This window comes from Methylocystis rosea (assembly GCF_003855495.1).
GTDB lineage: Bacteria > Pseudomonadota > Alphaproteobacteria > Rhizobiales > Beijerinckiaceae > Methylocystis > Methylocystis rosea_A.
In genome coordinates this window covers 2,992,378-3,048,930 of sequence record NZ_CP034086.1, presented here as the reverse complement: position 1 = coordinate 3,048,930, position 56,553 = coordinate 2,992,378, and the positions used below count along the sequence as shown (strand labels likewise).

Sequence of the window (56,553 nt, the reverse complement as noted above, 5' to 3'; positions counted from 1 at the left end):
CCACGCGTACGTCTCGCTGCTTGGCGCCTCGACGGCGCGCCAGTGCGCGTCGCCCGAAAAGACGTTTGCGTAGGTCTCGCGAAACAGATTGCGCGTCACCTGATCGCGGACGAAGGTCGCGATTTCCGCATTCGGCGGCCAAATGTCGCGCAGATAAACCGGCGCCCCGGCGCTGTCGTGTCCGAGAGGCTCTTTTGTCAAATCGATCGCCATCGTGCCCGCGAGCGCATAGGCGACGACGAGCGGCGGCGAGGCGAGGTAATTCGCCTGGACGTCGGGATTGACCCGGCCTTCGAAATTGCGGTTTCCCGACAGCACCGAGGCCGCGACGAGATCATGCTCATTGATTGTTTTGGAGATCGCCGGCGGCAGCGGCCCGGAATTGCCGATGCAGGTCGTGCAGCCAAATCCCACAAGATTGAAGCCGAGATCGTCGAGATATTTCTGCAATCCGGACTTCGCGAGATATTGCGCGACAACCTGGCTGCCCGGGGCGAGCGAGGTTTTCACCCAAGGTTTCGCCTTCAGTCCGCGCGCGACGGCGTTGCGCGCCAGCAATCCCGCGCCGATGAGCACGCTGGGGTTGGACGTGTTGGTGCAGGAGGTGATGGCCGCGATGACAACGTCGCCATGGCCGAGATCGAAACTTTCGCCTTCGACCCCATAGCGCTGCCCGAGTCCGTCTTCCTTCTTATATTCGCTCGCGAGCGCGCCGAGAAACGCCGAGCCGACTTCGGAAAGCGCGGCGCGGCTCTCGGGACGCTTTGGGCCGGCGAGCGACGGCGTCACCTCCGCAAGATCGAGGCTCAGCGTATCGGTGAATTCGGGATCGGGGGCGCCGGACTCGCGCAGCATCCCTTGCGCCTGGGCATAAGCTTCGATCAGCGCGATGCGGTCGTCGGCGCGCCCGGACATGCGCAGATAGGAAAGCGTCTCCTGATCGATGGGGAAGAAGCCGCACGTGGCGCCATATTCCGGCGCCATATTGGCGATGGTCGCGCGATCGGCGAGGCTGAGATGATCGAGCCCTTCGCCAAAGAACTCCACGAATTTTCCGACCACGCCCTTTTTGCGCAGCATTTGCGTCACGGTCAGGACGACGTCCGTCGCCGTCACGCCTTCCTGCGGCGCGCCGGTGAGCTTAAAGCCGATCACTTCCGGCGCGAGCATCGACAAAGGTTGGCCGAGCATCGCGGCCTCGGCCTCGATGCCGCCGACGCCCCAGCCAAGAACGGCGAGGCCGTTGATCATGGTCGTATGCGAATCGGTGCCGACCAGCGTGTCGGGATAGGCGAGTTCGACCGTCTTGCCGTCGATGCGCTCGGTGCGCGTCCAGACGGTCTGCCCGAGATATTCGAGATTGACCTGGTGGCAAATGCCGGTGCCGGGAGGCACGACGCGGAAATTGTCGAACGCCGACTGGCCCCATTTCAAAAATCGGTAACGCTCGCCGTTGCGCTCATATTCGAGTTCGACGTTGCGCGCGAAGGCCTGCGGCGTGCCGAAACTATCGACGATCACCGAATGGTCGATGACGAGATCGACGGGCACGAGCGGGTTGATCTTCTGCGCGGTCCCGCCGAGCGCGACGACGGCGTCGCGCATCGCCGCAAGATCGACGACCGCCGGCACGCCAGTAAAATCCTGCATCAGCACGCGCGCCGGCCGGAAGGCGATTTCGCGTTCCGTCTTGCCTTTTTCCTCGAGCCATTTCGCGAAGGTTTCGATCGATTCCCTGGTGACCGAACGGCCGTCCTCGTTGCGCAGCAAATTTTCGAGAACGACCTTGAGCGAATAGGGCAGGCGGGAGACGTCGCGAAGCCCGTTTTGCTCCGCCGCCCTCAAAGAGAAATATTGATAAGACCGATTCCCGACGACGAGCGTCTGGCAGGCGTTGAAACTATTGAGAGAGGCCATGAAAGGGTCCTTGCGGCGCGGGAAGGCGGAATCTTTCTAGAAAATTCCATGCCATGGGGGCAAATAGAAAAGACGCGAGCAAAATCGACCCGTCAGCTGCGCCGCTCGCCGCGCAGCGGCCGCTCCTCCATACGCGCGAGGAAAAGCAGGGACAGGCCCACGCAAACGGCAAGCGCCAGAAAAACGAGGCGAAAGCTCGAAAACAAAGCGGCGCCGTCGACGTCCGTCTTCATCTCCTCAAGCAATTGCGCGCGGCCGCCGCCAATCGCCAGGGCGGCGAAAAGCGCGACGGCCGCCCCTGCCGCGAGCTGCCGAAAGAATTGCATCGAGGCCGTCGCCGTCCCCAAATCGCGCGAATCGACCGCATTCTGCACCGAAACGGTGGCGACAGGCAGCATTGCGCCGATGCCGAAGGTCGTGACGGTGAGCAGGGCGTTGAGCCAAAACAGCGAGCGGCCCGAGCCCATCATCGCCGCCGCGCCCAGCGCGGCGAGAGCGCCGGCGCCGAGCCCGAGGAGCGGAGCTGTCTTGTAATGCGTCAAACGCCCCATCAATCGTCCGGAGATTGTTGCGCCGGCGACGGTGCCGACCATCAGGGGAATAAGCGTCAGCCCGGATTCGCTCGCATTCATCCCGCCGCAGATTTCATAATAGATGGGCATCACGACCGAAAGTCCGACGAAGCCGCCGAGCCCAAAGGAGCTCGACAGAATGGCGTCGCGAACGATTCGCAGTCGGAGAATGCGTAGCGGAATAAGCGGCTCCTCGGCGCGCGCCGTGCGCCAGGCGAAAAGCGCCCAGGCGAGGGCGGAGGCGGCAAGGATCCCGACGATCGGCGCCGACCGCCATGGATAGCGCACGCCGCCCCAGCCGAGCGCCAGCACGAGAAGACCCGAGCCGGCGATCAGCAACATCGCGCCCAGATAATCGACGCGATGCGGATGGCGCCGCTCCGGCACCCGCTTCAACCTCGAATTGACGATCAGCAGCGCGGCGAGGCCCAGCGGCAGATTGATCCAGAAGATCAGCGACCAGTGCCAATATTGCGCAAAAATGCCGCCGAGCGCCGGACCGGCGATGCTGGAGGTGATGAACACCGCGGCGAAATAGGACTGATATCGGCCGCGCTCGCGCGGCGAGACGAGATCGGCGACGATCGTCTGCGCGAGCGAGATCAGGCCGCCGCCGCCAAGTCCCTGAATGACCCTCGCGCCGGCGAGCGCCGCCATGCTCGGGGCCAAGGCGCAAGCGACCGATCCGAGCACGAAGGTGATCACGCCAATCAGAATGACGCGCCGCCGCCCGTAGACATCGGCGAATTTGCCGTAGAGCGGCGTCACCACCGTCGCCGCGATGAGATAGGCCGTCACGATCCAAGGCAAATCCTGAGGATCCCCAAGGTCCGCCGCGATGGTCGGCATGGCCGTGACCACGATCGTCTGGTCGAGGGCCGAGAGCAGCATCGCGAGGCCGAGCCCGAACATGACCTGTCGCAGTTCGGCGGCGTTTGGCGGCGGGTTAGCGGACATGGCCTCGGGGGAACAGCTCGGGGAGCCTTAACTACAGTGTTGCGGCGCCGAACGAAACCCTCCCTGCCTTAGGGCAATTGGGTGAAGGATAGTTTTCCTCACCCTCGTCCTTCGAGACGCGTGCTGCGCACGCTCCTCAGGATGAGGAAGCTCTTCACCCGACCGCCCTGCCTCAACGGTCCTTGCCGATGATCCGCAGCAGCGCCGCCGGCTCTTCGAGACCCCGCAGCAGCGGGTCGTCGGCGCTTTGCGGCCTTTCGCGCGCAAGCGCCCGCAGCGCCTGTTCGGAGGCCACAGTTCGCGGCGCCAAGCCGCGCCGTTTTGCGATGGCGAGCCGTTCGGCCTCGAGCGCGCGCAGCAGCCGCGCCTCGGCCACCGTCAGCGGCGGCTCCTCCTGCCGCCTCGGCGCGTCGATCGGCGCGGGCGCGAGTTCAGGGAGATCCGCCTCGCCTTCCGAAATGTCGGCGCGCGCGGCGAAGCCGCTGGCGAGCGCCGCGCGCCACCCGAGGGCGAATGATGAGAGGCGGCGGGGCCACGCCAGCGGTCCGCCGCGGCAATGGTCGCAGCTGCCGCAAGGCCCGCTCGCTTCGCCAAATTCCGCGAGGAGACGCTGAAAGCGGCAGCCCGGCGCCGCCGCGAGCCGGGCCATCGCCTGGCGTCTGGCGTAATCGCCGGCGGCCGCGTCATTGTCTTGCGCCGCATCCGGAACGCGCCAGCGCAGCGCCAGCTCCGCGGGCGAGAACAGAGTCAGCGCGCGGGCCGGCGCGCCATCGCGTCCCGCCCGGCCGATCTCCTGATAATAGCCCTCGACCGAGGTCGGGAGATCCGCGTGAATGATGAAGCGCACGTCGGGCTTATCGACGCCCATGCCGAAGGCGATGGTCGCCACCATCACCGCGCCCTTGCGGGTAAAGAAAGCGTCCTGGCTCTCCGCGCGCGTGTGGGCGTCGAGCCCCGCGTGATAGGGCAGCGCATCGAAGCCGAGCCGCGAGAGCTCGCGAGCGAGCGCGTCGGTCTTGTTGCGCGAGTTGCAATAAATGATGCCGCTTTCCTTCCCGGCGCTTCCGCCTTTGCGCGCGAATTCGACGATCTGCCGCAGGCCGGCGCGCTTCTGCGCGAAATCGAGCGATAGATTGGGCCGCGCGAAGGAGCGCTGAAAAATCTCGGGCGGCCGCGCAAACAGCGTGCGGGCGATGTCGTCGCGGGTGCGCGGACCGGCCGTCGCGGTGACGGCGAGCATCGGCGGCGCGCCGAGCTTTCGCGCAATCTCGCCGAGCGCGCGATAGTCGGGGCGAAACTCATGGCCCCAATGCGAGACGCAATGCGCCTCATCGACCGCGAAGAGTTTTATGCGAATGCTGCGCAATAAATTCTGCGTTCCGTCCTGGGCGAGACGCTCGGGGGCGGCGTAAAGCAGCTTCGCCCGGCCCGATGCGACGGCGTCGATCGCGGCCGCCGCTTCGTCGTCCTCCTGCATGGAGTGGAGCGCGACGGCGCCAATCCCAGAGTCGGCGAGGGTTCGAAGCTGATCGCGCATCAACGCGATCAGCGGCGAGCAGACGAGAACAAGTCCGCCGCCGGGAGCTGCGGCCGGCAGCTGATAGAGGAGCGATTTGCCGGAGCCCGTCGGCATGATGGCGATGACATCGCGCCCAGCGAGCACGCTCTCGACGACCTCCGCCTGACCCGGCAGAAAATCCGCGAAACCGAAATTGCTGCGCAGCAATTCTCGCGCGGACAGCTCCGTCATGGCGCCGTTTGCGACAGCAGCGCCTCGGCGATCTCGCGCCATTCTTCTTCAAGCGGGCCCTTATGCGGTTCTTGTCCCGCCCGGCGATACCAGTAGGCCGCGTTCGAAAGATCGCCTTCCTTGCGATGGAGATAAGCGTGAACCCACATGCTCTCGGGATCGGCTTTGTCGTCGACGCATTTATGCGCCGCGTTCCAATCTCCCTTGGCGTCGAACCAGAGCGCGCGCAGCGGCGGCAGGAGAGCCGGACAGTCGCCTGAGGAAAGCGATTCGAGAAAGGCGTCGAGGGACATGGTTTTCAGCTCAAATATGGAAGAACGCAATGTTAGCCGCAAAACGCGATAACATTTCAGTTGGAATTCGACGGCCCGCTGCCCAGCGTTTAGCGTGAAATACCTCCCCCTTGCGGGGGGTCGGCGGTCGAAGACCGCCGGGTGGGGTCTTATACGCTGAGTGTGCGGATGACCCCACCCGTCCCCGCTTCGCGGGGCCACCCTCCCCGTCAAGGGGAGGGATGCGCAAACGCCCAGCATTGACCCGTTTGCCCGTCAGCGAGGCCTGCACGACGTTGACTCCCGCGTGCGCCCCGCCTAAACATCGGCGCACAACTCGAAAGAGAACCCTAACACACGCCGAGCCGCCCCAGAGGCGGCAGGCCAACGCCCGGCAGCGCGATGCGCCCCCGGGCGCGTTTTGCTTTGGAGCCTTCGCGCTCGCGGGAGAACAGCATGTTCGAGAGCCTTTCCGATAAGCTCTCCGGCATTTTCGACAAGCTCACACGGCGCGGCGCGCTTTCCGAAGCCGACGTCAACGAGGCCCTGCGCGAAATCCGCCGCGCGCTGCTGGAAGCCGACGTCGCGCTCGACGTCGTGCGCTCCTTCACCGACAAGGTCCGCGACCGCGCGGTCGGCGCCGGCGTCATCAAATCGGTGACGCCCGGCCAGATGGTCGTCAAGATCGTCAATGACGTGCTGATCGAGACGCTTGGTCAGGACGCGGAGCCGATCGATCTCGTCGCCGCGCCGCCGCTCGCCATCATGATGGTCGGCCTGCAGGGCGCCGGCAAGACGACGACCACCGCCAAGATCGCCAAGAGGCTCAAGGAGCGCCACGGCAAGCGCACGCTGATGGCCTCGCTCGACGTCAAGCGCCCGGCGGCCCAGGAACAGCTCGCCGTGCTCGGCCGGCAGGTCGAGGTGGACACGCTGCCGATCGTGCCGGGCCAGACGCCGGTGCAGATCGCCAAGCGCGCGATGGAGGCGGCGCGGCTGCAAGGCTACGACGTGGTGCTGCTCGACACTGCCGGCCGCACGCATATCGACGAGCCGCTGATGGCCGAGATGGCGGAGATCAAGACCTCCTCCAAGCCGCATGAAATCCTGCTCGTCGCCGATGCGCTCACCGGCCAGGACGCCGTCAATCTCGCCCAGAATTTCGATGAGCGGGTCGGGCTGACGGGCATTGTATTGACGCGTATGGACGGCGATGGCCGCGGCGGCGCGGCGCTCTCCATGCGCTATGTCACCGGCAAGCCGATCAAGCTCATCGGCGTCGGCGAAAAGATGGACGCGCTCGACGAGTTCTCGCCGACGCGCATCGCCAACCGCATTCTCGGCATGGGCGACATTGTCGCGCTGGTCGAAAAGGCCGCCCAGGCGATCGACGCCGAACAGGCCCGCAAGGCCGCCGAGCGGATGGCCAAGGGCAAGTTCGATCTGCAGGACCTCTGCGATCAGCTCGCCCAGGTGGAAAAGATCGGCGGATTGGGCGGCATCATGGGTCTGCTTCCGGGCGTCGCCAAGATGAAGGATCAGATCGCCGCGTCCGGTTTCGACGACAAGATGGTGCGGCGCCAGCGCGCCATCATCCTGTCGATGACGCCGAAGGAACGACGCAATCCGGATCTGATGAAAGCCTCGCGCAAGAAGCGCATCGCCTCGGGTTCGGGCGTCAAGGTCGAAGAGGTCAACAAGCTCCTCAAGCAGCATCGGCAGATGGCCGATCTGATGAAGTCCTTTGGCGCAGGAAAACGCGGCGGCGGCATGATGGGCAAGGCGGCGCAAATGATGGGGCTCGGCCCCGGCATGCAGATGCCGTCCCAGGAAGAGCTGCAGCAGCTGCAGGCCAAGCTTGGCGTCCAGCAGCCGAAAGCGCCGCCCGGCGGCGTTCCGGCGGCGCCGCCCCCCGATCTTCTCGCCAAGCCAAGCCTGCCGGGGCTCGGCGGCGGCTTGCTCAGCGGATTGAACCCCTTCGGGAAGAAGAAATAGCAAACCGGCGACTGTCGTCGCCGGTCCCCTCACTCACCAACGCAACAGGAACGAAAACATGTCCCTTAAAATTCGTCTCGCCCGCGGCGGCGCCAAGAAGCGTCCCTTCTATCGTGTGGTCGTCGCCGACTCGCGCTCGCCACGCGACGGTCGCTACATCGAGAAGATCGGTTATTTCGATCCGTTGAAGGAGAAGGACGCGGCCGACCGCCTCGTGCTCGACACGGAAAAGGCGAAAGCCTGGATGGAGAAAGGCGCGCAGCCGACCGATCGCGTCGCGCGACTGCTCGATGGCCTTGGCGTGATGAAGCGCGAAGCGCGCAACAATCCGCAGAAGGCGCAGCCCAAGAAGAAGGCGCAGGAGCGCGCCGCCGCGGCGGCCGAGGCCGCGGGCGCGGCGGAAGCGCCGGCGGCGTAATGCAGCGGGCTCATACCTCCCCCTTGCGGGGAGGTCGGCGGTCGCAAGCAAGTTTACGCAGACTGCGTAAACTTGCCTGCGGAACCGACGGGTGGGGGATCGACGGCGATCGAGCACCCCACCCCGCATTGCTTCGCAATGCGACCCTCCCCGTCAAGGGGAGGGACGGCCGCGCTGTGTCGGAATGACGGGTCCGTCTCATAAGCCCGGGAAAGTTGGACAAGGCCTCGTTCTTCTCGGCCGCTTCGGCGCGGCGCATGGCGTGCGCGGCGAAATCCGGCTGCAAAGCTTCACCAGCGATCCGCTGGGGATCGCAGCCTATGACGGCCTCACCGATAAAAGCGGGACACGCAAGTTCAGGCTGCGCGCCGTGCGCCCGCAGGGCAAGGATATGCTCGTCGCGCAAGTCGAAGGCGTCGACGACCGCGCCGGCGCAGAGGCCCTGAACCGCGTCGAACTCTATGTCGCGCGCGACAAGCTTCCGGCGCCGGAAGAGGACGAATTCTATATCGCCGATCTCATAGGCCTTCGCGCCGAAACGGCGGATGGCGTTGAAATCGGAACGATCGTCGCGGTGCGCAATTTCGGCGCGGGCGACATTCTCGAAATTGCGCCAGCCGCCGGCGGCGAATCGCTGCTTTACCCGTTCACCGGAGCCGTCGTTCCGGTCGTCGACATCGCTCAAGGGCGCGTGGTGATCACGCCGCCGGCGGAGGTCTCGGCCGAGCCGGATTGACACTAAGCCCGCCGCGCATCGCTCGGCTTATTTCGGCGCCAAAAGGCGCAAGTCCTCCTCGCCATTCTTTACGTAAAAGTCCTTGACGTCGAACCACACCGTCTGCGGCCCGTTCGGCGTGTCGTAAACGATGACGTCATAAATTCCGCCCTCTTTGACGAAGCGCCGCTCCTTTTTTCGCCAGCCGGGATGCTTCAGCTGGATCCAGAAATCCTCCGCCGGAACCCCTTCGAGGGAATTGGCCGCGCCCACGATCTTCACAGCCATTTCGCGGCTGTGGCCATCGCCGCCGTCGAAACTCACGAGCGGTTTTGATTTGAGCCGCTCGGCGAAGCTCTGTTTGTAACACTGAAGGAAGGCGGCGGCGCATTCTGACGGCGCCGAGTCCGCACTGGATTGGCTGCAGCTTCGCAGTTGCAGGAAGCACTTGAAGCACGCGTTCAAGCAGGTCAAAGTCAGCGAATTGCGCAGCGACTCGGAGCCCTTCGCCCCCTCGCGCACGGTCCAACAGGTTTTCTGACAACTGCCGTGCATCTGCCCGACCGTGAGCGTCGGCGGCGCGTCAATTGGCGTCGCGCGCGCCGCGAAGACTCCACCGAAAGCCCACAATAGAAAGCCTATTCGAAGAAAGAATTTCATCATTGGCCCCAAGCTGTAGCAATGTCTGCGACACTATGGCCGAGGCTTGATCTCAGCAAGAATGAAACTGCTTCTCGCCTCCGCGAACGCCATGCCATAACCGCTCCATGTTCCGCGCGACGGTCCTGACGCTCTTTCCCGAAATGTTTCCAGGTCCCTTGGGCCTGTCGCTCGCCGGCGACGCGCTTTCGCGCGGCGTCTGGACGCTTGAGCCGCGGCAGATCCGCGAGCATGGGCTCGGCCGCCATCGCGCCGTCGACGACACCCCGGCCGGCGGCGGCCCGGGCATGGTGATGCGCGCCGACGTGCTGGCGGCCGCCCTCGACGCCGCCGCGCCCAAGGACGATCCGCGCCCGCGCCTGCTGATGAGTCCGCGCGGCGCGGCGCTGACCCAGGCGCGCGCGCGCGACCTCGCCCAAGGCCCCGGCGCGATCATTCTTTGCGCCCGTTTCGAAGGGGTCGACGAGCGCATCATCGACGCCCGCGGGCTCGAAGAAATGTCGATCGGCGATTTCGTGCTGTCTGGCGGCGAGATCGCGGCGCTGGCGCTGATCGACGCCTGCGTGCGGCTGATCCCGGGCGTGATGGGCGAAGAAGCGTCGGGCGTCGAGGAAAGTTTTGAGGCCGGGCTCCTCGAATATCCGCATTACACGCGGCCACGCGATTTCGAGGGACGCGACATTCCCGAGGTGTTGCTCTCCGGCGATCACGCCAGAATCGCCAAATGGCGCCATGAACAGGCGCTGGCGCTCACCCGCGCGCGACGCCCCGACCTCTTGGCGCCCCTCTTGGCGCCCCAGACGGGCGACGCTTCCCGTCGCCGCTGAATCTCCGCGCACTGCTCTATTTTTCATCTGGTCCGCCAGCGCGCGCGATCTAGCTAATGAGCAGCGCACCCCGAGCTTGAGCCTGGAGCCAGGGCGCAAGGAGGCCTACCCAAATGCAAAAAACAAAGACGCCGATGAAGCCCGACACCGAACGTTCGGCGCTGGATACGCCGACCGATCTTGAAAAACAGTCGACGATGAAGGTCGCCGCCGAGGTCAACAAGCTCGTCGCCGACGCCCTCGCGCTTTATATGAAGACCAAGAATTTCCACTGGCACATGAGCGGCCCGCATTTCCGCGACTACCATCTGCTGCTCGATGAGCAGGCGACGCAGATCTACGCCGCCGTCGACCCGCTTGCCGAGCGCGTGCGCAAGCTCGGTCAGCCGACCCTGCGCTCGATCGGGCAGGTGGCGCAAATGTCCCGCATCAAGGACAATGACGAGGAATTCGTTTCGCCTTACGACATGCTGTGCGAATTGCTCGACGACAATAAGGGGATGGCCGAGTCGCTGCGCAACGCCCATAAGGTCTGCGACGACAACGAAGACATCGCGACGGCGAGCCTTCTCGAAACTTTTCTCGACGAGACCGAGAAGCGAACCTGGTTCCTGTTCGAGGCGGCGCGCGGCGCCGGCCCAGGCGGCCACTGACACAAGGCGGCCGTTCGAACGCTAGCGCGTCGGAACGGGCGTGCCGCTGCGATAATCGTAGAAGCCGCGCTGCGTCTTTTTGCCGAGCCAGCCGGCTTCGACATATTTCACCAACAGCGGGCAGGGGCGGTATTTTGAATCCGCCAGGCCCTCATGCAGCACCTGCATGACCGAAAGACAGGTGTCGAGGCCGATGAAATCGGCGAGCTGCAGCGGGCCCATCGGGTGGTTGGCGCCGAGTTTCATCGCCGTGTCGATGGCGTCGACCGAGCCCACGCCTTCGTAGAGCGTGTAGATCGCTTCATTGATCATCGGCAGCAGAATGCGGTTGACGATGAAGGCGGGGAAGTCCTCCGAAACGCTGATCGTCTTGCCGAGCTTGGCGACAAACGCCTTCGTCTCCTCGAACGTGACGTCATCGGTCGCGATGCCGCGAATGAGTTCGACAAGCTGCATGCGCGGCACCGGATTCATGAAATGAATGCCGATGAAGCGCTCCGGCCGTCCGGTGACGGCGGCAAGGCGCGTAATCGAAATCGATGACGTATTGGAGCTGATGATCGCGCCGGGCTTAACGAACTGCGTGAGCTCAGTCAGAATCTTGCGCTTGAGGTCTTCGACCTCGGTCGCCGCCTCGATCAAGAGGTCGGAGTCGGCGAAGTCGGCCATTTTTGGCGCGCCGGAAATGCGCTCGAGCGCCGGTTCGACCGCCGAGGCGTCGATCTGGCCCCGCTCCACGGCGCGTCGCATCTGCGCGGCGACGTCGGCGATGCCGGCGTCGATGCGTTCCTGCGAAATGTCGTTCAGGGCGACGTCATAGCCGGCAAGCGCGCAGACATGGGCGATCCCCTTGCCCATCTGGCCCGCGCCGATGACGCCGATCTTGCGAATTTCGAAGCCCATTTGTTACCACCGTCAGCCAAGCTCGCGCCGGATAGCAAGCGGCGCGCCCGCGCTGAGTGCGTGCCGCAGTGCAATATAACTTGCGTTCCTTCGCAAAGAAAACAAAGAAAAGAACCTGCGGAGCTCCGAGCGCCGACGCTCCGCCCATCACAGCCGCCGCGCCGGACCATGCGGACCGAAGCGACGGCGGTTTTTGTGGTCAGCGGCCGATCTTCGCCAACTCCGCCTCAAGCTCGGGCAGGGCCGTGAAGAGGTCGGCGACCAGGCCATAGTCGGCGACCTGGAAAATGGGCGCCTCCTCGTCCTTGTTGATCGCCACGATCACCTTTGAATCCTTCATGCCGGCGAGGTGCTGGATCGCCCCCGAAATCCCTGCGGCGATGTAGAGATCGGGCGCCACCGCCTTTCCCGTCTGTCCGACCTGCAGGTCGTTTGGCGCATAGCCGGCGTCGACGGCGGCGCGAGACGCCCCGATCGCGGCGTTAAGCCGCGTCGCGACCGGATCCAGCACCTTCTGGAAATTCTCCGCCGACCCGAGCGCGCGCCCGCCGGAAAGAATGATCCGCGCCGAGGTGAGCTCGGGGCGCTCGGACTTCGCCAGCTCTTCGCTCTTGAAGGCGGAAACGCCGGGATCGGCGGGCGCCGAAATCGCCTCAATGGGCGCCGAGCCGCCTTCCGGCGCCGCCACGAAGGCGGTGGTGCGCACGGTGATCACTTTCTTTGCGTCCTTCGCGCGCACGGTCTGGATCGCATTGCCGGCGTAGATCGGCCGCTCAAAAGTGTCGGCGGACACGACTTTGATGATGTCCGACACCTGCATCACGTCGAGCAGCGCCGCGACGCGCGGCAGCACGTTCTTCGTCGCCGAAGTCGACGGCGCGATGATGACGTCATAAGCGCCGGCGAGCGAGACGATCAGCGCGGCGACGGTCTCGGCCAGAACATGATCGAGCGACGCGTCTTCGGCGACGAGGACCTTCTCGACGCCGGCGAGCTTCGCCGCCTGCGCGGCCGCGCCCTTGAGGCCGGGCCCGACGATGAGGACATGAATGGGGCCGCCGATCTCCTTCGCCGCGGTAAGCGCCTTGGCGGTCGCCGGGGCGATCGCGTCGCCGGCGGTTTCGGCAAGAAGCAGAATCGTCATCTTTAAAGCACTCCCGCTTCCTTGAGCTTGCCAACGAGTTCGCCGACCGAGCCGACCTTGACGCCCGCCTTGCGTTTCGCAGGCTCGGTGGTTTTCAACACGTCAAGGCGCGGCGAAATGTCGACGCCGTAATCGGCGGGCGACTTCACGGCGACTTCTTTCTTCTTGGCCTTGATGATGTTGGGCAGCGAGGCGTAGCGCGGCTCGTTGAGGCGCAAATCCGTGGTGACGACGGCTGGCAGCTTTAAGCTGACGGTCTGCAGCCCGCCGTCGATCTCGCGCGTCACGTCGACGGCGCCCTCAGTCATCTCGACTTTCGAGGCGAAGGCGCCCTGGCCCCAGCCGAGCAGCGCCGCGAGCATCTGGCCTGTCTGATTGCAATCGTCGTCGATCGCCTGCTTGCCCATGATGACGAGCTGCGGCTGTTCCTCGGCGACGATCTTGGCCAGGATTTTGGCGACGGCGAGTGGCTCGACGGTCTCGTCGGTCTTGACCAGAATGCCCCGGTCGGCGCCCATGGCGAGGCCGGTGCGCAAGGTTTCGTCGGCCTTGGCTGGTCCGATCGTGACGACGATGACTTCCGTCGCCTTGCCGGCCTCCTTAAGCCGCAGCGCCTCTTCGACGGCGATCTCGTCGAAGGGGTTCATCGACATTTTCACATTGGCGAGATCGACGCCCGAACCGTCAGCTTTGACCCTGATCTTGACGTTGTAATCGACGACCCGTTTGACGGGCACGAGAATCTTCATCGTGCGACCCCTTGGTCCTTCTGACCCTTTGGCGAGACGGTGTCGGAACGTCGCCTGGGCGCGCTCCACTCTGGCTAAAGCCGTCGCGCGGTCTGGTAGCGGGGGCGCGCGCGCAAGTCAAACAAAGCGAGCGCGCCGAATGAATTGATCAGGAGGCGTCGTCGCCGGCGTCCGGCGCGCGCGGCGCGGGGGCGAGCGGGCCGCTCCTGTCGAAAAGCCGGTGCCGGCGGCGCTTGAAGATCGGCGTCAGCACCAGACCCGCGGCGATGCCGCCGACATGGGCCATCCAGGCGATCGCGCCGCCCTCGCCCATAGACGCGTTGATGATCTGCATCAAAATCCAGGCGCCGACGAAAAGCCAGCCGGAGGCGACAAAAGAGAACAGCGGCGCCCGCAGCCCCAGGATCGCCCGCGGCCGCGCCCCGGAGAGCCAGGCGCCGAGATAGATCGGCGCGAGCGCCAGCGAGAGCGGCGGAAAGATTCCCGCGACCGTCGCGCGCGGATGGAGCAACAGAAAGGCCGCGCAGACGCCGGAAATCGCGCCCGACGCGCCGATGAGCGGCGCGATCGAATGCGGCGTTGCGTAAATGTAGAACACGCCGGAGGCGACGCCGCAGGAAAGATAAAACAGCAGATAGTGCAGCGAACCCATGGCGTCTTCGACATTGTCGCCAAAGACGTAAAGGAACAGCATGTTCGAGCCGAGATGCACCACCGACGAATGAAAGAACAGAGCTGTGACAAGCGTCAGCGCTGCCGGCGGCCCGACGATCCAGTCGGCGAGCTGGGCCTCGCCGAAGAGCACGCGCGGGATGATCGCGAAGCCGCGGACGACGGTCAGCGGATCACCGAAAATCTCGCTCTGCACCACCAGGAATACGATGACGTTAAGCGCGATCAGCGTCCAATTCACGATCGGCCGCCGCAAATAGCGCAGCGGCGCGTCGTCATAGATCGGCATCACCATCGGCGCGCTCCTTATCAATCGCTAGCCTAGCATATGGCGACGCCGACTGGTCGCGTCACGACCGGGCAAGGCGCCGATGGAGCCACGTCGTCGCGAGATCGCCCAGCCCGGCGATGTCGAAGGCGACGGTCAGCAGTCCGTAGACGACCGCTCCGGCCAGGATCTGAGCAATCAGCGTGGAAACGCCCGGACTCATCTCGCGCAAAGGGGTGAGCGCCAGCGACATTGCGCCCGTCGCCACAAGCGCAGCGAACATGTCCCAGAACGACGGCCAGACCGGCTGCGTGCGCAGCGCGAAATAGACCGTCGCCACGAGCGCCGCGATATAGGCGCCGGCTTGCGCGATCGCGAGATTGGAAGCGTCCTCGCCCCAGGGCAGAAAAAGCAGCAGCGCAAGGCCGAAGGCGACCGCCGCAAGCGCCGCGACCATCAATGGCGCCGTCTTCTTCTCAATCTGAAAGACGGGATTGACGCCAAACAGAATGACCCCCATCGCGAAAAGTCCCGGAAGCAGCAGGCCGAGGTAATGGCCGAAGGGACCGCGATATTGCGCCGGCACGATCAGCGCTTCGATCGACGGCATGACGAACCAGAGGCCGGCGCACGCCGGCAGCAAAAAGGCGACGACGATGCCCATGTTGCGCGCGACCTGCTGCTTGGCGCGGTCGACGCCATGGAGTTCATGCGCCGCGACGGCGATCTGAAACAAGAGCACGTCGAGCGCCGAACCGAGCGCCTGCACCGCACGCACGCCAAGATCGTACGCCAGCGCGAACTGGCCGGTTTCGGCGAAACCAAAGACGCTTGCGACGATGGAGCGCGCCGCAAGCGGCATCGCCTGATAAAGCAGATGCGCGGTGACGATCGGCGCGCTATAGGCCGCAAGCGCACGCGCATTCTGACTCGAGGCGGCGCGAATGTCGGCGCCGGGATCGAGCAGCGCGCGACGCCCGAGAATAACCGTGCCGAACAGGCTCGCGACGCCGCCGGCGAGCGCCACCGCAGCCGAGTGAAAGATAAAGGCGCCGCCGCCGATGAGGATAAGCGACAGCGCGTTCTTGGCGAGCATGAGGCGCACATAGGCGTGGTCATGAAAGCGCGCGCGCACAAGCGCGGTGCAATAGTCGAAGAGCCCGTTGGCCACCGACGTCAGCAGCGCAAGCAGGATGAGATTGGTTTCGAAATCGAGCGGCGGCCCCGCAAGCGCATAAATGCCCGTCGCCAATGCGAGGAAGAGCGTGACGGCGATGAAGGCCGCGTCGAGCGTCGAGCGCACCACCGGCTCTTTGTCGCGCGTGCGCTTTGAGTAAAAGCGCGTCGCCGAAAGACGCAGCCAATCATAAAGCGCCGTCTGCACGACCACCGCGATGGAGAAGGCGAGCGCGAAGCGGCCGTATTCCTCGGGGCCGAGAAATTTCGCCACCGTGAGGCCGATGACGAAATTGACGATCGTATTGGCCAGAAATGCGAGAAGAACGTTCACTTACGAGCCTGCCCCGCTCCAGCGGCCGAGCGCGACAAGCTCGCGCAACGCCTGCGCGTCGCGCGGCGTCACGTCGGGATAATCAGGATCCGCCGTCGCGGGATCGAAATATTTCCACGAGCGGGCGCATTTGACGCCGGCCGCGCGTTGCGAAACGACGCCGACGCCCGGCGCTTCCGGCAGGCGGAAGGCGTCGATGGGCGCTTCTCCCGGCAAGACGCGGATATCCGAGGCGATGCAGATTTCGGCGAAGTCGACGCCGTCGAGCGCGGCGCGCAACGACTCATCTTCTACATAAACGGTCGGCGCCGCTTCTAGCGAGGAGCCGATGCGTTTTTGCGCGCGCTCGATTTCAAGCGCGCCGGTGACGACCGAGCGGATCTTGCGAATTTTGTCCCATTTGGCGGCAAGCGCGTCGTCGCGCCACGCCTCGGGAATGGTCGGAAAATGTTCGAGATGTACGGATTGCGCGTTCGGAAAGCGGGACAGCCACGCCTCCTCCGCGGTGAAGACGAGAATTGGCGCGAGCCATGTCGTGACGCTGCGGAAGATGCGATCGATGGTCGCGAGCGCCGCCTTGCGTTTCACGCTCGAGGGCGGATCGCAATAGAGCGCGTCCTTGCGCACGTCGAAGTAAAAAGCCGACAGTTCGCTCGTCATGAAATGGGTGAGCAACGCAACGACGCGCTTGTAGTCGTATGCCGCATAAGACGCGCGGATCGACTCGTCGAGCTGATGCAGACGATGCAGCATAAGGCGCTCGAGTTCTCCCGCCTCGCTCATCGCCGCATCGTCATTTGGCTGATAATGCGCCAATGCGCCGATCATCCAGCGGGTCGTGTTGCGCAGCTTGCGATAAAGCTCGACGAAAGTCTTGAGGATTTCGGGGCCAACGCGCAGATCATCGGCGTAATCGGACGCGGCGACCCACAGCCGCATGATGTCGGCGCCGGAATCGGCGATGATTTTTTGCGGCGCGACGACATTGCCAAGCGACTTCGACATTTTGCGTCCCCGCTCGTCGAGCACGAAGCCATGCGTCAGCACGGCGTCGTAGGGCGCGCGGCCGCGCGTGCCGCAGCTTTCGAGAAGCGAGGAATGGAACCAACCGCGATGCTGATCGGAGCCTTCAAGATACATGATCTCGTCTTCGCCGCCGTCGCGCTTGCGACGAATGCCCGCGAGCATCGGAAAATGCTGCGGGTCCTCGAGCGTGAAGGCGTGGGTCGAACCTGAATCGAACCAGACGTCGAGAACGTCGGAGATCTTCTCGTAGTCTTGCGCCTTATGGTCGGGCGAAAGAAAACGCTCTGAAGCGTTTGCTTCGTACCAGGCGTCGGCGCCTTCCTTTTCGAAGGCCTCGATGATGCGGGCGTTGACGCGCGCGTCGACAAGCGGCTCATGCGTGCCCTTCTTGACGAAGACCGCGATCGGCACGCCCCAGGCGCGCTGGCGTGACACGACCCAATCGGGACGATTGGCGATCATGCCGCGAATGCGGTTCTCGCCCGCCGCCGGCGTCCATTGCGTGCGGGCGATTTCCTCAAGCGCGATCTCGCGCAGCGTGGGGGCGTTAGCGCGCGCACTTTCAATGCTCGCGCTATCCCTCCCCTCGACGGGGAGGGTCGCATCGCGAAGCGATGCGGGGTGGGGTGACGCGTCTTGACCCCCCACCCGGCCGCCTTCGGCGGCCGACCTCCCCGCGAGGGGGAGGTCGGGCGCGCCAAACGGCTTATCCGTCGCGATGAACCCAGACGCGATGGATTTATCCATCGCGATGAACCATTGCGGCGTGTTGCGGAAGATCACCGGCTTCTTCGAGCGCCAGGAATGCGGATATTGATGCTTGAGCTTTCCGCGCGCGACGAGATTGCCGGCCTGAACCAGCGCGGCGATCACCGCCTCATTGGCGTCGCCCTTGTCGCCCTTGTCGGTGATGACGCGCTTGCCTTCAAAGCCCGGCGCGTCCTTCGTATAGAAGCCGTCCTCGTCGACCGTATAGGGAATGCGCGTCTCGATGTTGCGCGATTGCAGTTCGCGCGCGTTCGCCATCCAGATGTCGAAGTCCTCGCGGCCGTGGCCCGGCGCGGTGTGCACGAAGCCCGTGCCCGCGTCGTCGGTGACATGTTCGCCGTCGAACAGCGGCACGTCGAAATCATAGCCGAGATGCGCCAGCGGATGCGCGCAGATCAGCTCGGCGAGCATTGCGGCCGGCACGTCGTGCAAGCGCTCGTAGCCCTCGACCTTCGCCGCCTTGAAAGCCTCGCTCGCAAGCTTGTCGGCGATGACGAAAGTCGCGCCCGGAAGCGCCCAGTTGCCCTCGGGCGCATGGGTGACTCGGTAGAGGCCGTAGTCGATCTTCGACGAGAAGGAGATCGCGCGATTGCCGGGAAGCGTCCAAGGCGTCGTCGTCCAGATGATGACGCGGGCGTCGCTCAGTTCGCCTGCGGCGCCGCGCGGGATCGGAAACGCCACCCAGACCTGGTCGCTCGTATAATCCTCATATTCGACTTCGGCTTCGGCGAGCGCAGTCTTTTCGACGACGCTCCACATCACCGGCTTCGAGCCGCGATAGAGCAGGCCGCTCGCGGCGAATTTCATGATCTCGCGCGCGATCGTCGCTTCCGCCGGAAAAGCCATCGTCGAATAGGGATGGCCCCAATCGCCGGCGACCCCTAAGCGCTTGAACTCCTCGCGCTGAATGTCGAGCCAATGTCCCGCATAGGCGCGGCATTCGCGCCGGAAGGCGATCATGGCGCCTGGATCGGTGAAGTCGGGCTTCTGCTTGCCCTTGGCGCGGTAATTCTCCTCCTCGATCTTCCATTCGATCGGCAATCCGTGGCAGTCCCAGCCGGGCACATAGACGCAGTCCTTGCCGGTCATGCGCTGGCTGCGCGTCACGAGATCCTTGAGGATCTTATTGAGCGCATGGCCGATATGAATATTGCCGTTGGCGTAGGGCGGGCCGTCGTGGAGCGTGAATTTCGGACGACCCTCGCCCGATTCGCGCATCTTTTGCTCCAGGCCAATGGTCTCCCAGCGCTTGAGGATTTCCGGCTCGCGCTGCGGCAGGCCGGCGCGCATCGGAAAATCCGTGACCGGCAGATAGAGGCTTTTCGAATAGTCGGGCCCTTTCGGGCTGTCGTCGTTCATCGTCGTGAAAACCGGCTGGGGCGGACGCAGGCGCCATAAGCGCCGCTATTGCCGCGCTGATTAGAGGATTTGTGGAAAGAGCGCCAATCGCGCCGCACCCGACCCTGCGCGAGCCTTTAGCTCAGGAGCGCGCTGCGAAAAAGTGGAACCCGGTTTTTCGCAGAGTGCGCGCTTCAAGCTATTCAGATCGATCACGTTATCTGCATTTGGGCGATCGCGCCCAAATGCAGCGTGATCTCGCGCAGGCCGGGCCGGTAATTCGAATGGCGGTCAGGAAAGGCATCTGGTCCTTAATAGCAGCGCTACCGAGCCGGGAAAAGCGGCCAGCGCCCCTAGCGAGGCCGCTTCAATCCCAGCAGTCCGGCGAGAAAAGCGAAGCCTCCCGCCACAACGGCGATGACCAGCAACACCAGAAATGCGCCGGACAGCAGCGTGAACCCGATGAACAGCAACAACAGCAGCGCCGCAGTGACGATCAGGCTCTGCCATGGCGAGAGCTTGACGACCTTGACCCGACCGGCGCCCGTCGCGACCCAGATCCTTGAGGCGTCCGTCTCCTCGCCCGGCAAGATGATTTCGACCCGTCCCTTGGGCTCTTCGTTCATGACGTTTCCCTCCTGTCGAGGACGCTGTCTCCAAGCTAGATCGCGCGCAACTTATGGCAACAGATCATTCGCCCGGCTCAAAGCGCCGCTTTCGGCCAATAGTCTTCGCGCCTCTTCGACGTCGACGCGCATTCTTTCGACGAGCGCCTCGACGCTGTCGAATTTCGCTTCGCCGCGTATGAAGCCGTAGAAGGCGACTTCCACCTCCTTGCCGTAGAGGTCGCCATCGAAATCGAAGAGGAAGACTTCAAGGAGCGGCGCGCCATTGTCAAAGGTCGGGCGGCGTCCGAAACTGGCGACGCCCTGATGCGCCTTCCCGTCGACCTCGATCGTCACGGCGTAAATCCCATGCTTGAGCCGATTGGCGGGATCGAGCGCGATATTGGCGGTCGGAAAGCCGAGCGTGCGCCCGCGCTTGTCGCCGTGGCGCACGACGCCGCGAATGAAGTAGGGGTGGCCGAGAAGCCGGCGCGCTAGCGCCGCGTCGCCGCGTTCCAGCGCTTCCCGCGTCGCTGTCGAGGAGACGGCCTCTAAGCTGCCCTCTTCGTCCTGGGTGATGCGATCGACGATCTCCACGATCATCCCGAGCCGTTCGCCTTCGGCGCGCAAAAACTCCGGTCCGCCTTCGCGGCCGGCGCCGAAACGAAAATCATAGCCCGCGACGACCGCCGAGAGCTGCAGGCGATCGTGCAGAATCTCTTGCGTGAAGACCCGCGCCGGGCTTTTCGCGAAGTCCTTGTCGAAGGTGAGCACGATAACGCCGTCGAGCCCGAGCCGAGCGGCCTGCGCCGCCTTTGCGTCTGGCGGAGTCAGCCGAAAGATCACCGTTCGCCCGGCGAAAAAATCCGCCGGATGGGGCTCGAAGGTCAGCAGAATGCAGGGACGCGAGAGTTTTGCGGCGAGCGCCCGAGCCCGAGCGATGACGCCGCGGTGGCCTCTGTGCAGCCCGTCGAAATTGCCGACCGCCGCGACCGCGCCCTCCAGTCCAGGCGGCGGCGCTTGAGGGTCGCGCGCGACGATGAAGGAGTCGGACACGGCTCGGGGCCGGAAGATCTAAGCCGAGGCCGGCTTCGCCTCTGCTGGCGCGGGCGACGCGGCGCGCATCACCTGCTCGCGGCTCGGCACCATGACGAAGGCCTCGCCGTCGAGCACGACCTTGCCGTCGACGAGACATTCGCATTTGAGCTTGGCGCGCCGGCCTTTTTCGATCAACTCCACCACTTCGACAATGACGGTGATCACGTCGCCGATCTTCACCGGCGCGCGGAAATTCAGCGTCTGCGACAGATAGACGGCGCCGGGGCCAGGCAGATACATGCCGATGACCGTCGAAATGAGCGAGGCCGTATAAAGGCCATGCACGATGCGCTCGCCAAAGCGCGTCTTCGAGGCGAAGTGATCGGAAAGATGAATCGGATTGCGGTCGCCGGAAAGATCGGCGAAGGCGATGACGTCGTCGTCCATCACCGCCTTCATCAGCGTCTCGCGCATGCCGACGCTCAGATCCTCGAAATAGTAGATTTTAAACGGCGTCGACATGGAAGCCACCGGAAAGTTGCGTCGCGGATCGTGACCGCAGATGAGGCCTGTGCAGTCCCTTTTACCAGAAAAGCTCGCGAGCCAAAGCCTTAGGACGAGCGCCGGCGCGCGCGAAGAGCGAATCCAGCGCCGCTTCGTCAAGCGCGCCGCCGCCGGGATGCAGCTCGGCGCGATGCACGCCATGGATGATGAAGAGGCAGTCGAGCCCGGCGCGGCCCGCGCCGGCAAGGTCGGTGAAGGCGCCGTCGCCGATCGCCAGCGTGCGCGACTTGTCGACATCGCCGCCGCGCAAATTTTTGAGCCGCTCCAAGGCGGCGGCGTAGATCGGGGCGTGGGGCTTGCCCAAGGTCAGAACGCGGCCGCCGATCGCCGCATAGCGTTCGGCGATGGCGCCGGCGCAATAGACGAGATCATTGCCGATGGCGACGACAATATCGGGATTGGCGCACAGCATCGTCAGATCGCGCGCCTTCAGCTCCGCGAGTTGCTCGTCATAGTCAGAGGGCGTTTCGTTGCGATCGTCAAAGAGGCCGGTGCAGACGATGTAATCGGCGGCTTGCGGCCCGACGCGCATGATCGGCGCGCCGAGACGCCGCGCGGCGGCGCGGAACAGACCGTCGTCGCGCGAGGGGCCCAGGTGGTAGACCGCCTGTCCGTCGCGCGCGACGATTTCGCGCAGCGCCAGCTCTCCCGCCGAGAGGAGATCGTCGAAACAATCCTGCGGCACGCCGAGGCCCAGGATCTGGCGGCGCACTTCCTCGTCGGGACGCGAGGCGTTGGTGATCAGCACGACGATCCCGCCTTGCGCGCGAAAGCGCCGCAGCGCCTCGGCGGCTTCCGGGAAATGCCGCCGGCCGTCGATCAGCACGCCCCAGCCGTCGCACAGAATCGCGTCATAGCCGTCGGCGATGTCGCGCAGGCCGGCGATGAACGGTACGCGGTCGCGGTCTGGCGAGGGGCCTGCCGTCAAAAGCGCGCCTCGGCGAAGGCGGCGGCGTAGGCTCCTTCGCAGACGGGCTCGAAGACGCCCGTCGATTCGTCGAGCACGAACAATCGCCCGTCCATGATTCGAAACAGAGCGCCATGCAGGCGCAGATGCCGGTGATGTTCCAGCACCTGAATCATGGGAAAGGAGCGCAAGTTGCGCAGCGTCTGCTTCACCGACTCGAATTCCAGGCGCTCCACATAGTCCGCGTCCTTGGGATTAGGCCGAACGCCCAGGCGATCAGCCGCGGGACCAAGCATTTTGATCCAGTCGCCGATGAAGTCGCTGTGGCTCAGCCGCGGCGCGTCGGGATCCGCGGCGATCTCCGCATAGGCGCGCACGCCGCCGCATTGCCCATGGCCGAGCACCACGAGGTCCGTAACCTTTAGCGCCATGACGGCGTATTCAAGCGCCGCGGAAGCGCCGTGATAATGATCGTCGGGCTCGTAGGGCGGCACCAACGCCGCGACATTGCGCAAGACGAAAAGCTCGCCAGGGCCCGCGTTGAAGATGGTCTCGGGCGCGACGCGCGAATCGCAGCAGCTGATGATCATTGTTTTGGGCGTCTGGCCCCTGACCGCTAATTCTTCGAATCGGTCGTGATCGGCAAGGAAACGCCCGCGAACGAAGGACTCATAACCCTCTATGAGCGATTCCGGCAGACCGGCCGCGCCGTACGACTGCTCGTGATCCGCCATTTACCGTTCCCTTCTCGCCCCTGGGCCAGGTCCGCCTTCGCCAAGTTCGCTCAACCCAGTTCGCCTTGGCCGGGCGGATGGCGGACCCGGGGGTTATTGTGTAGATCACGCGGCGGGGTCAAGAGCAGGCCGAATCGTTTCGATGCTGGAGTTTTGAATGATTTCCCGACTAAAGCGCAGCGTGCTGGCGATGCCGGGCTCGAACGCCCGAGCGCTGGAGAAGGGCAAGACGCTCGCCGCCGACGTCCTGATGTTCGAACTTGAAGACGGGGTCGCGGAATCCGCCAAGGCGACGGCGCGCGCGCAGGTCGCGGCGGCGGTGGCCGACGGCGGCTATGGCGCGCGGCAACTCGTCGTGCGCGTCAACGCCCGCGGCTCCGAATGGTATAAGCCCGACATCGCCGCCATCGCGCCGCTCGGCCCAGACGGCATCGTCATCCCCAAGGTCAATTCACGCGACGAGATTTTGAAGGCGGCCGCCGATCTCGTCGCCGCCGGCGCGCCTTATAAGACGCGACTCTGGGCGATGATCGAAACGCCGCGCGCCGTCTTTGACATCGAGAAAATCGCCAGCGCCGCAGACGATCGGGCTTCGCGACTCGAGGTTCTGGTGCTTGGTCCCAACGACATCGCCAAATCGACCCGCGCGCGGCTCACGCCCGGACGGCCGGCGCTGTTGTCTTGGCTTTCGGCCAGCGTGCTTGCGGCGAGGGTCCACAACATCGAGATCATCGACGGGATATACAACGACTTCAACGATCTCGACGGCCTGCGTCGCGAAGCGGCGCAGGGGCGCGATTTCGGCTTCGACGGGAAAATGCTCATTCATCCGGGCCAGATCGGTCCGGTGAATGAAATTTTTGCGCCGAGCGCCGAGGAGGTCGATTTCGCCCGCCGGATCATCGCCGTGTTCGACGAACCGGAAAACGCAGACAAGGGCGTGGTGCAGATCGACGGGAAGATGGTCGAACGTCTGCATCTCGACATTGCGCGCCGCACGTTGCAGCTTGTCGAGGCGTCAGGCTGACGGCCGCCTGTTTTGCGGGCGCCAAACGCATCAACTATAAGGATGCGGGACAGCAAGGATTAGCCAATGGTCTTGCCGAACGACGAAGAACCGAAGCGCGTCGAACCTTCGGAAGCGCCCATCGATTTTGCAGAATCGCCGTTTGAACCGCCGCCTTCGCCGGCGGTCAGACCCAGGCGGCGCTCCTTCTTCGGCCGGCTGGCGGCGACGCTGCTGCTGCTCGTTCTCATCGCGGGCGCGGCGCTTTATGCGGCGATCGCGTTCAAGGATCGAGACGAGCGGCTGAAGGTCGTCGCGGACTATGCCGAGCCTTACGTCGATCAGGCGAGCGGCGCCTTCGGCGCGTTGAAAGACCGCGCCGCTTCGCTCATCGGCGAGACCGAACCGGCGCAGACGACGGCGCCCGAAACGCCGGCGGAAGGACAGTCGGCCACGAGCGACGCGGAAGCGTCCCGGCCCTCCACGGCGCCCGTGAAATCCGCCGAGCCGGCGGTCGAACCGACGCCGCTGGCGCCGCCCACGCCGGCGCCTAACGTCGCTATCGAATCGCAGAAGACGGCGATCGAATCGCAAAAAGCAGCCGTCGCAGCGTTGCAGAGCCGCGTCGATTCGGCCGAAGAGCTGGCGCAACGCGCCTTGCGCGCCGCCGAAGCCGCCCAGGCGGCCGCCAGCGCCGCCAAGACCACCGCCGAAACGGCGGCAAAGGCGAGCCCCGCTCCCGCCGCTCCCGCCGAACAGGGCGAACCCGGGGCGCTCACCGCCAGCGAGCTGATGACGGCGCTTGAAGGCCGCATCGACGAACTTGGGAATGAGACCAAGGCGCTGCGCGAGCGCCTCGAGTCTTCGAAGGGCGAGACCCGCGCGGCGCCAGAGGCCACGGCGGCCACGGCGGCAAAGACTCCCGACGGCCCCGCGGCGATCGTGGTCGTCGCTTTTGCGCTTCAGCGCGAGCTGGAGGCCGGCCGGCCCTATGCGCTCGAGACGAAGGCGCTGACGCGGCTCGGCGCCGATCCCGCCGCGCTGGCGGCCCTGTCGCCCATGGCCGAAAAAGGCGCGCCGACCGCGGCGCAATTGAAGACGGAGTTCGCGCCAGCCGCCAAGCGCATTCGCGCGCTCGAGACCGGCGCTTCCGGTGATCTTGCGGAGCATCTGATGAAGGGCGCCAGCAAACTCGTGCGCGTTCGTCCCTCCGGTCAGGCGCCGACGACCGAGGCTCAGACGGTGGAAGAAAAAGTCGCTCACATCGAGGCGGCGCTGACCCATGGCGACCTTGCCCAGGCGAGCGCCGTTTTCGCAGCGCTCCCCGAAGCGGCCCAGAACGAAGCCAAAGATTTCGGCGCGACCTTGCGCGCCCGCGTCGACGCCGGACGGGCGGCCGACGATCTGCTGCATGGCGCGATCGCCGCGCTTGGCGCAACGAAGGAATAAGCGGGATCCATCGCCATGCTGTTTCTGTTTTTCTTCATCATCGCGCTTGCCGCGGTCGCCTATGGCCTCGAATTGCTGATCGAACAGCCCGGTTCGCTGACGCTGGATTTCGCCGGCTACCAGTTTGAAGCGTCGATACCGGTCGCGGTTGCAGGTCTGCTGCTGATCATCGCCGCGACGGTCGTCCTTTGGGCGATCGCCATGGCGGTGCTGCGGCTGCCTGGCCGTTGGAGCGGCGGGTCGCGGACGAAGCGACGGGATAAGGGATTCGATGCGCTTTCACAGGGATTCATCGCCGTCGGCTCCGGCGACGCCGCCCGCGCCCGCAAGGCCGCGCACGTCGCCGAACGGCTGCTGCCAAGCGAGCCGCTCACACAGGTGCTGAAGGCCCAGGCCGCGCAGCTCGCCGGCGATCGGCGGGTTGCGGAAGAGACCTTCCACAAAATGACCTTGAAGCCGGAGACCAAGCTGCTCGGGCTCCGCGGGCTGCATATCGAGGCGCGACGACGCGACGACGCCGACGCGGCGCATCATTTCGCCAAGGAGGCGCATGACATCGCGCCAGTGCCCTGGGCCGGCGCCGCGATGCTCGAGCACCTCGCCGCGCAGGGCGACTGGCAGAAGGCGCGCGAAGCGATCGAGGCCAGTCTTACCGCCAAGGCGATCGACGCGCCGACAGCGCAGAACCTCCGCGCCGTGATCGAAACCGCCATGGCGATGGAAAAGGAGCGCGACCATCCGCATGACGCGCTCCATCTCGCACGCCAGGCGTTGAAGCGCCGGCCGGGCTTTGCGCCCGCCGCCGTCGCCGCGGCGCGCGTGCTGGCCCGCCATGGCGACCAGAAGCAGTCGCTGAAGCTGATTGAAACGGTCTGGGCGACGAAACCGCATCCTGACCTCGCCGCCGCCTATCTCGAGGCGCTGTCGGGCGAATCGAATACGACGAAGCTCGCGCGGGTGGAGAGGCTTGCCCGCGCCGCCCCCAACGCGCCGGAGAGCCGACATATCGTCGCCGAGGCGGCGCTGTCGGCGCGCGATTTCGCCAAGGCGCGCGCCGCGCTCGCGCCGCTCATCGCCGCCGGCCTTCATCCGACGGCGCACACCTGTCTGATGATGGCGGAGATCGAAGACGGAGAGCACGGACCCTCAGGTCCGGTGCGCGAATGGCTCGCCCGCGGCTCGCGCGCGCCGCGCGATCCTGTCTGGATCGCCGACGGCGTCGTCTCCAAGAACTGGCTGCCGATGTCACCGGTCACCGGCCGGCTGGACGCCTTCGAATGGAAGCCGCCGCCGGACTCCGCGCAACATCTGACCGAGGAAGGCAAGCCGAACATTCCGGCCGCCTTTTTGACCCGCCCCGCCGAACCCGCGGCGCTGCCTGCGGCCGAGGTCTCTGGCGCGGCCGGGCAGCAGGCTTAACGCCCCCGATCCGCGCGGCGGATACGCACATAGAGCGCGCCTTCGCCGCCGTGATGGCGGGCGGCTTCGCCAAATCCGACGACGACGTCGCGCAGATTCGGCGCTTCGAGCCACATCGGCACGACGCGGCGCAGCACGCCGCCTTCGTCCCGCGTCAGCCCCTTGCCCGTCACGATGATCGCGATTCGCGCGCCATTCGCCTGACATCGGCGCAGGAAGGCCGTTAGCGAGCGCTGCGCCTCCGCCTGCCGCAGCCCGTGAAGATCGAGCTTGGCGTCAACGTCGATCCGTCCGCGCTTGATCTTCACGAAGGTGCGGGGGTCGATGTCGATCGGCCGCGGCGGAGGTTTCGGCGCTGCTGGGCGGCCGTCGACCGAAGGCCCAGAAGGCGCCAAAGGCGCGGGGGCTTCGACCGCCGGCGTGGGCGACACGAGCTTTTTCGGGCGCGCCCGAGCGGGTCGAACGTCAGCCGTCGCCATTGTCCAGAGCTCGGCCTCGGCCTGCGACAGCCGGCGCGCATATCGGCGGGAATTCTCCTCGCTCACGGATCGTCCCCAACGTCCTTCGGCAGCAGCACGATCATTTCGGCGGCGTGCCGGATGTCGCCGGCCCGCCTCCCCGCCGCTTCGCCCGCGCCGAAAAAAAGATCGGCGCGCGCTGGACCGATTATGGCAGATCCGGTGTCCTGCGCGATCATCAGTCGACGAAATGGCGTTTCCGCCTGTCCTTGCCATGGAATTTGCGCGGCAATCCAGAAGGGCAGGCCGTAGCACCAGATCGAGCGATCGACGGCGATCGACCGGAACGGCGTCAGCGGCGCGCCCTGCCCGCCGATCGGCCCGATCCTGCGCCGCTCAGACGCATCGATCTCGAAGAACACATAGGAACGGTTCTCCTGCATCAGCCGGCGACCCGCTTCGCCGGGACCAGCTCCGAGGCGCCGCAACGTCTCCTTCATCAGATCGAGCGACATCTCGGCTTTCGTGACGAGCCCGCGCTCAATCATCAGCCGGCCCACGGATGTATAGGGCCAGCCGTTGCGCCCCGCATAGGTCAGCGTCATGACGCCGCCGCCGGGCAGTCGCAGCCGCGCCGAACCCTGCACCTGGATGAGGAACAGTTCGACGGGATCGCGAACATAGGCGAGAGGATGCGCGCTCGGCGCCGCGCCTTCCTCTTCGATCGCGCGCCGATCCGGATAGGGCACGAGCGCGCCATCGGCCTGAATGCGCGCGCTGGTCAGCGTCTCGCCGGTCGGCAGCGAGAGCGGCGAGTCGTTTAAAGTGACGAGATCGCGCGGACGCGACAGGACGGGGGTCGTGAATCCCGGCTCGGGCGACAATCTGGCGTCGACCTCCACCTCGTAATAGGCGGTCACGAAGCCCTTAGTCTTGATGACGTGCGGGCGAAACCAGTCGTGAAAGAAGCGGTCAGGATGATCGATGGCGCCCAGCGCAGCGCGCGCGACGGCGAGAAGCGAAGGGGGAGGCGCGACGGCGCCACGTTGCTCTTGCGCCTTGGCGTCGATGATTTCGGCAGAGCGTCGGAAGGCGGCGAAGGCCGCGGCGAGATCGTCGGCCGCAAAGCCGTCGATCTCTTCGAATTCTATGTTTCGCAGCAGATCGGAAGCGGAAAACTGCGGCGCCTTCCGCGACATGCTCAGTCTTCGGTTTGCGTCGCGACGAGCTTCCAGTTGGGATCGCTCGCCTTGGCGTCGCGCGCAAAGGTCCAGCGCTCGATGACCTTGCGCGTCTGCCCGCCGTCGATGGTTTCGCCGGCCAGGTCACGCCGCACGCTCATCAGTCGAACGACGAAACGGACGGTCACCTCATTGCGGCCGGCGATGGCGCGGGCGGCGTCGACCGTCGCCGAGTCGATCGCGACGACGGCGGTCTCCATGCTTTCGCCCAGCTGCTCACGCCGCGCGATCTCCGCCGAAAACCCGTCGAACACATCCTGCGCCAACAGCGGCTTCAAAGTTTCCCGGTCGCCCTTGGCGAAGGCCGTGACGATGAGTTCATAAGCGCGGCGCGCCCCGCTGACGAAGGATTTGCCGTCGAAATTGGGGTCCGACGCCGCCACGGCGTCGAGGCCGCTCCAAGCGGAGGCGACGCCTTTCTCGGCCACGCCATCCCAGCGCTCGGCGCCAGTGGGGCGCGACGGCGCTTCGGTGATCGGCGCGACGCCCGGCGCCGCGGCGACTGCCGCTGGGGCCGGACCGCGCGGCCCGAAGCGTGCCGGGGGCGGCGTTTCGCGATCCACCCGCATTCCGAGCACCGAGCGCAGCTTCCAGATGACGAAAACCGCGAGCGCCGCGAAAACGATAAGGCTGGGATCGAACAGATCGCCGGAGGCCGGCATTGGCAACTCCCGAATAAATTTGTCGTCGGCTATCATGTCGCTTCGTACATGTCACGAATCAAGGGGCGGGCGTATCGCCGCGGGCGACGTAAGGCCGCAAAGATCGGATGATTCGGTGAAATCTAAGCTTGTCGGCGCCGTCCTCGCAACATGGATCGTGCTGGAGATCCTGTGTTTCGCGCTTGTCGTCCGCGCCGTCGGGCTTCTCGCGGCGATCGCGCTCGCCCTCGGCGCTTCGCTGCTCGGCCTCTCCGACGTGCGGCGCCTCCTCGATTTTGTCCGCGCCGGATTGGCCGCCAAGGCGAAAGGCGAGAGCTCCGCCCTGCGCGACGGAGCCTTTCTCGACGGGGCGTTGCAGGCGCTCGCCTCGATCCTGCTCATTCTTCCGGGCTTCGCCTCCGATTTTGTCGGGCTGGCGCTGAAGTCCCCGTCCGTGCGGCAAAGCCTGGCGCGGCGGTTGCGGGCGCGGTCCGGCGTCGCAGACCCGCGAATCATCGACCTCGACCCGCGCGAGTGGCGGCGCGAAGCGCGCAGAGCGCGACGAAGCGGAGCAAAGTAGAACCGGGGGCGCGCCTTGTTCGCTTCTGACAGACGTGTTAGGCGGGCGCGAATTCTCATGACAACGGCTTTGCTGGAGATCCTACATGACCGACACCAATGGCAACGGCGCGCAAGGAGCGCCGGGCGGCGCTCCGGCCCTCAATTCGCTTGCTCAATATTTGAAGGATTTCTCCTTCGAGAATCCCAACGCGCCGCGTTCGCTCGGCGCGCAGGAGAAGGCGCCAAACATCTCGATTCAAGTCAACGTCAACGCCAAACAGCTGGCGCCGACCGACTTCGAAGTCAGTCTGATGCTCGACTGCAAGGCGGGCGAGGGAGACGGACTCCTCTTCAAGCTCGACCTTGAATATGGCGGCGTGTTCCGACTGTTGAACATTCCCGAAGAGCAGGTGCATCCGATCGTGATGATCGAATGCCCGCGTATGCTGTTTCCCTTCGTGCGCCAGCTTGTGGCCGACGCGACGAGCAAGGGCGGTTATCCGCCGCTCTATATCGATCCGATCGACTTCGTCGCGCTCTATCAGCAAAAGGCCGCCGAAGCGGGCGTCCAGAGCGGCGCTCAGGCGAATTAGCCAGTGGCGCTCGGCGCCGCTGCGTCTTCGTCGCTTGCGAGATAGCGATCCCAGATCGGCGCTTTCATCGTCCCGACAAAGACAGAGTGCGCCGTCTCTTCGGCCGCGCTTAACCGCGGCGCGAGCGGCTCGGGGCGACGGCGCAACAGATCGTTCAAGGCGGCGATGCGCACCGCCTGAACGGTCTGCAGCGACAGCGCCGACTGCCGTCCGCCGCAAAGCTCGGCGTAGACCTCGGCCAGGAGATTGGCGTCGAGCAGGGCGCCGTGTTTCTCGCGCCGCGAGAGATCGATGGCGTAGCGCTGACACAAGGCGTCGAGAGAATTGGGGCCCCCAGGATGGCGGCGGCGCGCCATGGCGAGCGTGTCGATGATGCGGCCGCCGCCCAGCGGCGGCAAATTCATGAGCGCGAATTCGGCGTTGAGAAAGCGCGTATCAAATTCGGCGTTGTGAATCACCAGCGGCGCATCCTCGATAAAGTCGAGAAATTCGGCGGCGATTTCCTTGAAGATCTTGTGCTGCGCGAGAAATTCGCGAGAGAGGCCATGCACCCGGAAGGCTTCGTCCGGCATGTCGCGCTGTGGATCGACGTAGCAGTGGAAATGCCTGCCTGTCGGGATGAGATTGGAAATCTCGACCGCGCCGATTTCGACGACGCGATGGCCGCTAGACGGATCGAGCCCCGTCGTTTCAGTATCGAGAACGATCTCCCGCATTTTTCACCCGAGTCGCGCTTCAAGCGCTTTCACAATGTTTCGCACCTCTTTGCGCGCTGCGTCCAGACCCTGGTCGGTATGGACCACGAAATCGGCGCGGGCGCGCTTTTCTGAATCAGGCGTCTGCTTCGACAGAATGGACGCAAATTTCTCCGCCGTCATGCCTTCCCGGGCAAGAACGCGCGCCTTTTGCACATCTTCCGGCGCGGTGACGACGACGATGACGTCGAAGTCCTTTTCAGCGCCGGTTTCGAACAGCAGCGGTATGTCGAAAACGACGATGCGGTCGCCCTGATTTTTACGTTCTTCGATCAGAGCGTCGCGCGCCGCCCACACCATCGGATGCACGATCGCTTCCAGGCGCTTGAGCGCCGCGGGATCGTCAAGAACGCGGGCGGCGAGCCGCGGACGGTCGACGACGCCATTCACGACGACGCCGGGAAACGCGTGCTCAATCTCGGCCGCCGCCGGTCCTCTATAGAGGTCATGCACGAGCTGATCGGAATCGAGAACCGCGACGCCTTCGGCGCGAAACATGTCGGCCGTCGTCGACTTGCCCATGCCGATCGAGCCGGTCAGCCCCACGCGCAGCATCTTTGGCTGTGTCACGAAAGGAGCGCCCCCTCGCGCCGAAGCGCCTCGAGGAGCTCCAGCAGCGGAAGCCCCATGATGGTCCAGTAATCGCCTTCGACCTTGGAGAAGAGTTGCGCGCCCAGGCCTTCAATCTGATAGGCGCCGGCCGAAGTCAGCGCATTCTCACCGACAGCCGCCAGATAAGCGGCGATGAAGTCCTCGCTCAGCGCCCGCATGGTGAGGTCGGCGACGCCGACCGTCGCAAAGACGACGGCGCCGTCGCGAGAGAGAGCGATCGCCGAATGCAGGCGGTGCCGGCGGCCGGAGAGGAACCGCAGGAGCGTTTCGGCTTCCCCCATATCCGCCGGCTTGCCGAAAATTCTGCCTTCGCAGCTTGCCACTTGATCGGCGCCGAGCACGAGCCGTCCGTCAACGGAAACGGCGAGCGCCTTGGCGCGCGCCAACGCTAGGGCGATTGCGTCGGCGTCGGCGCCGTCGAGCCGCGATTCGATCGCCCGTTCGTCGACATCCGCCGGAATCGACTCGAAAGGAACGCCCGAATGCAACAGCGCCTGCCGCCGGCCGGCGCTTTTCGAGGCGAGAATCAGCGGCGCCGATTCGCGCCAGAAAGTCGATATTGGCCTTGCGGTCACGTCCACAGCCCTCCCGCGAAAGCCGAAGAGCGGGGATAAACCGCTGTCAAAAAATGCTCCGCTTCGGTTAGCGGGCATAGAGTCCCCAAACGCTCAACAGGAGAAGCGCTGTCGATGGGATTCGCGCCGACGCCGGTACAGGAGGGATTCACAGGCCATCCACAATCACTTGCGCCGAGAACGAGCGATACGTCCATGATTCCATTCGCTGTCTGAATTTTTCCCGCTACGGCCCCCACGACCGGGTCTTCGCGGCTCGCCTGTGGGCGACTGGTTAATGAAAATTAACTTTTGTCCGCTACGCGATACAACTGAAGAATCAATTCTTATTAAAATGAATTTTGTTTTAATGGCGTTTCGCGCTACCCCGCTTGTCGAGGACGACAGACGGAGCGAACGCGATGGCGGACGAGAAGGCGCTTCTTTCGGTTCTGCGCAGACAGGTGCGGAGCGTTCCGCCGCTCTGGCTGATGCGTCAAGCGGGCCGTTACCTTCCCGAATATCGCGACGTTCGGGCGACGACGAAAAGCTTTCTGGATTTCTGCTATTCGCCGCAGAAGGCGGCCGACGTGACGCTGCAGCCGATCCGGCGCTTTCACTTCGACGCAGCGATTTTGTTCTCCGACATTCTTGTGGTGCCCGACGCCATGGGCCAACGGGTTTCCTTCGAGAGCGGCTCGGGGCCGCGGCTGGAGCCGATCGAAACGCCGGAGCAGGCGCAGCGGCTCGGCGCATTCAAGATCGAGCATCTTTCGCCGGTGTTCGAGACGATTGATCTTGTAAAGACGGCGCTGCCGTCGGACGTCGCCTTCATCGGCTTTTGCGGGGCGCCGTTCACGGTCGTGAGCTATATGATCGCGGGGCAGGGCACTCCCGATCAGGCGCCGGCGCGTCTGTTCGCCTATCGTCATCCCGATGCTTTCGCGCAGCTGATCGATCGCGTCGTTGAGGCGTCAATCGACTATCTTGCGCGCCAGATCGAGGTTGGCGTGGAGGTCGTGCAGATCTTCGACAGCTGGGCCGGCGTCTTGCCGGCAAATGAATTTCAGCGCTGGTCGGCGGCGCCGGTCCGGCGGATCGTTGAAGGCGTCAAGGCGCGCCATCCGCAGATTCCAGTGATCGCCTTCATACGCGGCGCCGACGCGCATCTGCCCAAGCTTACGCAGATGATCGGCGCGGATGCTTACGGCATCGATACGGCGCTCGATCCCGCATGGGCCGTTGCGCAAACCGAATCGAATGTGCCGCTGCAAGGCAATCTCGATCCGCTCGTGCTTGTCGCGGGCGGAGAAGCGCTCGACCGCGAAGTCGATTCGATTCTCGCCGCCTTCGAAGGCCGTCCGCATATCTTCAATCTGGGTCACGGCATCTTGCAGCAGACGCCGATCGAAAATGTCGAGCGGCTTGTCGCGCGCGTTAGGGGGGCCGGCTGACATGTACCTCTGGATCAAAGCGCTGCATGTGATCGCCATCATCTCGTGGATGGCGGGGCTTCTCTATCTGCCGCGTCTCTTCGTCTACCATGCCAGCGCGGGCGAGCGAGCGCTCTCCGAGACGTTCAAGATCATGGAGCGGCGGCTGTATCGCTACATCATGACGCCGGCGATGCTCGTCGCCTGGATGACGGGAATCTATCTGGCGATCGAGGGCGGCGCGCTGTCGTCAGGATGGTTTCATGCGAAAGCGACGCTCGTCGTGCTGCTAACCGCCGCGCATATTCATGACGGCGCGCTGATGCGCCGTTTCGCGGCAGACGCCAATGTTCATTCGCCGCGCTACTATCGCATCTTCAATGAACTGCCGACCCTGCTAATGATCGGCGTCGTCATTCTGGTGATCGTCAAGCCGTTCTGATTCTCGAGCAGGTTCCGAAAAAGTTGACAGACTTTTTCGATGAGAACCTGCTCCAATATTTCGATTTTGAGCGATTCCTTATCGATCACATGAGTTCATGTGATCGGGAAGCGCTCTAGGCGATGATCTTATCCCAGTCGGGCGCGATCGGCCGCGCGGCGCGATTCACCTTGCCCTTGTTGGCGCCATAGATGCGCTCTGCGGTTCGCCAGCAGAGATCCGCGCAGGCCTTGTCGCTCAGCTGGTCGAGAAAAACGTCGTAGCGTTGGAGTTCTGGTCCCAAGCGCTCGAATTTGGCGACGAGGTCGGAGCCCAAACAAATGCGCTCGCTATGACGTTCGGTGAGCGCCAGCCAATTTTCGTCCGGCGCGCAGTCAGGGCAGATGGCGACGTCGTAGATGACCCATGAATAATCGACGCAGACATTTGGATATTGATCGAGCAGCCGCTCGACCATCTGATAATAGAAGGGCGCATTCACCCGCCGCGACATGCCGCAATGCGCGAAGATGAAGCGCGTGCGCGGAAATTCGCGCAGCGCCTCTTCGAGTTCGAAGAGATAGACGGGATGATCGCCTTTCGAAACGGCCGTGACGTTTTGATGCAACAGCACCGGAAGGTCGTAGTGTGCTGCAAATTCGTAGATCGGGTAGAGCGCGCGATGATTGGCGCGCGCGTTTTCGCCGAAGGTGAAGGCGGTGAGATCATCGTGGCGCAACAGCATTTCGCCAATGCCGCTCCACACGTCGGGATATTGCTCATATAGCCGCTCGACGTGACGAATGGCGTAGCGATCGACTGGATTGAAGCCGCAGATCAGCGGATAGAGTCGGCTCTGATGCTCTGCGGGCAGCGCGCGCACCATCTCGGCGACGATGACGTCCGTATAGGCGTAATAATAGCAGTGCGCGTCATTGGCGAGATAATAGTCCGGCGGCTCGCGGTCATATTCGTTCCATAGCTTGCGCACCGGCAGTCCGAAGATCACCGCCTTATCGACATTGGCGCGATCCATGTGATCGAGGAGCGCCGGTCCGCCTGGCGTCTCCTGGACGAAATCGACGACGTGAAGATGCGCGTCAATCATCCGGCGTCTGCTGCCGCGAAGCCGCGCAAGCGAACCGACGTCTTGCGAGTTGCGGCGCGAAATACGCGATGGTTCATACGGCATTGTCCGCTCCGAGCTTGGCGAGCAACTGGATGGCCTCGTCGGGCCTAATCCGATCGTAGAGGTAAATCCACGCCCTACGGTCGACGATGATCTCCACAAGCTGTTGGCGATCGAATTGATCAAGCAGAGTCGCGCTGATGGTGGGCGGGAGCGCGCGCAGCAGCAGCGCCAGATCGCGCGCGTTGCGCGTCAACTCCGCGACGCGTGCGAATCCGATGCTGTCGAGCAGCGCGCGTTGAGCGTCTTCGGCGAGCGCGTTTAACGCGAGCGCCAGATCGTCGCCATGGCGGATGAGGCGACGCAAATAATCGGCGCCGAGAAGTTCAAGAAGCCGCCGGCTGCGTTGCGCATAGGTCCATTCCAAAGCGCCTGAAAGGTCCCGCGCGGTGACGATAAGCTTGCGCAATCCTGGTCCGCCAAGAGTGTCGATGACGCTCAATCTGACTTGCGGCTCCGCGATCGTCGCCAGCAACTCGCGCAGGTGACGCGCGGTCTGCAGAGCGTCGGCCAAGGAATCGCTCATCGCCTCGACGAGGAAGATCTGGTCGTCGCGACCGAGTTCGCGCATCAGCAGCGGCAGGTCCGAAGGCTTGCGAATGATTTGCGGCAAATGCGGGCGCAGCTGCGTGAGAACCTCCCGGTCGCGGCGGCCGTTGAGCACGTCGAGAAGGACGACGAGCTCCTCGGCGTCGCCGACGTCGGCGCTTTCGCCGTCCAGTCGAACCGGATAGCGAGCGAGATTGATGGCGGCCATCTGAAGTCCCGTGAGCAAAAAGAGGGGGTGAGATGAGCAAAGGGGAAAAGATTATGCGGCGCCTCAGTCCGGCTGCGCCAGCGGCGCGAGCCCGGCCGGCGCGTTAAGACCGCTTTAACGGAACTCTTGATTCATGTCTGGAAATTGTCTAAGTGAGCCATATCCCTCTGAGGCCCGTGTCTGCTTGTAGCGGCATCGCCGGATTTTCGCCGGCGCTCCCCGAAGGCCGTCTCCCCCGCCCCACCTCTTCTCTCCGGCTCGTTTCCATCTGCGCGCCAGTAATACCCAAGGTTCCTCCTGAATGCGGGAAATAAAACTTTCGGACTTGAAGGCTAAGTCCGCCGCCGAACTCCTCGCTTTTGCCGAAGAGCACGAAGTCGAGAACGCCTCTCTCCTGCGCAAACAGGAACTCCTCTTCGCGATTCTGAAACAATTCGCGAGTCGCGACGTCGAAATCGTCGGCGTCGGCGTCGTCGAAGTGCTGCAGGACGGCTTCGGCTTTCTGCGGTCGCCCGACGCGAATTATCTCGCCGGTCCCGACGACATTTACGTCTCGCCCTCGCAGATCCGAAAGTTCGGCCTGCGCACCGGCGACACAGTCGAGGGCATGATCCGAAGCCCCAAAGAGGGCGAACGCTATTTCGCGCTCTTAAAGGTTAACAGCATCAATTTCGAAGATCCCGAGAAGGTGCGCCACAAGGTGCCCTTCGACAATCTGACGCCGCTCTATCCGGACGAGCGCCTCAAGCTCGAGATCGAGGACCCGACCCGCAAGGATCTCTCGTCGCGCATCATCGATCTCGTCGCGCCGATCGGCAAAGGGCAGCGCGCGCTGGTCGTGGCGCCGCCGCGCACCGGCAAGACCGTGCTCCTGCAGAATATCGCGCAGTCGATCACGACCAATCACCCCGAGTGCTATCTCATCGTGCTGCTCATCGACGAGCGGCCTGAGGAAGTCACCGACATGCAGCGCTCGGTGAAGGGCGAGGTCGTCTCCTCGACCTTCGACGAGCCGGCGGTGCGCCACGTGCAGGTCGCGGAAATGGTGATCGAGAAGGCGAAGCGTCTCGTCGAACACGGCCGCGACGTGGTGATCCTGCTCGATTCGATCACGCGGCTCGGGCGCGCCTACAACACCGTGGTGCCGTCGTCCGGCAAGGTGCTGACCGGCGGCGTCGACGCCAACGCGCTGCAGCGGCCCAAGCGCTTCTTCGGCGCGGCGCGCAATATCGAGGAAGGCGGCTCGCTGACGATCATCGCGACGGCCTTGATCGACACGGGCTCGCGCATGGACGAAGTCATCTTCGAAGAGTTCAAGGGCACCGGCAACAGCGAGATCATTCTCGACCGCAAGGTTTCCGACAAGCGGATTTTCCCGGCGCTGGACATCACCCGCTCCGGCACCCGCAAGGAAGAGCTGCTCGTCGCGCCCGACATCCTCAAGAAGATGTACGTTCTGCGCCGTATCCTCAATCCGATGGGCACGGTCGACGCGATCGAATTCCTGCTCGGAAAGCTGCGCGAGACGAAGAACAATCTGGGCTTCTTCGATTCGATGAATACGTAACGGCGATAAGACTTCGGCCGAGTCATCGGCCCGTTCTTGCCGCCTGTTTTATTCGTTGAAACGAAGCGCCATCAGCGTTTCGTCGAGATAATCGCCGTCGCCGTTTTTCGCTGAGCGCTCTTCGACGCCATAGGCGCGAAATCCCCATCGCTCATAGAAACGCAGCGCGCGAAAATTCGTCGAGACGACGGTAAGCGTGACGATCTCGACCTTGCCGCGCGCCTCGTCGATCAGTCTTTTCATGATCGCGTCGGCGGCGCCTGTTCCGCGCTCTGCGGCTTTCACATACATGCCGTATAGCAGCGCTTTGTGGCGCGTCTTCACGCCGTCGCTCCAAGCGAGTCCGCCAACGCCAATCAATTGCGAGTCGTCTGCGATGAACGCGCCGATGACAAAGTCGCGCTGAAGGCGTGCGGCGACCGCGTCTGGCGCGATATGGGCTTCATCTTCCGGCGCGAAGCGAAAGGCGCGGGGCTCCAATGTAAAGCTCTCGAGTCGCAATGCCTGAAAGCACCCCGCGTCCGAGCCGTTGAGCCGGCGACATATTGCTCGCGTTCGCATATGTCTTTGTGCCGGACAGTCCTTGCGAATTCCAGCGGCGAAGGAAATAAGCGGCGCGCATGTTCAAGGATTTCGCCAATGTGTGGACGATCGTCGGCCTGGCGTGCGATCTGAAGCGCGACACGCCGCTGGCGATGCGCGTCGCCGGCGAGCGTGTCGTCTTCTTCCGGGACGCGGGCGGCAAGGCCTGCGCCCTCGTCGATCGATGTCCGCATCGCGGCGTCGCGCTCTCGCTCGGGCGAGTCGAGACGGGCGTCATCGAATGTCCCTTCCACGGCTGGCGCTTCGACGGCGCGGGCCGTAACTGCCACGTCCCCTGGAATCCAGACGCAAAACGCGAAAACTTGAGCGCCGTGGCGCTGCCGTGCAGCGAGTCCGGCGGTCTGTTGTGGCTCTACACGGGCGTCGATTCCATCGAAGAACCTTCGCTATCTCAAACGCTTATGGCGCCGCAGGGCGTCACGCTGTGCGCCCAATCGGTGGTCTGGAAGGCGCATTGGACGCGGGTCATGGAAAACATGCTTGACAGTCCGCATCTGCCTTTTGTGCACCGCAGCACGATCGGGCGCGATCTTTCCAAATATGTCGGCGCTGGCAGGCTAGAGATGGCGTTCGAGCCACAGCCCTACGGCGGGCGCATTTGCGCGAGCGTCGACGGCGCGCCCCGCGCCGGCAATATGGATTACCGCTTCCCCAATGTGATGGAGCTCTTCATCGATCCGCCGGGGAAGATTTTTCGGCTCATGGTCGCCTGCATTCCCGAAGACGAGGAGACGACACGACTCTGGCTGCTGACCGTGCGTAGCTTTGCGCGTGCGCCGCTGTTTGATTTCGCCTTCCGCTGGATGAACCGCAGGATCGCCCGCGAGGATCAGGCGATTGTTGAATCCTCTCTGCCGCCTGTGGCTCCGCCGGCGGCCGAGGAGGCGTCCGTGCGCACCGACGCGCCGACCCTGGCGTTTCGCAAGATTTATCGCGAGCGGCTGCTGGGAAGCTCCGTATCGGCGCCGCGCCGACCCCAGGCAGCCGCGCCGTGACGGCGGATGACACGATCTTCGCGCTCGGCACCGGCGCAGGGCGCGCCGCCATCGCCGTCATCCGGATTTCGGGGCCGGGGGCCGGGGAGGCGGTCGAGGCGCTCGCCGGCAAGCTCCCGGCGCCGCGGCAGGCGAGTTTTGCGGTTCTGCGCGATCCCCAGACCGGGGAAATGCTTGATCGGGGGATTGCGCTGTTCTTTCCCGGTCCCGCGTCGTCAACGGGGGAGGATTACGCCGAGCTGCAGCTCCATGGCGGCCGGGCGGTCGTCGAGGGCGCGCTCGCCGCTTTGCATCGGCTGCCTGGCGTGCGGCCGGCCGAACCCGGTGAATTCGCGCGCCGCAGCTTCGCCAATGGCAAGCTCGATCTCTCTCAGGCGGAAGCGCTGGCCGATCTCGTCGACGCGCAGACCGAGGCGCAGCGGCGACAGGCGCTGCGGGTGGCGGGCGGCGCGTTGCGCCGGAAGGTCGAGGGCTGGCGTACGGCGCTGGTCGAGTCGCTGGCGCTTGTCGAGGCCGAGCTCGACTTCAGCGACGAGGCGGATGTGGGGGTGTTTTCGTCGGCGCGGCTTGGCGCGCTGCTTTCGCCGCTCGCCGAGGACATGCGCGCGGCGCTGCGGCTCGCGCCAGCCTCGGAGCGCATGCGCGACGGGTTCGTCGTCATGATTCTCGGGCGGCCGAACGTCGGCAAATCGACGCTGATCAACGCGCTGACCCGGCGCGATCTCGTAATCGTCTCGCCGATCCCCGGCACCACGCGCGACATGATCGAGGCGCATCTCGATATTGGCGGTTTGCCCGTCACGTTGATCGACACGGCGGGACTGCGCGAGGCGGCCGACGCGATCGAGCGGATCGGCGTCGACCGGACGCTGGCGCGGGTCGAAACCGCCGACCTGGCGCTGTGGCTGTCGGATTCTGCGGAGGCGCCGCCGGCGCACGACGTCGAGACAATCCGCGTTGCGACCAAAACCGATCTGGCGCCGGCGCCGCAAGGCGCGATCGGCGTCTGCGCTTTGAGCGGCGAGGGGTTGGAGACGTTGGCGGCAGCGATTGAAGCGCGCGCCCGGGCGCGATTGGGTGACGGGGCGTCGTCGCTGATCGTGCGAGAAAGGCATCGTCGCGCGCTGGAGCAAGCCGTTGAAAGCATTGACATTGTCCTAGCTGGAGGCGAGGCGCTCGAGCTTCAGGCCGAGGAGTTGCGCCGCGCCAGCGCCGCGCTCGGGCGGATTGTCGGCGCCGTCGACGTCGAAGAAATTCTCGATGCGGTTTTCTCGCGTTTCTGTATCGGCAAATGATATGTTTCACGTGAAACAGGCCAAGCCATGAATTCCGCTATGAAGCAATTCGACGTCATTGTGATCGGCGGCGGCCACGCCGGCTGTGAGGCTGCGGCTGTAGCGGCGCGTCTTGGCGCGCACACGGCGCTGGTGACCCAGAGCCGCGCAAAAATTGGCGAAATGTCCTGCAATCCGGCGATCGGCGGGCTCGGTAAGGGCCAGCTGGTACGGGAGATCGATGCGCTGGATGGACTGATGGGACGGGTCGCTGACGCCGCCGGCATCCAGTTCCGCGTGCTCAACCGCTCCAAGGGCCCGGCGGTGCGCGGTCCCCGCGCCCAGGCCGACCGCAAGCTCTATCGCGCGGCGATGCAGGCCGCGCTGAATGAGACGAAAAATCTGGCGATCGTCGAAGCCTCCGTCGAAGATCTGCTGATGGAGGGCCAAACTATTCGCGGCGTCGTCACCGCCGAGGGCCAGATCAGCGCCGCGTCCGTCGTCATCGCCACCGGCACATTTCTCGGCGGGGTGATCCATATCGGCGATGAGCGCACGCCCGCTGGACGGATGGGCGATGCGCCTTCCAACGGCTTAAGCCGACGGTTGCGGGCGGCCGGTTTTGCGGTCGCGCGGCTCAAGACCGGCACACCGCCGCGGCTCGACGGCCGCACGATCCGCTGGGACGCTCTCGAAGTCCAATGGGGCGATTCGACGCCCGAACCCTTCTCCTATCTGACGACGGCGATCGCGAACCGCCAGATCGCCTGCGGCGTCACGCGCACGACGCCTGCCGCGCATCGGATCATACTCGACGATCTGCATCGCTCGCCAATGCGCACGGGGGCCATCTCCGGCCCCGGACCGCGCTATTGCCCCTCGATCGAGGACAAGGTGACGCGCTTCGCCGATCGCGACGCCCATCAGATTTTTCTCGAACCCGAAGGGCTCGACGACGACACTGTCTATCCGAACGGCATTTCGACCTCGCTGCCGCTGACGACTCAGCAGGCCTTCATCAACGCCATTCCTGGGCTAGAGGAGACCCGTATTCTGCGGCCGGGCTATGCGATCGAATATGATTATGTCGATCCGCGCGAACTCTCGGCGACCCTCGAAACCAAGCGTTTTCGCGGTCTTTTCTTCGCCGGGCAGATCAATGGCACGACGGGATATGAGGAAGCCGCCGCACAAGGGCTGCTCGCCGGGATCAATGCGGCGCGCTACGCCGCCGGAACGGCCGAAATCGTCTTCGATCGCGCGGAAGCCTATCTCGGCGTGATGATCGACGATCTCGTCACCCGGGGGGTCAGCGAGCCTTACCGCATGTTCACCTCGCGCGCCGAATATCGCCTGTCGCTGCGCGCCGACAACGCCGACGAGCGCCTAACGCCGCGGGGCCTAGAGATCGGCTGCGTCGGCGCTGATCGAGCGTCCCATCACTCAGCCCGCGCTGCCCGCCTCGAAGCTGCGCGAACCATGGTGCAAACGCGGGAATTGACCTCTGCGGCGGCGCGCCGGCACGGTCTGCCGGTCAATCAGGACGGGCTGCGCCGCAGCGCCTATGCGCTGCTGTCCTTTCCGGACATCACGCTGGATCGCCTGGCGTCGATCTGGCCCGAGTTGAGCGGAATTGACGCCGATACTGCCGAGCGACTGGAGACCGAGGCCGGCTACGCCGTCTATCTCGACCGCCAGCAGGCCGATATCGACGCGTATCGACGCGACGAGCGCCTGGCGCTGCCGGATGGGTTGGATTATGCGGCGATCGCCGGACTTTCGGCGGAATTGCGCGGAAAATTGAGCTATCTGCGGCCGCGCACCATCGGCCAGGCGCAGCGGATCGACGGCATGACGCCTTCGGCGTTGACGCTGCTGGCGGCGCGGGCGCGCCGCGCGTGAGAGACAGATCTTGCCGGGAAGAGGCCCTCGAACTCTTCCCGGAACTTAAAGCGATCGTAGCCGAGCTTGAGATCTATGAGTCGCTGCTGCGGCGCTGGCAGGCGAAGATCAATCTCGTCTCCTCGGCGACGCTCGACGAAATTTGGTTGCGGCACTTCGCCGATTCGGCGCAGGTTTACGCGGCCGCGCCTCACATCCGATGTTGGGCGGACCTGGGGTCCGGCGCAGGCTTTCCCGGGCTGGTGACGGCGCTCTTGTTGAAGTCGATGCCGGATGTCGTCGTGCACCTGATTGAAAGTGACCAGCGCAAGGCTGGATTCCTCCGCGCTGTTTCACGTGAAACAGGAGCGCCGGTGGTCATTCATGCGGCGCGGATCGAAAGCGTTCTGCCCAATCACGCCGCCGAAGTCGGCGGCGTTAGCGCACGCGCCCTCGCGCCGCTCTCCCGTCTCGTGCAGCTTGCCGAGGCGCCGCTACAAAAAGGCGCTGTTGGGGTGTTTTTAAAGGGGGAAGAGTGGCGAGACGAATTGACCGCGGTTGAGGCGCTCGGTAGCTTGAGCTGCGAATCGGCGGACAGCCGCACCCGCAAGGGCGCGCGAGTCGTCGTCGTCAAGCACAAGGTTTCCCCATCGTGACCGCTTCCTCTTCGCCGCGCATTTTTGTGCTGGCCAATCAAAAGGGCGGCGTGGGCAAGACAACCACCGCCATCAATCTCGGCACGGCGCTGGCGGCGGTCGGTGAGGAAGTTCTGGTCATCGACCTCGATCCGCAAGGCAATGCGTCGACCGGCCTTGGCGTCGACCGTCACCAACGAACGATTTCCACCTATGACGTGCTGCTCGGCGAATCGAGCCTCGCCGATGCGATCATCGCCACGGCCGTGCCGCGGCTCTCGATCGCGCCGTCGACTCTGGATTTGCTCGGCGTCGAGCTTGAGATCGCCAATGACAAGGATCGCGCCTATAGGTTGAAGCGCGCCTTTGCCGAGCTGGCGGCCGATCACGATGATGAACGGCGCTACAGCTATATTCTGATCGATTGCCCGCCATCGCTAAACCTATTGACTATCAATGCGTTAGCGAGCAGCGACGCCGTCGTTGTGCCGCTGCAGTGCGAATTTTTCGCGCTGGAAGGTCTGTCTCAGCTCCTTTCAACTGTCGAACAGGTTCGGCAGACTCTCAACCAAAAGTTGTCGATCCACGGCGTCGTTCTGACGATGTATGACCCCCGAAACAATCTCGCCAATCAGGTCGTCGCCGACGTGCGTCGTTTCATGGGCGAGAAGGTCTATCAGACGATGATCCCGCGCAACGTCAGGGTCTCGGAGGCGCCTTCACATGGCAAGCCGGTGCTGCTCTATGACCTCAAATGCGCGGGCAGTCAGGCCTATCTGAAGCTCGCCTCGGAAGTGATCCAGCGCGAGAAGCGGTTGCGCGCGGCCTAAGCGTCAAGCAGCCCAAGATCAAGCAGCCCAAGATCAAGCAGCCCAAGATCAAGCAGCAAAGCCAAGCGGTCTTAGAACCAACGAAGGAGCCTTCAAGATGGCGGATGACTCGCGGCGCCGGCTGGGCCGGGGATTGGCGGCGCTTCTCGGCGACGCCGCCGCGGACGCCGCTCCGGTAGAGCGGCCGCGCGGTCCGCGAACGGCGCCGATCGAGTTCTTGCGCCCGAATCCGCGCAATCCGCGTATCTCCTTTCGCGAGGAGGATCTTGCCGAACTGACCGCGTCGATCCGCGAGAAGGGCGTGATCCAGCCCATCATCGTGCGCGTCATCGTCGGCGTCGCCGACGCCTATGAAATCATCGCGGGAGAGCGGCGCTGGCGCGCGGCGCAGATGGCCGGTCTTTCCGACGTGCCGGTCGTCATTCATGAGGCGAACGACAAGGAAGCGCTCGAACTCGCGATCATCGAGAATGTGCAGCGCGCCGACCTCAACGCCATCGAGGAGGCGAAGGGCTATGAGCGGCTCGGCGCCGAGTTTGGATATTCCCACGGCGAAATCGCGAAAATCATCGGCAAGAGCCGGTCGCACATCGCCAATACGATTCGCCTGCTCGCTTTGCCGGAGGACGCGAAACGGCTCGTGGGCGAGGGCGCGATTTCTGCCGGCCACGCACGCGCGCTTCTCGCCGTGGCGGACCCCAGCGCGGTGGCGCGCCGCATTGTCGAAAAGGGATTGACGGTTCGCGACGTCGAGCGATTGGCGAAGGATCACGCCGAGGAGACTGGGGCGTCGAGACATTCGCCGCGTTCCGCCAGGAATTCCGTCAAGGACGCCGATACGCGCGCGATCGAAAAGACCTTGAGCGATGCGCTCGGCATGCGTGTCGAACTTCGTTCCGAGGGTGAAAGCGGCGAACTTCGGATTCGCTACGAATCATTGGAGCAACTCGACTCGATTTGTCGGCTGCTGACCCAATAGCTTTCCTCTTGGTCACAACGTCGACGTCAAGCTGCGTCGGCGTGGTCAGAATAGATGGCGCCGTCTTCTGCGCCAATGGCGCTCCGCCACGCGCAGCGCGGCTTTCCTCGATCGCTGTTGGCGCGCCGTCTCAGCGACGCCCTGATGAATAAAAAAACCCCCGGCTCGCGCCGGGGGTTTTTGTATCGGAAACCGACCCAAGGGCCGGTTTCACGTGACGGCTAGCCTTAGAACAGCGGCGACAGCAGGCTGCCGCCGAAGCGATAGGTGAGGCCCGCCGAGATGACGACCGGATTGATCGGCAGAGACACCTTAACCGGGATGTAGATCGCGCTAAGCCCCGCCCCCGCGACCGGCGCGAACGAGACGACGGTGGAGTGAACCATCGGGTGCAGGCCGATATATTTGAAGTCGACGTTCACGCCCCAATGGTCGTTCAGCATGTAATCGAAGCCGATCTGTCCGACCGGCCCCCAGGACGGCGCGACCGTGGCGTATTGGAAGTTGGCGAGGACTCCTTGCGCGCCGGCAAGCGGCGATCCGGGGGCGAAAGGAATCGACCAGGTGTCGTTGTTGACGCGGGTATTCCAGAAGGTGGTGAAGTTCACGCCGACGCCGACATAGGGCTGGAAAGCGCCGATGTTGGTGAAGTGATATTGCGCCATGATGGATGGCGGGAACAGCCAGGCGCGGGCGAAGTCGCTGGAAATTGTGCCGGTGCCCTGGATGTGATGCGGCGCAACGCAGCAGATCGCTTCGATCGCCCAGTTCTTGGTGAGGTAATAGGCCACGTCAAGCATCGGGATGATGGCAGACGAGGTATTGGTGCTCGCGCCGGCAATGACGCCATTATAGCCAGTCAGGCCCGTGCCCACGCCGATGGAGCCCAAGCCGGGATATCCGGAACCCGAGTCGTAGACCGTGCCATGGCCGTTGAGCGGAATGACGCCGGCAACCTTCAGGCGCACCTGGAAGGGCTGGTAGCTATCCACGAAGGCGGGCGGCGGTCCCTTGACGGAGGGTAGAGCGCCGCTCGCGCTCGAAGGCGCTACAACCGCGAAGGGATCGAAGTGCCAGTTGATGCCCGCGCGAACGACCTGAAAGCGCGTCGGCGAGTTGTGGGTCGCGGCGAAGACCGGAATCCCCGCGGCGACGCCAGGCAAAGCGTTGAGCGGCACGGAATTGGCGGTCGTCGAGCCGAGATCGACATAAAGATATTCGGCCTTGAGCGACCAAGAGGGGAACATCGAGGGCGACCATTCGATGCCGCCGCCCGCGGTCCAGCCGACCTTGGTGTTGTCGTAATAGCCATTGCCGATGGCGCTCAATCCCTGAGCGGGGAACACATCGCCGAACCCAACATTGTTGACGACTTGGCCATAGGCGAAACCGCCCGTGCCGAAGACCATTAGATTTGGCATGGACGGAAGGGTAAAGCCGACCCGGCCGCGCACAGTGCCGAACCAATCGACGTTCTTCGTCGAATTCATCGTCTGCAGGTGGGTTCCGGTCGCATCGGCGAGCCCAATGGCCGTCCTGCTGTGGGAGACCGCATCGGTGGCCTGGATGTCGGCCTCGGCGCCGAGGACGAGCCACGGGTTGAACTGATAATTGTAGCCGAGCTGCGCGCCGCCGGCGATCCCGTGCAGATTTTGCCCGACGCTCCAGGTGGAGCCAAACGGCGCTAAGGTGACTGGAGCCGCTCCGACAACCGGAATGCCGGTAAGATAGCCCAGGCCGCCCGTCTCCCGGCTGTTGTCGCCGAAGGCGTAACCGATGTTGACGCCCCCGTAGAGGCCCGTCCAGGTGAACGCGGGCGGCGGCGGCGGCGGCGGCGCCTTATAGCTGGGCAGGTCGGCGGCCTGGGCGGCGGCGCCCACGCTCCCGACCACAAGAGCGGCTAGCGCGCCGCGAACAAAATTCTTCATCGGAACCCCCGGATTAAATTCTGCGGTAGACGGTCGACGACGAAGGCGCCGAAGTCCCATTCACGTTGCTATAAATTTTTGGTAATGCAACTAAGTCTGATGCAAAATTAGGCTGTGGCATGCTCATTCTTGGCCGCTGTGGCTATCGGGCAACATTCCCCTGAGATTCATGTGGGATAGCGAACATAGCTTTGCTGCAGGCGCTGCCGTGCACAGCGTATTAGATGCGATTTTGGGCGTGTGCGCGGCTTGCCGCGCCAGACGGCGCACAGTAATCCTTGCGCCGCCGCAGCGCGGCGAAGACGCGCGAAGAGGCGTCGAGATTTTCACGTCAATGCGAGGTTAAGTGAGCGCGACCGAACCCGCCGTTACGCCGGAGCTCGCCGCCGCTCATGGCCTCAAGCCCGATGAATATGCGCGCATCCTGACGCTCATCAGCCGCACGCCGAGCTTCACCGAACTCGGCATATTTTCGGCGATGTGGAACGAACACTGTTCCTACAAGTCGTCGCGCGTGCATCTGCGCAAGCTTCCGACCAAAGCCCCTTGGGTGATTCGCGGTCCGGGCGAGAACGCCGGCGTGATCGACATCGGCGATGGCGACGCCTGCGTCTTCAAGATGGAGAGTCACAACCACCCCTCCTTTATCGAACCCTATCAAGGCGCGGCGACGGGCGTCGGCGGCATCCTCCGCGACGTGTTCACGATGGGGGCGCGGCCGATCGCCTGCTTGAACCTGCTGCGCTTCGGTCGCCCGTCGCATCCCAAGACGCGGCGGCTCGTCGCCGGGGTCGTCGCCGGCGTCGGCGGCTATGGCAACAGTTTCGGCGTGCCGACGGTTGGCGGCTCGACGGAATTCGACGCCTCCTACGACGGCAATATTCTCGTCAACGCCATGGCGGTCGGGCTTGCCCGCACAGACTCGATCTTCTACTCGGCCGCCGCCGGCGTCGGGAATCCGATCGTTTATCTTGGCTCCAAGACCGGCCGCGACGGCATCCACGGCGCCACCATGGCTTCGGCGTCCTTCGAGGAGGACGCGGAGGAAAAGCGCCCCACCGTGCAGGTCGGCGATCCTTTTTCGGAAAAGCTGCTGCTCGAGGCTTGCCTGGAGCTCATGGCGTCGGGCGCGGTCATCGCCATCCAGGATATGGGCGCGGCGGGGCTGACATCTTCGGCGGTGGAGATGGGCGCCAAGGGCAATCTCGGCATCGAACTCGACCTCGACGCCGTTCCCTGCCGCGATGAGGGCATGACCGCCTATGAAATGATGCTGTCGGAGAGCCAGGAGCGCATGCTCATGGTTCTCAAGCCCGAACTTGAAGCGCAGGCCGAGGCGATTTTCAAAAAATGGGGGCTCGACTTCGCGATCATCGGCAGGACGACCGACACGCTGCGCTTCGTCGTCAAGCACAGGGGCGAGGTGAAGGTCGATCTGCCGATCAAGGAATTGGGCGACGAGGCTCCGGTCTATGATCGGCCCTGGATCCAAACGCCGAAACAGCCGGCGCTTGACGCGGCGTCTATCAAACCGCCCCTGTCGAACCGTGAAGCGCTGCTGAAACTGCTGGCGACGCCGAATCTCTGCTCGAAGCGCTGGGTCTGGGAGCAGTATGATCACCTCATTCTCGGCAATAGCGTGCGGCCGCCGGGCGGCGACGCCGCCGTGGTCAGGGTGGAGGAGGGACCGAAAGGTCTGGCGCTCACCACCGACGTCACGGCGCGCTATTGCGCCGCAGATCCATACGAAGGCGGCAAGCAGGCGGTCGCGGAAAGCTGGCGCAACATCACCGTGCGCGGCGCGACGCCGCTGGCGCTCACCGACAATCTCAATTTCGGCAATCCCGAGCGGCCAGAATACATGGGCCAGTTCGTCGGCTGCCTGGAGGGGATCGGCGAAGCCGCGCGGGCGCTGGATTTCCCCATCGTTTCCGGGAATGTCTCGCTCTACAACGAGACGCAGGGCGCCGGCATTCTGCCCACCCCGGCGATCGGCGGGGTCGGACTCATCGCCGACGTCGCCAAGGCGGCGCAAACCGGCTTCGCCAGAGAGGGCGAGGCGATCCTGCTGATCGGCGAGACGAAGGGCTGGCTCGGCCAGTCAGCCTATGCGCATGACCTTTGCGGACGCACGGATGGCGCCCCGCCGCCCGTGGATCTTGCCGCCGAGCGCCGGAACGGCGACTTCGTTCGGGGACTGATTCTATCCGGGCGCGTCAGCGCGGCGCATGATCTCTCGGACGGCGGTCTCGCCGTCGCGCTGGCGGAAATGGCGCTCGCGGGCGATAGGGGAGCGGAAATCGCGGCGCTCCCGTCGGGTTCTGGACACGCGACGCTGTTTGGAGAAGACCAGGCGCGCTATCTCGTCACCGTCCGGCAGGGCGAAGACGCCGCCGAGGTGGTCCGAGCGGGCGCGGGGGCGGGCGTGCCCATTCTGGCGATCGGCCGCGTCGGCGGCGACGCCTTGATCCTGCCCGGCGAGGCGCCGATATTGCTGACCGAGCTGCGCAAGGCGCATGAAGCCCCGCTGCCGGCCTTCATGGCCGGAGATGACAACGCGCTTTCGTGCGCTTTCTCGACACAGGTGTCATAAAATGCCCATGCCCTCCGCTGAAATCGAGCGTCTCATCAAGTCCGCCATACCCGACGCGCAGGTGGAGCTGACCGCGCTCGTCAACGATGACGATCATTGGGCGGCCACGGTCGTCTCCGAAAGCTTCCGCGGCCTCACCCGCGTCAAGCAGCACCAGATGGTCAACGCCGCGTTCGGCGACCGGCTCGGCGGCGAATTGCATGCGCTGCAGCTGACGACGCGCGCGCCCTAATCTCTCTCCTCAACCGGCGCCTTGAACGCCGCAAGAAAGGCAAATGACAATGTCCGAAGACGCCAACTCCCGCATCAAAAGCGAAATTGAATCCTCTGACGTCGTGCTCTTCATGAAGGGCACGCCGCAGGCGCCGCAATGTGGCTTCTCCATGCAGGTGGTGCAGATCCTCAACCACCTCGGCGTGCCTTACAAGGCGGTCAACGTGCTCGCCGACGGCGCGATACGCGACGGCATCAAAGCCTATTCCAATTGGCCGACGATCCCGCAGCTCTACGTCAAGAATGAATTCATCGGCGGCTGCGATATCGCCAAGGAAATGTTCCAGAGCGGCGAACTCGTCGCTTTGCTCGACAAAGAAGGCGTCCCTCACGCCCCGGCGGGCAAGGCCTAAGCCTTATCGCCGTCTAGCGTTTTTGTGCGCGTCGCTCTCTGAGCGGCGCGCATTTGTTTTATCGATGGATCAGCGAGACGGCATGATTGCTGCATCGCACACAGGCGTCAGAAGGGTGAAGTAGCTTACACTTTATTATGACAAACAGATGAAAGATTCTGTTCTCCACAGGGGCGCCCGGGCATCCCGCCCGCAAGCGCAATTCGGGATGGAGAATACGATGTCCTTTAAACTCGTCTTTGCCGCTGCGGCGCTCGGGGTCGCACTCTCCGCGGGCTCGGCCTTCGCATATGAGCGGCACTATAATTTCCGAGAGGTTTGGGGCGACGCGGTGCGCGAACACGGGCGCGATGAAGCCTTGAGCGCGACGCCGCGCGACGTCATGCGACACTATCCGCGTCAGCTGACCGAGGACGGACCACACGATCCGAGCGGCAGGATCATTCTCGAAGGCGCTCAGTAGCCCCACTGTCAAGAAAAAGCTCCGGCGCGGCTTCGAAGGACCGCCGGAGCTTCTTTTTTCGCTGCGCGATGGCGCCGGATGCGACCGGCCCGGCACATTAAAAAAATAAAACGTTTTTTGCGGCGCATTACGGAAGCTGCGGCAGCAAGATTTCCATCGCCTTGAGCGATAGCGTTATCGCCAGAATCCATAGGTTAAGTCTATGCATCGGAACAGCCGGGCGGTTTGATTTCACGCCGCGTCTGCGGCACAGTCGCTCATGACCAAGCAGCGCCTGCGCAATTTACGGTCCGGCGCCCGCGACTGCCACGAGGGCAGCCAAGCGCCGTGACGATCGCTCCCATTGCCCTGACTCAAGGCGACCCTTCAGGCATCGGGCCGGAGCTCGCGCTCATGGCCTATGTCATGCGTGAATCATGCGATCTGCCACCGTTTTTCCTGCTCAGCCATCCCGCCTTTATCGCCCGAGTCGCGGCCACTCTCGCGCTCGAAATCCAAATTGAAAGCACAACGGCGGCGCAGGCTCGCGAAGTCTTCTCCCGCGCGCTGCCTGTCGTCGATACGGGGCGTCATGTTGTCGCCGGCGCGCCCGGCCGTCCTGATGGTCAAGACGCTCAATCAACAATTAGCTCGATCGAGAAGGCGGTGGAATGCGTCGCAAAGGGCGAAGCGCGCGCCGTCGTCACCAATCCGATCGCAAAATCGATTCTCTATGACGCCGGATTCAAACATCCCGGACACACCGAGTTTTTGGCGGAGCTCGCGCATCGTCATCATGGCGGCGATTATCGCGCGGTGATGATGCTGTGGTCGGAGGAACTCGCCGTCGTTCCGATAACGATTCACATTCCGCTCGCTAGCGCCTCGAAAAATTTGACGCGCGAACTGATCGTCGAAACGGGAGAAATTGTGGCGCACGATCTGCGCGCGCGATTTCACATCAGTAAGCCGCGCCTCGCGTTCGCCGGCTTAAATCCACATGCGGGCGAAGAGGGCGCGCTCGGCCGCGAGGAGATTGACACTATCGCGCCGGCGATCGCCGAATTGCGCGCGCGCGGCGTCGATGCGTCTGGACCTTTTCCCGCTGACACGATGTTCCACGAATCCGCTCGCGCGAAATATGACGTCGCGCTATGTCCGACGCATGATCAGGCGCTCATTCCGATCAAGACGCTCGCCTTTGACCGCGGCGTGAATGTAACGCTCGGCCTTCCCTTCGTGCGCACGTCGCCCGATCATGGAACGGCTTTCGACATCGCCGGCAAAGGAATCGCCGATCCGGCGAGCCTGATCGAAGCGATCAAACTTGCAGGACGAATCAGTTAAGTGCCCGACGCGCTGCCGCCGCTGCGAGACGTCGTCGCCCGTTACGGACTCGACGCAAAAAGATCGCTTGGACAGAACTTTCTGTTCGATCTCAATCTCACCGCGCGCATCGCCCGCGCCGCCGGACCTTTCGATGACACGATCATCGTCGAGATCGGTCCCGGTCCCGGCGGGTTGACACGCGCGCTGCTCGAGCAAGGCGCGCGAGTCATCGCCGTCGAACGCGATCCTCGTTGTTTGCCGGCGCTCGAAGAGATCGCGGCGCATTACCCAGGCCGGTTGACGATCGTCGAAGGCGATGCGCTGGAGATAGACATTGCAGCGCTCGTGCGGACCCACGCGCCTGTCATTCCAGACGCTCGTGAAACGAGCGATCGGGAATCCAGCGCAGATTCCGAAACAAATGCCAGTTCCCCGCTCGACCTTCGGCCCGTCGGGAATGACAACCGAGCTTCTGCGCGCATCTGCGCCAACCTTCCGTACAACGTCGCGACGGCGTTGCTGACGAAATGGATCGCAGCGGAGCCCTGGCCCTCGGTCTTCGACCGCTATGTGCTGATGTTTCAAAGAGAGGTTGCGCTGCGCATCGTCGCGACGCCGAAAGAGCGCGCCGATTATGGTCGGCTCGCGGTGCTGTGCGGCTGGCGCACGAAGGCGCGCATTCTCTTCGACGTCTCGCCCGCCGCCTTCACGCCGCCGCCGAAAGTGACCTCTTCCGTCATTGAGCTGACGCCAAATCCGAAGCCGCTGCACTGCGATCCGCGGGCGTTGGCGCGCGTCACGCAAGCCGCCTTCGGACAACGCCGCAAGATGTTGCGGCAAAGTTTGAAGTCGCTTGGCGTCGATGCGTCGGCGCTGCTCGCGGCGGCCGGAATAGACGAAACCAAACGCGCGGAAGAAATCGACGTCGCCGGCTTCGTCGCTCTGGCCAATGCGCTTTTGGCTCAGTGACGCTTGCGTAGATAATCTCGCAGCACAACGGCGTTGTTCATCGACTCGTCGCGCGCCGCATAGAGCAATGTGACGTGGCCCTTGCGCGTCACTGCGCGAAGCGCCTCGATTCGCGGCTGCGTCTCGGGCGCGGCAAGCTCGGCGCGATAACGCTTCTCAAATTCCTCCCAGCGTTCCGGTTTATGGTCGAACCAGCGCCGCAGCGTATTGCTTGGCGCAACGTCCTTCGCCCAGAGATCAAGGTCCGCCTTGTCCTTACGCAGGCCGCGCGGCCAAAGCCGATCGACGAGCACGCGCGTCTTCCGCTTCGGCTTGGTCGTAAACGCGCTTGAGAGCAATAGGCGCCATGGTGACGAGATAGCGCGCCGCGCACGAAGAGCTATTCGCTCAAAAGCTTGGCGGTAAAATGTTTCGATGGCTTTGATCGCTCAGCAGTGAGCGCTGAATCGCAAAATCGACAGAAGGCTAATCGATCAATCCGTAATAAAGATGCCAGAGGCCGGAATCGCGAGCTTGGACACTACGCAGGCATTCGTGTAGCGCGTTTGGATCGTCAACTTTGAATCTGCAAAGGCCCACGACCATAGCGTATCGCTGATTTTCTACGTAGATCAAACGTGCAGACACAAATACGAGCGCTGCCAACAACAGGAAAATTGCAAGCTCTTTCATTGCGACCTCGCGGTCCGTCAGTTTGCGTGATCTTCGTGCAATTGATGGATCACTCGTTCAATAATTTCGCGACGAATTGCTCGATTTCCTTATCGCGCCTTGGCCGTCTCTGCCGTTCGGCGCGCAGGATCGCGATCAGATCGTCGAAGGCGCGCTGCAGATCGTCGTTGACGATCACATAGTCGTAATCTTTCCAGCGCGCGATTTCCTTGCGCGCATTCTCAAGCCGTCGCGCCATCGCGTCGCGCGAATCCTCCGCGCGCCGCTCAAGTCGGGCGCGCAATTCATCCATCGACGGCGGCAGGATGAAGACGGTGACGGCGTCGGCGCCCATCTTCTCGCGCACCTGGCGCGTGCCCTGATAGTCGATGTCGAACAGGCAGTCGCGGCCTTGCGCAAGGATGTCTTCGACCGGCCCACGCGGCGTGCCGTAAAAATTGCCGTGAACCTCGGCCCATTCCAAAAGTTCGCCGGCGTCGCGCATGGCGGCGAATCGACGCTCGGGGATGAAGCTGTAATGGATGCCGTCGACTTCGCTCGAACGCCTTGTGCGCGTCGTCACCGAAATTGACAGCGTCAGATCGAGATCGCGGTCCTGCAGCAGCATCCGCGTCAGCGTCGTCTTGCCCGCGCCGGAGGGCGAGGAAAGGATGAGGACAATGCCGCGGCGGCTGGATGGAGTCGGAAGCATGACTTTTCGAGAGCGAGTAGCCGATAGTTAGTAGCGAGTAGCGAGTTAGCGAGTAGCGGCCTCGCTGTCCACTCGCGACTCACTCGATGTTCTGAACCTGCTCGCGCAGCTGCTCGACCTCGATCTTCAGTTCAAGCCCGATCGCCGAGAGTCCGGCGTCGTTCGATTTGGCGCACAGCGTGTTGGTCTCACGGCCAAGCTCCTGCGCCAGAAAATCCAGACGCCGGCCGATCGGCCCGCCCGCAGCGAGCAGTTTGGACGCGCTGTCGACATGCGCCTTCAATCGGTCGAGCTCCTCGCGAATGTCGGCGCGAACCGCAAGCAGCGCCGCCTCCTGGTGCAGTCGCGCCGGATCGAGGGAATCGGCGTTCTCCAGGAGGCGCGCGAGCTGCTGCTTCAGCCGCGCGCGAATCGCTTCGGGCTGGCGCGCCGGCGCCGCGTCGGCCTGCGCGGCGAGGATCGATATGCGATCGAGCCGCTGACGAAGGACCGCCGCCAGAGCGTCGCCCTCCGCGGCGCGCGAGGCGATCAGCGCGTTCAGCGCTTCATCCAGCGATCCGAGAATCTGCGCGTCAAGCTCGGCGCGATCGGCGTCGGACAGCTCCGGCTCGACGATCTCGACCACGCCGCGCACCGCGAGCAGACCATCGAGCGTCGCGGGGCCGATATTGGCGGGCGGCGGGCGTTCGGAGAGTGCGGTGAGAAGGGCGTCGAGAGCGACGCGGTTGAGGCGGGCGACCTGGCTCTCGTCTTCGCGCTTTGCGACAAGATTGGCGAAAACCGCCCCGCGCGCGAGCCGCGCGGCGATTTTTTCCCTCGCCTTGATCTCCACGGAGTCGAAATCTGGTGGGGCGCGCAGACGCAGGTCCAGCCCCTTGGCGTTGACGCTCTTGATCTCCCACGCATAGCGAAAGGCGGCGACGGCGCCCTGAACGCGGGCGAATCCCGTCATGCTGTGAATGCTCATTTGCGGCGGCGGCTCCGAGACGGCGAATCGGCGTGAGGCCGAGTTGCGCCGCGCCTGACTATCGCCGCGTCGGCCTTACCGCAAATCGGTTGTCGTAGGGACCGTCTTAGCTGAGGTGAGATCCCAGCTCTTGTCACGCAGCGGGTCGAGCGGCGTGCCTTCAGAGGCGTCGAAGGCGCGCGGACGCAAGGGCCGACCGCCCGTCGCGGCCAAAGCCGTGGCGCCCGCCGGCGGCGCGGCGTCCTGTACGAGTCGTCCGCCGAGCGCTTCGCCGGGAAGCTCGTCGGAGCCTGCCGAAAGTCCGAGACGCGCCGCGCGGGCCCGCTGTTCGGCGCGCTGCGCCGGCGAGACCGGATAGGCGGCGATCTCGCCGGCACCGTCAGGCTGAGCGTCCGGACTTTCGCTCGCGATGGTCGTCATATCCGGATTGAGCCGCTCCTCCTCCGCCCGGGGCGGCGCCGGGCGGCCGGCGAGAAGCATCGGGTCGAACAGCGCCCTGGCCCGCAGCTGCACGGATTCCTCGGTAAAGAAGGGTCGCGCCGGCCTCAGGGCGGCAAATTCAGCCGCCTGGACCTGCGTGCGGTCGCCGTGGCCGCCGAGGAAAAAATCGGCTTCGGCGTAAGAAAATTTGCCGAGCCGGTGGGTGGGACCGTCGTCCGGCGCCATGGCGCGGTTCGCCGGAAAGTCTTCGTGACTCTCGGCAAGCGTGACGAGACGTCCGATGGGCGCCTGCGTGCGCTTATCGGGCTTGGGCGCCGCCGGCGCGGGGACGCCGGGCGTGGCGCGATCAACCGCGCCGTCGGTCTTTTCTTTCTCCAGTCGCCGCCAGTTCTGGACGTTGCGCGAATGCTGGTCGAGCGATTCGGAGAAGACATGACCGCCCGTGCCGTCGGCGACAAAATAGAGATCGCGCGTCGGCGCAGGATGCGCGGCGGCTTCAAGCGCGGCGCGGCCGGGATTGGCGATCGGTCCCGGCGGAAGACCGTCGATGGCGTAGGTGTTGTAAGGCGTCCACTTCTCGATCTCGCTGCGCATGATCGGCCGGCCGAGCGTCGCTTTTCCGCCGACGAGGCCGTAGATGATCGTCGGATCAGACTGAAGGCGCATGCCTTTGCGCAGCCGATTGACGAAGACGGCGGCGACGCGCGGCCGCTCCTCGTTCTTGCCCGTCTCTTTTTCGACGATCGACGCGAGCGTCACCAGTTCGTAGGGCGTGCGCAACGGCAGGTCCGGCGAGCGCTTCGCCCAGATCGCATCGAGCGTCTTGCGCTGGTCTTCCTGCATCTTCCCGAGCAGACGCGCCCGAGGGTAGCCGCGCGGGTATTTGTAGGTCTCGGGCAGCAGAGCGCCTTCCTTCGGAAGGTCGACGATATCGCCCACCAGCAGTTGGGCTTCTTTCAGCTTTTGCACAATTTGTTCTGAAGTCAGACCTTCCGGGATGGTCACGCTGTGCATGATCTGACGACCGGAGGCGATCTGATCGATCACGTCGCGAACGCTTATGTTTTTCTTGAAGGCAAA

The 56,553-nt window shown here is 64.2% G+C and carries 55 protein-coding genes (2 of these 55 cut by a window edge); 25 read left to right on the top strand and 30 right to left on the bottom strand.

Annotation, left to right across the window (positions count from 1 at the left end):
- The 4 genes from acnA to EHO51_RS14755 all read right to left on the bottom strand — a co-directional run.
- Window positions 1-1,917, bottom strand: the 5' portion of a protein-coding gene (gene acnA / locus EHO51_RS14770) for an aconitate hydratase AcnA (RefSeq protein ID WP_124739526.1). Its footprint begins 795 nt before the window's first position; 1,917 of the gene's 2,712 nt are visible here — the first part of the coding sequence; it begins with the start codon at window positions 1,915-1,917; its stop codon lies beyond the left edge, outside the window.
- Window positions 1,918-2,009: 92 nt separating this feature from the next.
- Window positions 2,010-3,446 carry an MDR family MFS transporter gene (locus tag EHO51_RS14765; RefSeq protein ID WP_124739525.1) on the bottom strand — a complete coding sequence of 479 codons (1,437 nt, stop codon included), beginning with the start codon at window positions 3,444-3,446 and terminating at the stop codon, window positions 2,010-2,012.
- Between the two features lie 172 nt (window positions 3,447-3,618).
- On the bottom strand, window positions 3,619-5,196 hold the full coding sequence (locus EHO51_RS14760) for a RecQ family ATP-dependent DNA helicase (RefSeq protein ID WP_124739524.1): 1,578 nt from the start codon (window positions 5,194-5,196) through the stop codon (window positions 3,619-3,621).
- Window positions 5,193-5,489, bottom strand: coding sequence for a hypothetical protein (locus tag EHO51_RS14755; RefSeq protein WP_124739523.1), 297 nt, complete (start codon window positions 5,487-5,489; stop codon window positions 5,193-5,195). The genes EHO51_RS14760 and EHO51_RS14755 overlap by 4 nt, the downstream gene beginning before the upstream one ends.
- A gap of 435 nt (window positions 5,490-5,924) precedes the next feature.
- On the opposite strand from EHO51_RS14755, the gene ffh reads away from it, so the two are divergent.
- The 3 genes from ffh (at window position 5,925) to rimM (ending at window position 8,617) form a co-directional block, all read left to right on the top strand.
- On the top strand, window positions 5,925-7,463 hold the full coding sequence (gene ffh / locus EHO51_RS14750) for a signal recognition particle protein (RefSeq protein WP_124739522.1): 1,539 nt from the start codon (window positions 5,925-5,927) through the stop codon (window positions 7,461-7,463).
- 58 nt (window positions 7,464-7,521) lie between these two features.
- Entirely contained in the window at window positions 7,522-7,881 is a 360-nt protein-coding gene (gene rpsP, locus EHO51_RS14745; protein WP_029648641.1) for a 30S ribosomal protein S16, read from the top strand.
- A 184-nt stretch (window positions 7,882-8,065) separates the two neighbouring features.
- A complete protein-coding gene (gene rimM, locus EHO51_RS14740) occupies window positions 8,066-8,617 on the top strand; it encodes a ribosome maturation factor RimM (RefSeq protein ID WP_124739521.1) in 552 nt (183 codons plus the stop codon).
- 27 nt (window positions 8,618-8,644) lie between these two features.
- On the opposite strand, the gene EHO51_RS14735 is transcribed toward rimM, so the two are convergent.
- Window positions 8,645-9,259 (bottom strand): hypothetical protein, encoded by a 615-nt coding sequence (locus tag EHO51_RS14735; RefSeq protein ID WP_124739520.1) that lies wholly within the window; start codon window positions 9,257-9,259, stop codon window positions 8,645-8,647.
- 104 nt (window positions 9,260-9,363) lie between these two features.
- Between EHO51_RS14735 and trmD the strand changes: the two genes are divergently transcribed.
- Together trmD and EHO51_RS14725 are read left to right on the top strand one after the other, a co-directional pair.
- Window positions 9,364-10,083, top strand: a complete 720-nt coding sequence (gene trmD / locus EHO51_RS14730; RefSeq protein ID WP_124739519.1) for a tRNA (guanosine(37)-N1)-methyltransferase TrmD — start codon at window positions 9,364-9,366, stop codon at window positions 10,081-10,083.
- Between the two features lie 113 nt (window positions 10,084-10,196).
- On the top strand, window positions 10,197-10,736 hold the full coding sequence (locus EHO51_RS14725; protein WP_018406460.1) for a Dps family protein: 540 nt from the start codon (window positions 10,197-10,199) through the stop codon (window positions 10,734-10,736).
- A 21-nt stretch (window positions 10,737-10,757) separates the two neighbouring features.
- Here the strand turns inward: EHO51_RS14725 and EHO51_RS14720 are convergent, their stop codons facing one another.
- The 11 genes from EHO51_RS14720 to EHO51_RS14670 all read right to left on the bottom strand — a co-directional run bounded on the left by EHO51_RS14720 (window position 10,758) and on the right by EHO51_RS14670 (window position 22,962).
- Window positions 10,758-11,639 carry a 3-hydroxybutyryl-CoA dehydrogenase gene (locus tag EHO51_RS14720; RefSeq protein WP_124739518.1) on the bottom strand — a complete coding sequence of 294 codons (882 nt, stop codon included), beginning with the start codon at window positions 11,637-11,639 and terminating at the stop codon, window positions 10,758-10,760.
- A 199-nt stretch (window positions 11,640-11,838) separates the two neighbouring features.
- Entirely contained in the window at window positions 11,839-12,783 is a 945-nt protein-coding gene (locus EHO51_RS14715; protein WP_124739517.1) for an electron transfer flavoprotein subunit alpha/FixB family protein, read from the bottom strand.
- Between the two features lie 2 nt (window positions 12,784-12,785).
- Window positions 12,786-13,532, bottom strand: coding sequence for an electron transfer flavoprotein subunit beta/FixA family protein (locus tag EHO51_RS14710; RefSeq protein ID WP_124739516.1), 747 nt, complete (start codon window positions 13,530-13,532; stop codon window positions 12,786-12,788).
- Between the two features lie 148 nt (window positions 13,533-13,680).
- Window positions 13,681-14,499, bottom strand: a complete 819-nt coding sequence (locus EHO51_RS14705; protein WP_124739515.1) for a rhomboid family intramembrane serine protease — start codon at window positions 14,497-14,499, stop codon at window positions 13,681-13,683.
- Window positions 14,500-14,554: 55 nt separating this feature from the next.
- A complete protein-coding gene (locus EHO51_RS14700; protein ID WP_124739514.1) occupies window positions 14,555-15,982 on the bottom strand; it encodes a lipopolysaccharide biosynthesis protein in 1,428 nt (475 codons plus the stop codon).
- Window positions 15,983-19,135 (bottom strand): isoleucine--tRNA ligase, encoded by a 3,153-nt coding sequence (locus EHO51_RS14695; protein WP_124739513.1) that lies wholly within the window; start codon window positions 19,133-19,135, stop codon window positions 15,983-15,985. It abuts the gene before it with no gap.
- A 332-nt stretch (window positions 19,136-19,467) separates the two neighbouring features.
- A complete protein-coding gene (locus tag EHO51_RS14690; RefSeq protein ID WP_124739512.1) occupies window positions 19,468-19,740 on the bottom strand; it encodes a hypothetical protein in 273 nt (90 codons plus the stop codon).
- 51 nt (window positions 19,741-19,791) lie between these two features.
- Window positions 19,792-20,775, bottom strand: coding sequence for a bifunctional riboflavin kinase/FAD synthetase (locus EHO51_RS14685; RefSeq protein ID WP_124739511.1), 984 nt, complete (start codon window positions 20,773-20,775; stop codon window positions 19,792-19,794).
- An 18-nt stretch (window positions 20,776-20,793) separates the two neighbouring features.
- Window positions 20,794-21,279, bottom strand: coding sequence for a MaoC family dehydratase (locus EHO51_RS14680; RefSeq protein ID WP_124739510.1), 486 nt, complete (start codon window positions 21,277-21,279; stop codon window positions 20,794-20,796).
- 61 nt (window positions 21,280-21,340) lie between these two features.
- Window positions 21,341-22,249, bottom strand: coding sequence for a TIGR01459 family HAD-type hydrolase (locus tag EHO51_RS14675; RefSeq protein WP_124739509.1), 909 nt, complete (start codon window positions 22,247-22,249; stop codon window positions 21,341-21,343).
- A complete protein-coding gene (locus tag EHO51_RS14670) occupies window positions 22,246-22,962 on the bottom strand; it encodes a carbonic anhydrase (protein WP_124739508.1) in 717 nt (238 codons plus the stop codon). Before EHO51_RS14670 ends, EHO51_RS14675 begins: the two co-directional genes overlap by 4 nt.
- 157 nt (window positions 22,963-23,119) lie before the next feature.
- Between EHO51_RS14670 and EHO51_RS14665 the strand changes: the two genes are divergently transcribed.
- From EHO51_RS14665 to EHO51_RS14655, 3 genes are all read left to right on the top strand, one after another.
- Window positions 23,120-23,989 (top strand): HpcH/HpaI aldolase/citrate lyase family protein, encoded by an 870-nt coding sequence (locus EHO51_RS14665; RefSeq protein WP_124739507.1) that lies wholly within the window; start codon window positions 23,120-23,122, stop codon window positions 23,987-23,989.
- A 66-nt stretch (window positions 23,990-24,055) separates the two neighbouring features.
- Complete coding sequence (locus EHO51_RS14660) at window positions 24,056-25,417, top strand: COG4223 family protein (RefSeq protein ID WP_124739506.1); 1,362 nt, start codon at window positions 24,056-24,058, stop codon at window positions 25,415-25,417.
- 15 nt (window positions 25,418-25,432) lie between these two features.
- A complete protein-coding gene (locus EHO51_RS14655) occupies window positions 25,433-26,836 on the top strand; it encodes a heme biosynthesis protein HemY (RefSeq protein ID WP_124739505.1) in 1,404 nt (467 codons plus the stop codon).
- Here EHO51_RS14655 and EHO51_RS14650 read toward each other — a convergent pair.
- Genes EHO51_RS14650 through EHO51_RS14640 form a run of 3 tightly spaced genes read right to left on the bottom strand, consistent with a single transcriptional unit; the run spans window position 26,833 to window position 29,197 of the window.
- On the bottom strand, window positions 26,833-27,381 hold the full coding sequence (locus EHO51_RS14650) for a Smr/MutS family protein (protein WP_124739504.1): 549 nt from the start codon (window positions 27,379-27,381) through the stop codon (window positions 26,833-26,835). The two genes, EHO51_RS14655 and EHO51_RS14650, sit on opposite strands and share 4 nt — an antisense overlap.
- Window positions 27,378-28,493, bottom strand: coding sequence for a murein transglycosylase A (mltA, locus tag EHO51_RS14645; protein ID WP_124739503.1), 1,116 nt, complete (start codon window positions 28,491-28,493; stop codon window positions 27,378-27,380). The genes EHO51_RS14650 and mltA overlap by 4 nt, the downstream gene beginning before the upstream one ends.
- A gap of 2 nt (window positions 28,494-28,495) precedes the next feature.
- The gene (locus EHO51_RS14640; RefSeq protein WP_124739502.1) at window positions 28,496-29,197 is read right to left on the bottom strand and encodes a Tim44/TimA family putative adaptor protein; all 702 of its coding nucleotides are present in this window, start codon (window positions 29,195-29,197) and stop codon (window positions 28,496-28,498) included.
- A 115-nt stretch (window positions 29,198-29,312) separates the two neighbouring features.
- On the opposite strand from EHO51_RS14640, the gene EHO51_RS14635 reads away from it, so the two are divergent.
- Together EHO51_RS14635 and secB are read left to right on the top strand one after the other, a co-directional pair.
- Window positions 29,313-29,756 (top strand): FxsA family protein, encoded by a 444-nt coding sequence (locus tag EHO51_RS14635; protein WP_124739501.1) that lies wholly within the window; start codon window positions 29,313-29,315, stop codon window positions 29,754-29,756.
- A gap of 85 nt (window positions 29,757-29,841) precedes the next feature.
- Complete coding sequence (gene secB, locus EHO51_RS14630; RefSeq protein ID WP_018406440.1) at window positions 29,842-30,330, top strand: protein-export chaperone SecB; 489 nt, start codon at window positions 29,842-29,844, stop codon at window positions 30,328-30,330.
- Here the strand turns inward: secB and dnaQ are convergent.
- The 3 genes from dnaQ to EHO51_RS14615 are packed head-to-tail and all read right to left on the bottom strand — an operon-like array spanning window position 30,327 to window position 32,272.
- Window positions 30,327-31,046 (bottom strand): DNA polymerase III subunit epsilon, encoded by a 720-nt coding sequence (dnaQ, locus tag EHO51_RS14625; RefSeq protein ID WP_124739500.1) that lies wholly within the window; start codon window positions 31,044-31,046, stop codon window positions 30,327-30,329. The genes secB and dnaQ overlap by 4 nt on opposite strands.
- Window positions 31,047-31,049: 3 nt before the next feature.
- The gene (gene coaE, locus EHO51_RS14620) at window positions 31,050-31,640 is read right to left on the bottom strand and encodes a dephospho-CoA kinase (protein ID WP_124740177.1); all 591 of its coding nucleotides are present in this window, start codon (window positions 31,638-31,640) and stop codon (window positions 31,050-31,052) included.
- 11 nt (window positions 31,641-31,651) lie between these two features.
- Window positions 31,652-32,272 carry a Maf family protein gene (locus EHO51_RS14615; RefSeq protein ID WP_432431910.1) on the bottom strand — a complete coding sequence of 207 codons (621 nt, stop codon included), beginning with the start codon at window positions 32,270-32,272 and terminating at the stop codon, window positions 31,652-31,654.
- 401 nt (window positions 32,273-32,673) lie between these two features.
- Here EHO51_RS14615 and hemE point away from each other — a divergent pair, with 401 nt between their 5' ends.
- Together hemE and hemJ are read left to right on the top strand one after the other, a co-directional pair.
- The gene (gene hemE, locus EHO51_RS14610) at window positions 32,674-33,705 is read left to right on the top strand and encodes a uroporphyrinogen decarboxylase (RefSeq protein WP_124739498.1); all 1,032 of its coding nucleotides are present in this window, start codon (window positions 32,674-32,676) and stop codon (window positions 33,703-33,705) included.
- 1 nt (window position 33,706) lies between these two features.
- Window positions 33,707-34,126, top strand: a complete 420-nt coding sequence (hemJ, locus tag EHO51_RS14605) for a protoporphyrinogen oxidase HemJ (protein ID WP_124739497.1) — start codon at window positions 33,707-33,709, stop codon at window positions 34,124-34,126.
- A gap of 115 nt (window positions 34,127-34,241) precedes the next feature.
- On the opposite strand, the gene EHO51_RS14600 is transcribed toward hemJ, so the two are convergent.
- Window positions 34,242-35,297 (bottom strand): amidohydrolase family protein, encoded by a 1,056-nt coding sequence (locus tag EHO51_RS14600; protein ID WP_124739496.1) that lies wholly within the window; start codon window positions 35,295-35,297, stop codon window positions 34,242-34,244.
- Window positions 35,287-36,051 carry a hypothetical protein gene (locus EHO51_RS14595; protein WP_124739495.1) on the bottom strand — a complete coding sequence of 255 codons (765 nt, stop codon included), beginning with the start codon at window positions 36,049-36,051 and terminating at the stop codon, window positions 35,287-35,289. Before EHO51_RS14595 ends, EHO51_RS14600 begins: the two co-directional genes overlap by 11 nt.
- A 301-nt stretch (window positions 36,052-36,352) precedes the next feature.
- Between EHO51_RS14595 and rho the strand changes: the two genes are divergently transcribed.
- Window positions 36,353-37,618, top strand: coding sequence for a transcription termination factor Rho (rho, locus tag EHO51_RS14590; RefSeq protein ID WP_018406432.1), 1,266 nt, complete (start codon window positions 36,353-36,355; stop codon window positions 37,616-37,618).
- 48 nt (window positions 37,619-37,666) lie between these two features.
- On the opposite strand, the gene EHO51_RS14585 is transcribed toward rho, so the two are convergent.
- Complete coding sequence (locus EHO51_RS14585; protein WP_245434613.1) at window positions 37,667-38,098, bottom strand: GNAT family N-acetyltransferase; 432 nt, start codon at window positions 38,096-38,098, stop codon at window positions 37,667-37,669.
- 140 nt (window positions 38,099-38,238) lie between these two features.
- On the opposite strand from EHO51_RS14585, the gene EHO51_RS14580 reads away from it, so the two are divergent.
- From EHO51_RS14580 to EHO51_RS14555, 6 genes are all read left to right on the top strand, one after another.
- The gene (locus EHO51_RS14580; RefSeq protein ID WP_124739493.1) at window positions 38,239-39,216 is read left to right on the top strand and encodes an aromatic ring-hydroxylating oxygenase subunit alpha; all 978 of its coding nucleotides are present in this window, start codon (window positions 38,239-38,241) and stop codon (window positions 39,214-39,216) included.
- A complete protein-coding gene (gene mnmE, locus EHO51_RS14575) occupies window positions 39,213-40,511 on the top strand; it encodes a tRNA uridine-5-carboxymethylaminomethyl(34) synthesis GTPase MnmE (RefSeq protein WP_124739492.1) in 1,299 nt (432 codons plus the stop codon). Before EHO51_RS14580 ends, mnmE begins: the two co-directional genes overlap by 4 nt.
- Window positions 40,512-40,538: 27 nt before the next feature.
- A complete protein-coding gene (mnmG, locus tag EHO51_RS14570; protein ID WP_124739491.1) occupies window positions 40,539-42,392 on the top strand; it encodes a tRNA uridine-5-carboxymethylaminomethyl(34) synthesis enzyme MnmG in 1,854 nt (617 codons plus the stop codon).
- Window positions 42,389-43,027, top strand: a complete 639-nt coding sequence (gene rsmG, locus EHO51_RS14565; RefSeq protein ID WP_124739490.1) for a 16S rRNA (guanine(527)-N(7))-methyltransferase RsmG — start codon at window positions 42,389-42,391, stop codon at window positions 43,025-43,027. The genes mnmG and rsmG overlap by 4 nt, the downstream gene beginning before the upstream one ends.
- Window positions 43,024-43,836, top strand: a complete 813-nt coding sequence (locus EHO51_RS14560) for a ParA family protein (protein ID WP_124739489.1) — start codon at window positions 43,024-43,026, stop codon at window positions 43,834-43,836. The genes rsmG and EHO51_RS14560 overlap by 4 nt, the downstream gene beginning before the upstream one ends.
- Window positions 43,837-43,933: 97 nt before the next feature.
- Complete coding sequence (locus EHO51_RS14555; RefSeq protein ID WP_124739488.1) at window positions 43,934-44,815, top strand: ParB/RepB/Spo0J family partition protein; 882 nt, start codon at window positions 43,934-43,936, stop codon at window positions 44,813-44,815.
- 227 nt (window positions 44,816-45,042) lie between these two features.
- Here the strand turns inward: EHO51_RS14555 and EHO51_RS14550 are convergent, their stop codons facing one another.
- A complete protein-coding gene (locus tag EHO51_RS14550) occupies window positions 45,043-46,743 on the bottom strand; it encodes an OmpW family outer membrane protein (protein WP_124739487.1) in 1,701 nt (566 codons plus the stop codon).
- A gap of 346 nt (window positions 46,744-47,089) precedes the next feature.
- On the opposite strand from EHO51_RS14550, the gene purL reads away from it, so the two are divergent.
- From purL to EHO51_RS14520, 6 genes are all read left to right on the top strand, one after another.
- Window positions 47,090-49,336, top strand: coding sequence for a phosphoribosylformylglycinamidine synthase subunit PurL (gene purL / locus EHO51_RS14545; protein WP_124739486.1), 2,247 nt, complete (start codon window positions 47,090-47,092; stop codon window positions 49,334-49,336).
- Window position 49,337: 1 nt separating this feature from the next.
- Entirely contained in the window at window positions 49,338-49,568 is a 231-nt protein-coding gene (locus EHO51_RS14540; protein ID WP_026222654.1) for a BolA/IbaG family iron-sulfur metabolism protein, read from the top strand.
- Window positions 49,569-49,617: 49 nt separating this feature from the next.
- A complete protein-coding gene (gene grxD, locus EHO51_RS14535; protein ID WP_124739485.1) occupies window positions 49,618-49,962 on the top strand; it encodes a Grx4 family monothiol glutaredoxin in 345 nt (114 codons plus the stop codon).
- Window positions 49,963-50,182: 220 nt separating this feature from the next.
- Window positions 50,183-50,425, top strand: coding sequence for a hypothetical protein (locus EHO51_RS14530; protein WP_239753691.1), 243 nt, complete (start codon window positions 50,183-50,185; stop codon window positions 50,423-50,425).
- A gap of 327 nt (window positions 50,426-50,752) precedes the next feature.
- Window positions 50,753-51,751, top strand: a complete 999-nt coding sequence (gene pdxA / locus EHO51_RS14525; RefSeq protein WP_124739484.1) for a 4-hydroxythreonine-4-phosphate dehydrogenase PdxA — start codon at window positions 50,753-50,755, stop codon at window positions 51,749-51,751.
- On the top strand, window positions 51,752-52,702 hold the full coding sequence (locus tag EHO51_RS14520; RefSeq protein ID WP_124739483.1) for a ribosomal RNA small subunit methyltransferase A: 951 nt from the start codon (window positions 51,752-51,754) through the stop codon (window positions 52,700-52,702).
- Here the strand turns inward: EHO51_RS14520 and EHO51_RS14515 are convergent.
- The 4 genes from EHO51_RS14515 to mltG all read right to left on the bottom strand — a co-directional run.
- Window positions 52,696-53,040 carry a DUF488 domain-containing protein gene (locus EHO51_RS14515; RefSeq protein ID WP_124739482.1) on the bottom strand — a complete coding sequence of 115 codons (345 nt, stop codon included), beginning with the start codon at window positions 53,038-53,040 and terminating at the stop codon, window positions 52,696-52,698. The two genes, EHO51_RS14520 and EHO51_RS14515, sit on opposite strands and share 7 nt — an antisense overlap.
- 383 nt (window positions 53,041-53,423) lie before the next feature.
- The gene (gene gmk / locus EHO51_RS14510; RefSeq protein ID WP_124739481.1) at window positions 53,424-54,065 is read right to left on the bottom strand and encodes a guanylate kinase; all 642 of its coding nucleotides are present in this window, start codon (window positions 54,063-54,065) and stop codon (window positions 53,424-53,426) included.
- Between the two features lie 79 nt (window positions 54,066-54,144).
- A complete protein-coding gene (locus EHO51_RS14505; RefSeq protein ID WP_124739480.1) occupies window positions 54,145-55,032 on the bottom strand; it encodes a YicC/YloC family endoribonuclease in 888 nt (295 codons plus the stop codon).
- 75 nt (window positions 55,033-55,107) lie between these two features.
- Window positions 55,108-56,553, bottom strand: partial view of an endolytic transglycosylase MltG gene (gene mltG, locus EHO51_RS14500; protein ID WP_124739479.1) — the 3' portion only. Its footprint extends 1,278 nt past the window's final position; the window shows 1,446 of its 2,724 coding nt (coding positions 1,279-2,724); the start codon falls outside the window, past its right edge; the stop codon is at window positions 55,108-55,110.

Bases quoted from the DNA above. Each gene is read 5' to 3' on its own strand.
- rho (WP_018406432.1), top strand. From the start codon at position 36,353: ATGCGGGAAATAAAACTTTCGGACTTGAAGGCTAAGTCCGCCGCCGAA.
- EHO51_RS14755 (WP_124739523.1), bottom strand. From the start codon at position 5,489: ATGTCCCTCGACGCCTTTCTCGAATCGCTTTCCTCAGGCGACTGTCCG.
- EHO51_RS14580 (WP_124739493.1), top strand. From the start codon at position 38,239: ATGTTCAAGGATTTCGCCAATGTGTGGACGATCGTCGGCCTGGCGTGC.
- rimM (WP_124739521.1), top strand. From the start codon at position 8,066: ATGACGGGTCCGTCTCATAAGCCCGGGAAAGTTGGACAAGGCCTCGTT.
- EHO51_RS14690 (WP_124739512.1), bottom strand. From the start codon at position 19,740: ATGAACGAAGAGCCCAAGGGACGGGTCGAAATCATCTTGCCGGGCGAG.
- coaE (WP_124740177.1), bottom strand. From the start codon at position 31,640: ATGCTGCGCGTGGGGCTGACCGGCTCGATCGGCATGGGCAAGTCGACG.
- EHO51_RS14600 (WP_124739496.1), bottom strand. From the start codon at position 35,297: ATGCCGTATGAACCATCGCGTATTTCGCGCCGCAACTCGCAAGACGTC.
- EHO51_RS14530 (WP_239753691.1), top strand. From the start codon at position 50,183: ATGTCCTTTAAACTCGTCTTTGCCGCTGCGGCGCTCGGGGTCGCACTC.
- hemE (WP_124739498.1), top strand. From the start codon at position 32,674: ATGGCGGACGAGAAGGCGCTTCTTTCGGTTCTGCGCAGACAGGTGCGG.
- gmk (WP_124739481.1), bottom strand. From the start codon at position 54,065: ATGCTTCCGACTCCATCCAGCCGCCGCGGCATTGTCCTCATCCTTTCC.
- dnaQ (WP_124739500.1), bottom strand. From the start codon at position 31,046: ATGCGGGAGATCGTTCTCGATACTGAAACGACGGGGCTCGATCCGTCT.
- rpsP (WP_029648641.1), top strand. From the start codon at position 7,522: ATGTCCCTTAAAATTCGTCTCGCCCGCGGCGGCGCCAAGAAGCGTCCC.
- EHO51_RS14550 (WP_124739487.1), bottom strand. From the start codon at position 46,743: ATGAAGAATTTTGTTCGCGGCGCGCTAGCCGCTCTTGTGGTCGGGAGC.
- EHO51_RS14725 (WP_018406460.1), top strand. From the start codon at position 10,197: ATGCAAAAAACAAAGACGCCGATGAAGCCCGACACCGAACGTTCGGCG.
- EHO51_RS14715 (WP_124739517.1), bottom strand. From the start codon at position 12,783: ATGACGATTCTGCTTCTTGCCGAAACCGCCGGCGACGCGATCGCCCCG.
- EHO51_RS14665 (WP_124739507.1), top strand. From the start codon at position 23,120: ATGATTTCCCGACTAAAGCGCAGCGTGCTGGCGATGCCGGGCTCGAAC.
- grxD (WP_124739485.1), top strand. From the start codon at position 49,618: ATGTCCGAAGACGCCAACTCCCGCATCAAAAGCGAAATTGAATCCTCT.
- mnmG (WP_124739491.1), top strand. From the start codon at position 40,539: ATGAATTCCGCTATGAAGCAATTCGACGTCATTGTGATCGGCGGCGGC.
- EHO51_RS14660 (WP_124739506.1), top strand. From the start codon at position 24,056: ATGGTCTTGCCGAACGACGAAGAACCGAAGCGCGTCGAACCTTCGGAA.
- ffh (WP_124739522.1), top strand. From the start codon at position 5,925: ATGTTCGAGAGCCTTTCCGATAAGCTCTCCGGCATTTTCGACAAGCTC.
- EHO51_RS14655 (WP_124739505.1), top strand. From the start codon at position 25,433: ATGCTGTTTCTGTTTTTCTTCATCATCGCGCTTGCCGCGGTCGCCTAT.
- EHO51_RS14595 (WP_124739495.1), bottom strand. From the start codon at position 36,051: ATGGCCGCCATCAATCTCGCTCGCTATCCGGTTCGACTGGACGGCGAA.
- EHO51_RS14680 (WP_124739510.1), bottom strand. From the start codon at position 21,279: ATGTCGACGCCGTTTAAAATCTACTATTTCGAGGATCTGAGCGTCGGC.
- EHO51_RS14765 (WP_124739525.1), bottom strand. From the start codon at position 3,446: ATGTCCGCTAACCCGCCGCCAAACGCCGCCGAACTGCGACAGGTCATG.
- EHO51_RS14760 (WP_124739524.1), bottom strand. From the start codon at position 5,196: ATGACGGAGCTGTCCGCGCGAGAATTGCTGCGCAGCAATTTCGGTTTC.
- EHO51_RS14505 (WP_124739480.1), bottom strand. From the start codon at position 55,032: ATGAGCATTCACAGCATGACGGGATTCGCCCGCGTTCAGGGCGCCGTC.
- secB (WP_018406440.1), top strand. From the start codon at position 29,842: ATGACCGACACCAATGGCAACGGCGCGCAAGGAGCGCCGGGCGGCGCT.
- EHO51_RS14640 (WP_124739502.1), bottom strand. From the start codon at position 29,197: ATGCCGGCCTCCGGCGATCTGTTCGATCCCAGCCTTATCGTTTTCGCG.
- EHO51_RS14735 (WP_124739520.1), bottom strand. From the start codon at position 9,259: ATGATGAAATTCTTTCTTCGAATAGGCTTTCTATTGTGGGCTTTCGGT.
- hemJ (WP_124739497.1), top strand. From the start codon at position 33,707: ATGTACCTCTGGATCAAAGCGCTGCATGTGATCGCCATCATCTCGTGG.
- EHO51_RS14670 (WP_124739508.1), bottom strand. From the start codon at position 22,962: ATGGCGGATCACGAGCAGTCGTACGGCGCGGCCGGTCTGCCGGAATCG.
- EHO51_RS14710 (WP_124739516.1), bottom strand. From the start codon at position 13,532: ATGAAGATTCTCGTGCCCGTCAAACGGGTCGTCGATTACAACGTCAAG.
- EHO51_RS14720 (WP_124739518.1), bottom strand. From the start codon at position 11,639: ATGGGCTTCGAAATTCGCAAGATCGGCGTCATCGGCGCGGGCCAGATG.
- mltA (WP_124739503.1), bottom strand. From the start codon at position 28,493: ATGTCGCGGAAGGCGCCGCAGTTTTCCGCTTCCGATCTGCTGCGAAAC.
- trmD (WP_124739519.1), top strand. From the start codon at position 9,364: ATGTTCCGCGCGACGGTCCTGACGCTCTTTCCCGAAATGTTTCCAGGT.
- EHO51_RS14695 (WP_124739513.1), bottom strand. From the start codon at position 19,135: ATGAACGACGACAGCCCGAAAGGGCCCGACTATTCGAAAAGCCTCTAT.
- EHO51_RS14555 (WP_124739488.1), top strand. From the start codon at position 43,934: ATGGCGGATGACTCGCGGCGCCGGCTGGGCCGGGGATTGGCGGCGCTT.
- EHO51_RS14705 (WP_124739515.1), bottom strand. From the start codon at position 14,499: ATGGTGATGCCGATCTATGACGACGCGCCGCTGCGCTATTTGCGGCGG.
- EHO51_RS14540 (WP_026222654.1), top strand. From the start codon at position 49,338: ATGCCCATGCCCTCCGCTGAAATCGAGCGTCTCATCAAGTCCGCCATA.